The sequence below is a fragment of the Halonotius terrestris genome (genome assembly GCF_006861665.1).
In the GTDB taxonomy this organism is placed as follows: Archaea; Halobacteriota; Halobacteria; order Halobacteriales; family Haloferacaceae; genus Halonotius; species Halonotius terrestris.
On sequence record NZ_RKLU01000001.1, the window covers coordinates 541,072 to 583,506 of the forward strand.

Below are 42,435 nucleotides of genomic sequence, written 5' to 3' on the forward strand. Positions count from 1 at the left end.
ATGATGGACAAGATGGACGCCCAGCTCGAGCTGTCACGGAAGCTGCGCGCCGTCGACGAGACGGACGTGGCGGAACGCGTCATCGAGTACCACTTCCTGCCGGACCTCATCGGTAACCTCCGGGCCTTTTCGAGACAGGAGACCCGCTGTCTCGACTGCGGGGAGAAGTACCGCCGGATGCCGCTGACGGGCGACTGCCGCGACTGTGGAGGTCGGGTGAACCTCACCGTCCACGAGGGGTCGGTGAACAAGTACATGGANNNNGCCATNNNNGTCGCCGANNNNTTCGGCTGCCGAGAGTACACGAAACAGCGGCTCCGGATCCTGAATCGGTCGCTGGAGTCGATCTTCGAGAACGACAAGAACAAACAGAGCGGTATTGCGGACTTCATGTAGGTCCGCGACGCGGGGGTGCAGCGTCGCGCGGGCGGTCAGTTGATCCGATCCCAGTCGCCAGCGTGGCCGGCTCGGATTTCGACTTCGTGTTCCTCAAGCACCTCGTGGGGGTCGGTATCGAGTTTGTCGTCGAGCGTCTCGTCGATCGAGTCGATGATCCCCGAGAGCGCGGCCCAGATCCCGGCGTCCTCGATCGGCGACGTGAAGATCTCGTTTTGCCGTTCGATTCGCATTACGATGTCGCCGTCGACCTTGATCTCGATGACTTTCCCGTTTTCGAACCGCCGGGTTTCAGTCGGATCCGAGATATCCTTCGGCATACCCGCGTGTAGTCGGTGGGGGATTTTGATTGCATGGGTTTCGTTCACATATCTAACAAATCGAGTGCGCAGTACAGCAGCGCGGCTGTACCGCTGCTACGGGGTCAATAAAAAACAGTCGGCCGCGAGTCCGGACAGCGCGGACTCAACACCACTCGTTCAGGACCAGTGCGTCGCGTTCACGGACGGAGAGCCACGCTTCGTCACGGCTGATATCCGCAATGACGTATGCGGGGCGGCTCGACGCGTCGTCGACGGCAGCCATGACTTCGGCCTCCGAATCCCCAACAGGTGTGTGGTCCTGTGTCATGGGGATACGTCACACGCTCAGGTATTTAATCATGTCGAATCCCCTGCACCCGGGGTCCGAATGATACAAGCGGCTGGCCGACGGTAGCCCGGTGTATGAACGTAGCCGATGCGATGACGCCACGGGGGGAGCTGGTGACAGTCGAGCTGCCCGGCACCCGCGACGACGTGCTCACGTACCTACAAGACCACGGCTTCTCGTCGGTCCCAGTGACCAAGAACGTCGACGGGATCGACGTCTACCGCGGGATCGTCTCCCGGGATACGCTGATCGAGAACCCCGACGAAGACCAACTCGCCCTGCTGGCCGAGGAAGTCGACACGCTCACGCCCGAGACCGACATCCTCGATGCGGCCGCCCACATGGTCGAACACAACGCCCGCCGCGTGCCGGTCGTCGACCCCACGGACGACGACGAACTCGACGGCATCATCACCGTCACCGACATCGTGCGCGCCATCGCCCGCGAGCACATCGACGGCGACACGCCGGTCGGCGAGTTGGCGACGCCGGATGTCAACACCACCTACGTCGGGACCCCACTCACTGTCGCCGAACGCGAGATCTACTACGCCAACGTCCCCTACACGGTCGTCCTCGACGACGAGGGCGAGATGACGGGGATGCTCACCGAGGTCGATATCGTCGAAATCGCCCGCGTCGTCGAGGGCGAGGACGACACCGGCGAGTCCATCGCCGAGCAGGATTCCGAGTGGGCATGGGAAGGTATCAAGGCCGTCGGAAACAGCTACTTCCCGACCCGCAACGTCGAGATCCCGGCCGAACCGGTCGCCGAGATCATGACCGACGACGTGATCACCATCGGCAAGACGAAAACCGCGACCGACGCGGCCCAGACGATGATCACCAACGAGATCGAACAGATCCCGCTCGTTTCGGGTGGTGAACTGATCGGCATCGTCCGCGATATCGACCTGCTGGAGGGGCTCTGATGGCCAGCCAACAGGATCTCACCGAACTCGCCAAACGCCGTGGCTTCTTCTTCGGCTCCAACGAGGCCTACGGCGGGACGGCGGGCTTCTACACCTTCGGCCCTGAGGGCGCGGCCCTCAAACGCAACGTCGAGGCGGCGTGGCGCGAGCAGTTCACCCTCCGGCTCGGCAACGAGGAAATCGAAGCCCCGACCGTGATGCCCGAAGCGGTTTTCGAGGCATCGGGGCATCTCGACGGCTTCGACGATATGCTCATCGAGTGTGCGGAGTGCGGCGAGAGCCACCGCGCCGACCACCTGATCGAAGACGCCGTCGAGGATATCGAGGATGCCGAAGCCCTCGGCGTCGAAACGGTTGAGGAACTCATCAGCGACCACGACCTCGCGTGTCCGACCTGTGGTGCCGACCTCGCTGGCGAACCGGTCGAGGATTTCAACCTCATGTTCGAAACCTCGATCGGCCCCGGCGCGGGCCAGCCCGGGTATCTGCGACCCGAGACGGCACAGGGGATCTTCGTCGAGTTCCCCCGCCTGAAGGAATACGCTCGCGGGCAACTCCCCTTCGGCATCACCCAGATCGGCCCGGCCTACCGCAACGAGATCAGCCCGCGGCGCGGGATCATCCGCGTCCGGGAGTTCACACAGGCCGAACTGGAGCAGTTCATCGATCCCGAGGAGGACGAACCGCCGCTGGAAGATGTCGAAGACGTGGAAGTCACGCTCTACCCCGCCAGCGAACAGAACGCCGACGATGGCGACTACATCGAAACGACGATTGGCGACGCAGTCGAGGAAGAAATCATCACCTCGCCGTGGGTCGCCTACTTCCTCGGCGTCGCCCAAGGGTGGTACGAGCGCGTCGGCGTCGACATGGACCGGTTCCGGTNCCGCCANCATCTCACCGGNGAGCGCGCCCACTATGCCGCTGACTGTTGGGACGCCGAAAGCGAAGTGAACGGCAACTGGATCGAGATCGCCGGCTTCGCCTACCGCGGCGATTACGACCTCCGGAAACACGGCGAGTACTCCGAGGATCGGTTCACGATCTTCAAACGCTACGACGAGCCGAAAACGGTCGAAACGGCGACCGTCGATCCAAACATGGCCGCGCTCGGCCCCGAGTTCGGCGGCGCGGCCGGCGACGTCGCCGACGCCCTGCAGGACCTCGCCGACGACGACCCCGACGCCTTCGACGGCGACGAAGTTACCGTCGAAGCCGAGGGCGAGAGCTACACCGTTGACACCGAGGTCGCAAACTTTTCGATCGAAACGCAGACCGAAAACGGCGAGCACATCACGCCGCACGTCGTCGAACCCTCCTTCGGTGTCGGCCGGACGGTCTATACGCTGCTCGAACACGCCTACAGCGAGGACGCCCTCGACGACGAGACACGCACCTACCTCTCGTTGGCACCGGAAATCGCGCCGACCGACGTGGCCGTCTTCCCGCTGGTCAGCAACGACGATGCTCTCATCGACGTTGCCAACGACCTCGCCGACGAACTCCGGGCGGCCGGCATCTCGGTCAGCTACGACGACTCGGGCTCGATCGGCCGGCGATACCGCCGACAGGACGAGGTCGGTACGCCGTTCTGTGTGACCGTCGATCAGGACGGATTGGAGGGCGACGACGAGACGACAGTCACCCTGCGAGAGCGCGATTCGGCGGCCCAACTCCGGCTACCGGTCGCTGACCTCGCAGCCGAACTGGAAGCCGTCTTCGACGGCGACCGCGAGTTCGCCGACCTGCAGGATCGCTACGAGCGCGTCGAAACCGACGTGACGACCGAATGATGCTGCGACGGCCAGTACCGACGGGCCAGCCATGAGCGAGTACGGCCGGCGGGCGATCCATGCCAGCGGCGTCGGGATGCCAGTGATCTACCTGCTCGAGATCGTCACGTGGACCGAACTCCGGTACTTCATGCTCGTCGTGACGGGGATCGTCTTCACGCTGGAGTTCCTCCGGCTGGTCGTCGGTCTCAACCACTGGCTCTACGACGAAATCACCCGCCCGTACGAACAGCACTCGGTCGCCGGCTACGCGCTCTACATGCTGAGTATGACCGCCGTCGCCGTGCTGTTCAGCCCGGCGGTGACGATCCCGGCGATGTTGATGTTGATTCTCGGCGATCCAGTGAGCGGAATCCTCGGCGACAACGCAGCCGACGAGCACAAACGACCCGCCGTCGTCGCCGCGACGTTCGGCGTCTGTTTGCTGTTGGCCGTCCCGTTCACCGTCGCTGGTAGCAATCCCACAGTCGGCGTCGCCGCGGCCGTCGTCGGCGCAGGCTTCGGCGCGATCGCCGACGGGATCAAACCGGTGATCGGCGGCGTCGGCGTCGACGACAACCTCACGATTCCGCCCGCGGCGGCCGTTGGGATCGTCGGGACGTTCTGGCTGTTCGGCGTCGACGTTGGCTTCGATCCGATCTGGCTGTGAATCCGCCACTCGTTCTGCGCAGAACTAAATGAAAACTGACACAATCATTGGAGGGAACTGGTAGGAAAGATTACAATCCTCGGCTGCCTGCTAGCGGTATGCAGTCACGACGACGATACCTCCACGGAAGCCTCGGCACTGCCCTGCTGGTCGGCCTTGCCGGCTGTATCGGTGGCGACGACGATGAGACACGCCCCACGGGAACCGGTGGTCCGGGCGTCAGCATCGCGTCAGTTACCGACGACCTCGACATCCCGATTGACGTTGCTGTCGAACTGGTCCGCGATGCGGCCACGGCCGAGCAGCCGCCGCGGCTCCGCACGACGCTCACGAACACGAGCGACGAGCCGGTACAGGTCGGCGAGGGACGGGCCGTCCACTTCGAGTACGTGAACGACACCGACGGGCTGTTGACGCTGCTGCCGGCCGCGTCGCCGGATGAATACCCGGTCGAACCAGACTGCTGGCGGCTCACCGACGGGATTGCGATCACCGAGGAGTACCGCACGTTCGAGCTTGCGGCCGGCGAGTCCCAGAGCCGGGATGTCGATCTCTATGCAACGCAGGACGCCGACGGCTGTCTGCCAGTCGGGGAGTACAGCTTCGAAACGACGGTTTCGATCGTTGACGACGAGGCAGCCCAGGAGGCGTCGGCAACGTGGGGCTTCTCACTGACGCTGGAATAAGCCGGCTCGGGTTGGAACGCTGTGCGTTGCGATCGGAAGCTTGCGCGGTGCTGCAGGCGTGGGCTCCCTCATTTCATGTCGAACGAGACCAATGCACACAGTATCGGCGATCACGAAATCGTTTTGTAGCCGACCACCAAGGAAACGGTAATGGCAGCCGACCGTCGCTCGGATTCGCCTGTCGTCGGCCAGCGGCGGCTGCGGCGACTACCGCGAGCGGGGCCGGCCGGCGGCTCCGCCTCGTTTCGACGGTCGGGCCGGTAGGCCTCGGTTCTGGTTCGACCGTCGCTGTTTCGTTCCGTGAAACCCTCTTTTCGACCGTATAGAGCCGTCTCTGCGGCTATTTTCGGATTTGTAAATCACTGAATTTAAGGCCCACTCCCCGTTTGGTGGGAGTAATGACAAACCGCGTGGCACTGGCGTTCAGCGGCGGACTCGATACGACCGTCTGCGTGCCGGTTCTCGAAGAGGAGTACGGGTACGACGAAGTGATCGGCGTCACCGTCGACGTCGGCCAGCCGGACGACGAGTTCGAAGAGGCCCGGGAGACCGCCGAGGCACTCGACCTCGACCACCACGTCGTCGACGCCAAGGCCGAGTTCGCCGACCTCTGTTTCGACGCCGTCCGCGCCAACGCCGACTATCAGGGCTACCCACTCGGGACGGCCCTCGCACGTCCGGTGATCGCCAAAGCAATCCTCCGTGTCGCCGAGGAGGAAGGCTGCGACGGCATCGCTCACGGCTGTACCGGCAAGGGCAACGACCAACTCCGCTTCGAAGCCATCTGGCGTGCCTCCGATCTCGANGTCATCGCNCCNGTNCGCGAGNTNGGNNTNACCCGCGANTGGGAGANNGAGTACGCCGCCGAGCGTAACCTCCCCGTCGAGGCCGGCAACGAGGGNNNNTGGTCNATCGACACNAANCTCTGGNNNCGCTCCNTCGAGGGNGGCGATCTCGAAGAGCCCGACCACGTGCCGGGCGAGGAGATTTACGAGTGGACGACGCCGCCGAGCGGGTTCGGCGAGGAGATCGAACTCGGCTTCGAGAACGGCTATCCCGTCTCGCTGAACGGCGAGGAGATGGAGCCAATCGAACTCATCGAAGAACTCAACGAACTCGCNGGCTCNTACGGCGTCGGCCGNACNGACNNGATGGAGGACCGCATGCTCGGGCTGAAAGTGCGCGAGAACTACGAACACCCCGCCGCGACGACGCTTCTGAACGCCCACNAAGGNCTCGANGNNCTCGTNCTCACGAAGGAGGANCGCGATTTCAAACGCCAAGTCGACGCCGAGTGGAGCCAGAAAGGCTACGAGGGCCTCGTCGACGGCCCGCTCGTCGCCGCCCTGGAGGGCTTCATCGAGGAGACCCAGACGAAAGTCACCGGCACGGTGACGATCCGCTTCGAGGGCGGCCAAGCCCGCGTCGTCGGCCGCGACAGCGATTATGCGGTGTACTCCGCCGATGCTGCCTCCTTCAACACCGAGAAAGTCGGCGACATCACGCAGGCTGACGCGACCGGCGTCGCCAAGTACCACGGCTATCAGGACCGCATCGCCGCCGAAGCCAAACGCGCCGCCGAGGCGAAACGCGGGGCGACTGACGGCGACGATAGCGACGAGTAAGCAAACATGGGCGACGACCCGATGGACGGCGCGGCTGATCCGAACGACGCGGACGACGAGACGGTCGTCCGCCGTGACCGCTTCAGCGGCGGCCCCGCCCGCGAATTCTTGTCGAGTCTCGCCGGTGACAGCCGGATTTTCGACGCCGACCTCGCGGTTGATCGCGCGCACGTCGTNATGCTCGCCGAACAGGGAATCNTCGNNGACGACGNGGCNGGCGANATNCTNGNCGCNCTCGCNGACGTCGAAGCGGCCGGCCACGGCGAACTACCCGACGGCGAGGACGTCCACGCGGCCATCGAGACGGCAGTCATTGACCGGGTCGGCCCCGTCGGCGGGAAGATGCACACCGCGCGGTCGCGCAACGACGAGGTGGCGACCTGNNTNCGCNACCGCCTNCGCGAGGATTTGCTGGACGCCATCGAGACGACGCTCGCGCTGCGCGAATCGCTGCTGGAGGCCGCGGCCGACCACACCGAGACGGTGATGCCCGGCTACACGCATCTCCAGCCGGCCCAGCCGATCACGGTCGGCCACTATCTCTCGTCGTACGCGGCCGCCGTCGGCCGCGACACCGCGCGCTTGCTCGACGCCTACGACCGCACGAACGCCTCGCCGCTCGGCGGGGCGGCCTTCGCGGGCACGCCGTTCGATATCGACCGCGAGCGCACGGCCGAGTTGCTCGGCTTCGACCGCATCGTTGAGAACTCGATGGACGCTGCCTCAGCGCGGGACTTCCTCGGGGAGGCGACCGCCGCGCTGGCGATCCACGCGACCACGCTGTCGGGGCTCGCCGAGGACATCGTCGTCTTCGCCAACAAGGGTTATATCGATCTGTCGGACGACTACAGTTCGACCTCCTCGATCATGCCGCAAAAGAAGAACCCCGATACGCTGGAGTTGACGCGGGCGGTCGCCGGTGANGCGACCGGCGAGNTGACGGGGCTGTTGACGACGCTGAAGGGGCTGCCNCGNGCGTACAACCGCGACCTCCAGCGCGCCCATCCGCACACGTTCCGCGCAGTCGACGCCGTCGTCGAGGCGTCGTCGATTGCCGCGGGCGCGGTTGCGACCGCCGACTGGAACGCCGAGTTGTTGGCTGACGAAGCCGGAGCCGGCTTTGCGACGGCGACCGGCATCGCCGACCAGCTGGCAATGGCGGGCTTGCCGTTCCGGACGGCCCACGAGGTCGTCGCACTGGCAGCCGAGGAAACCGAACACAGCGATGACGGCGTGACCGCCGCCGTGCTCGACGCGGCCGCCGAAGACGTGCTGGGAGAGTCGCTGTTCGAGTACGTCGACGAGGAGAGCGTCGAGTCGGCACTCGATCCGGCCGAAAGCGTGGCAAGCCGCGATTCGGTCGGCGGGCCCGCGCCCGCCGTCGTCGAGGTGTCGATAAAAACGGCAAGCGAGGCCGTGACGACCGACAGCGACGCGCTTGCGACGCGCCGCGAGACGCTGTCAGCGGCCGCCGAGCGGCTGCAGCGGGAGGTCGATCGCTATGTGTGAACTGCGGCGTCGACAGCCGCTGGTCCGGCTCCGGCGACCCCCGTTTGGGGGCATCTATCTGATATGAAATTCAGCCGAGAATTTCGTTACGCCGTCAACACGCCCGCAGCCGCCGAGAGTGGCCACGCCGAATAATATAAAATTTCCAACAAGTTCGATGTGTTTAAGTATATACGTCGGGAACGCCTGCGTACACTCATGTCAGACGCAGATTGTCCGGAATGCGGGGCGGGCGTCTCCCTGCACGACGACCTCGAAGTCGGAGAGATCCTCGACTGCGGCACCTGTGGTGCCGAACTCGAAGTTATCGCCGTCGACCCGGCGGAACTCGACACGGCCCCGGAACTCGAAGAGGACTGGGGCGAGTAAGGTGGCTGCGACGCCCGCGGCAGCCGTGTCGATCGGCCGTTTCACCAGCATACAATGAACATCGGGATCCTCTACTCGCGGATTCGCCAAGACGAGAAGCTGTTGCTCAACGAGCTGCGCGACCGCGACCACGAGATCGAAAAGATCGACGTGCGGAAACACCAGTTCGGCCTCGACGGGACGACCGCCGATGTCGACGACCTCGATCTCGTCGTCGACCGCTGTCTGTCGACCAGCCGGTCGCTGTACGCGACGCGCTTCATCGACCACTACGGGATCCCAGTCATCAACAGCCCCGAAACGGCCGACGTATGTGCCGACAAGGTCAAAAACAGTCTCGCGCTCGATGCCGCGGGCGTGCCGACCCCCGAAACGAAAGTCGCCTTCACCGTCGATGCGGCGATGGATGCCATCGAGTCCTTCGGCTACCCCTGCGTCCTCAAGCCCGTCGTCGGCTCGTGGGGNCGNCTGATGGCNAAGATCGACTCCNNNANNGCNGCCGANGCCATCCTCGAACACAAGGAGACGCTGGGCCACTACGAACACAAGGTGTTCTACGTCCAGGAGTTCGTCGAGAAACCGGGCCGCGACATCCGCGTGCTCGCGACGGACGGCGAGCCNGTCGCNGCGATGNCCNGNNNNTCNGANCACTGGCTGACCAACGCCGCGAAAGGCGGTGACACAGCGGGATTCGAGCTTGACGATACCGCACTTGACCTCGTCGAGAAAGCCAGCGACGCGGTCGGCGGCGGCCTGCTTGGCGTCGACCTGATGGAGGTTGGCGGCGAAGAAAGCGGCGAATACACCGTCCACGAAATCAACCACACTGTCGAGTTCAAAGCCCTCAACGGCTGTGTCGATGTCGACGTGCCGGCCACCGTCGTCGACTGGCTGGAAACGAAAGCGAGCGAGGCAACGCCGGAGGCGACGCAATGAGCGAAACCTACACCGCCAGTGTCGTCGGCGGCACCGGGTTCACGGGCGGCGAACTGCTCCGCCTGCTCGCCGGCCACCCCAACTTCGAGATCAAGCAGGCGACCAGTCGCTCGAAGGCAAACAAGACCGTCGGCTACTCGCATCCGAACCTCCGCGAACTCGACCTCCGCTTCAGTTCGCCCGACGACCTCGAATCAGTGGATGTGCTGTTTGCGGCGACACCGCACGGCGTCTCGATGGAACAGATCGACGAGTTTGACGAGCACGCCGACACCGTCGTCGACCTCTCGGCGGATTTCCGGCTCAACACGGCCGAACAGTACGAGGAGTGGTACGACGGCCACAGCGCGCCCGAATACCTCGATAAGAGCGTCTACGCCCTCCCCGAGTTGACCCGCGAGGAGTTGCCTGGCGCAGGCCTCATCGCCAGCGGCGGCTGCAACGCCGCCTCGACGATCCTCGGCCTCAAGCCGCTTTTTGATGCTGGCATCCTCTCGGGCGACGAGCAGATCGTCGCTGACGTGAAGGTCGGCTCCTCGGAGGGCGGCGCGGGCGGCGGCGACGCCTCAAGCCATCCCGAACGCTCCGGCGTCGTTCGCCCGTACGCGCCGGCGGGCCACCGCCACGAGGCCGAAATCGAGCAGTTCCTCGGCGTCTCGCTGTCGTTCACCGTCCACGCGGTCGATATGACCCGCGGCTCGTCGGCGACCTGCCACGTCTTCCCTGGCGAGCCCGTCTCGAAGGGNGACCTNTGGAGNGCCTACCGCGANNNNTACGACGAGGAGCCGTTCGTCCGCATGGCCGGCGGCGGCGGTGGCGTCTACCGCTACCCCGAGCCGAAGGCGGTCGCGGGCTCGAACTACGCGGAGGTCGGGTTCGAACTCGACCCNNNNAACNGGCGNNTNGTCGNCTTCTCGGCNATTGACAACATGATGAAGGGCTCGGCCGGCCAGGCGATCCACGGTACCAACATCGCTCTCGGCCTCGACGAGACGGCCGGCCTCGACTTTCAGGGCCTCCACCCGGTCGGCGCGCCCTGACACGGAGTGGTTGCTTATGACAGAACACGATTCACAGACACGCGCTCGTCGTCGCCAGCACCACGCGGCTGATCATTCGCAGACCCACACAGACGCACGGCAGCGGCGACTCCGAGCCGACGGCGGCCAGCCGCCGGTCGTCGTCAAGATCGGCGGTGCGAACGCCGTCGATCCCGAAGGCGCGGTCGACGACATCGCCGCCCTCGTCGAATCGGGCCGCGAGGTCGTCGTCGTTCACGGCGGCTCGACCGCCGTCGATGATACGCTCGAACGCATGGACATCGAACCCACGTACGTCGAAACGCCTGGCGGCGTCACCGGCCGATTCACCGACGAAGAGACGATGGAAGTCTTCGCCATGGTGATGGCCGGCAAACTCAACACCGAGTTGACGACGCTGTTCCGCAACGCCGGCGTTGATGCCGTCGGCCTGTCGGGCGTCGATGGCGGGTTGCTGACCGGTCCCCGCAAGTCGGCGGTTCGGGTGCTCGAAGACGGCAAAAAGAAGATCAAGCGCGGCGATCACTCGGGGAAGATTACCGACGTGAACAGCGACCTCCTGGCCACACTGCTCGCCGACGGCTACACGCCGGTCGTGAGCGTGCCGATGCTCGGCGAGGACGACGACGAGGTGCTGCCGGTCAACGCCGACGCCGACCGCTCGGCGGCCGCGGTCGCTGGCGCGCTCGGAGCGGAACTCGTGGTGTTGACCGATGTGGCGGGTATCTACGCCGACCCCGACGACCCCGAAACGCTCATCGACTCGGCAGCAACACCTGAGGAGTTAGAGTCGGTCAAAGACGCCGCGGAGGGGTTCATGACGAAGAAAGTGATGGCCGCGACCGAGGCACTGGAGGGTGGCGCGCCGGCGGTTCACGTCGGCGACGCCAACCGCGACGCGCCGGTCAGTAGCGCGCTCGACGGCGCGGGCACGACGATCAAAGCGAGTGCGCTAGCTGACAACGGAGAGATCACCCAATGAGTGGCTTCGTCTTCTCGGAGAAACCCATCGACATCGAGCGCGGCGACGGCCCGTACCTCTACAGCGAGGACGACACCGAATACCTGGATTTCGGCGCGAGCTACGCGGTCGCGCCGCTCGGTCACAGCCACCCTGCCGTGACCGAGGCGATTCAGGACCAGGCCGAGACGCTGACCTACGTCCAGGCCTCGTACCCGGTCGATGTCCGCACCGAACTCTACGAGCGACTCGCCGATCTCGCGCCGGGCGACNTNNNCAANGTNTGGCTCTGTAACTCCGGCACNGAGGCNAACGAGGCGGCGNTGAAGTTCGCCCGCNNCGCGACNGGGANCCAGAAGNTCGTCGCCACCANGCGCGCCTTCCACGGGCGGACGATGGGCGCGCTGGCGATGACGTGGAAGCAAAAATACAAGAAACCGTTCGAGCCGTTGGCCGGCGGCATCGAATTCGTGACCTACGGCGACGAGGACGAACTCGCTGAAGTCGTTGACGACGAGACGGCGGCCGTCTTCCTCGAACCCGTCCAAGGCGAGGGCGGCATCCACCCCGCGACAGTCGAGTATCTGGAGGCTGCCCGCGAAGTCACGGAGGACGCGGGTGCCGCGCTCGTCTTCGACGAGATCCAGACCGGCGTCGGCCGCACCGGGACGCTGTGGGCCTGCGAACAGGCCGGCGTTGTCCCCGACATGCTGACGACGGCGAAAGGCATCGCCAACGGGATGCCGCTCGGCGCGACGCTCTGCAAAGAGTGGATCGCCGAGGAGAGCGGCGACCACGGCTCGACGTTCTCCGGCGGGCCGGTCGTTTCGGCAGCCGCGAACGCGACGCTGGAAACGCTGATGGATGAAGAGGTTCCCGCTCACGCCGGCGAAATCGGCGAGTACATGATGGACGAAATCGAGGCCGCTGCCGAGGAACACGACCTCGGCGTCCGCGACGTGCGCGGCAACGGGCTGATGATCGGCGTCGAGGTGAAACGCGGCGCGAACCGCGTGCTGCGCGATCTGGCGATCAATCACCAGATTCTCGCGCTGCCGGCGGGCCGAACGGTCGTCCGATTTTTGCCTCCGCTCACCATTGACGAAACACACGTCGACACCGTCGTCGACGCGCTCACGGAGGCACTGGACTGATGGCTGTCGAATCAACCCACCCCGCATTAGAGCATTCCGCTATCGACACTGAGGGCCGCCAACTCCTCACCGAGTTGGTGTCGATCCCCTCGGTGTCGGGCGAGGAGACAGCGGCAGCCGAACGGCTGGCAGGCTTTTTCGAGGCCCACGACCGCGAGGTCTGGATCGACGACATCGGCAACGTGCGCGCGCCCGGCGACGACACTGTCCTCCTCACGTCGCACATCGACACCGTTCCCGGCGAGATTCCCGTCGAGATCAAAGACGGCGAGGACGGCCCCGAACTCTGGGGGCGCGGCAGCGTCGACGCGACAGGGTCGCTGGCGTCGATGGCGATTGCGGCGGTCGAAACCGGCGCGTCCTTTGTCGGCGTCGTCGGCGAGGAATCCACCTCCCGTGGCGCGTGGTACCTGACTGACCACCGCGATTCACCCGACCTCATCATCAACGGCGAACCCTCCGGCTGGGGCGGGATCACGCTGGGCTACCGGGGCCTCCTTGAGGGCACCTACGTCGCCGCCAGCGAATCAGGGCATCACTCCCGGCCCGATCTGAACGCGATCCAGCACGCGATGAGCTGGTGGGATCGCGTCGAGACGATCTTCGAGCCCGACGAGTGGGTGCCCGTCTTCGAGCAGGTGACGACGAAACCCGTCGATATCGAAGGTGGCGTCTCCGTCGACGGCCTCTCGATGGAGGCGACCATGGAGTTCCAGTTGCGCGTCCCGCCGGAGCGCACGCCCGACGAGGTGCGCGAACTCTCGGATGCTGAACTCGACATCGGCACGGTCAACTGGACGGAGTCGATCCCGCCGGTGATGACCAACCCGCGCACGGAGTTGGCCCGCGTCTTCCGGGCGGCGATCCGCGATCAGGGCGGCGATCCGCGCCTCCTCCGGAAAACCGGCACCAGCGACATGAACGTTTTTGCAACTAAGTGGGACTGTGGCATGGTGAGCTATGGCCCCGGCGACTCCAGTCTCGACCACACACCGAACGAACACCTCCCGCTCGACGAGTTCGACAACGCCATCGACGTGTTGATCGACGTGTGTGAGCGACTCGGCGTTGGCGACGAAGTGGCGAGCGACGACAGCGAGGCAGCGACCGACACGGAGGCAGCACAATGAACGCGGACGACTTCCTCGACATCGACGATGTCTCGGCCGACGAACTCGACGCGCTGCTCGCGCTGGCAGCCGACCTGAAAGCCGGCGACAACGACGCTCGACTGACCGACCAGACGCTCGGGATGCTCTTCGAGAAGCCGNNNACGCGCACCCGCATCTCCTTCGAGACNGGGATGACNCANCTCGGCGGCCACGCGNTNTTCNTNGGNCCNNACGACATCCANCTCGGCCACGGCGAGCCGNTNAANGACACCGCCCGCGCGATGGGACGGTACGTCGATGGGATCATGGCGCGGCTCTTCGACCACGAGGACGCCGAAACCCTCGCGGAGTACGCAGACGTGCCCGTCATCAACGGGCTGACCGACGACGCCCACCCATGTCAGACCCTCGCTGACCTGCTGACGATCCGCGAGCAGTTCGGCGGCCTTGAGGACGTGCAGGTCGCGTGGGTCGGCGACGGCAACAACGTCGGCCAGTCGTTCGCTGTCGGCTGCGCACTCGCTGGCGTCGATCTCGCGGTCGCAACGCCGCCGAACTACGCGATGGACGACGCCGTCATCGACCGCGCTGCCGAACTCGGCGAGGCACCCGAAGTGTTCACCGATCCCGACGCCGCCATCGACGGCGCGGACGTGATCTACACCGATGTGTGGGTCAGCATGGGCGAGGAGGACGAACGCGAGGAGAAATTGGCTGCCTTCGACGGATTCCAACTCAACGACGAGCTGCTGGCCGACACCGATGCGACGGTGATGCACTGCCTGCCGGCCCATCGCGGCGAGGAGATCACCGACAGCGTCATCGAAAGCGACCGCTCGATTGTGTGGGAGCAGGCGGAAAACCGACTGCACGCTCAGAAGGCACTGCTGGTCGAGTTGCTCGGTTGAGATTTCAGCTTTTTTGTACCGTTCACGAAAAACCGAGTAGCGGATTCGAACCGAGCCGCCAGCAGATATAAACCAATCAGTCGCAAGTAACAATCATATGAGAACTCGGCGGGACGCGATTGCTGTCATTGGGGCGACAGTGCTTGCAGGCTGTTCGGCACAGAGCACGACGACACCAGACGAGACAGCAGCTGACGAGTCGGAGCCAGAGTTGACGATTCCTATAGCTGGTCTGGGAGAATATGAAGAAAAACTTCGAGAGTACGGTCCAATGGAAGGACCAGTAGACACACTGCCCGGAGGTATCGAAACCAGTCCCGAAGACATCCGCAGAATGCTTGAAGAAACCGATTCAGTGGAGGAGGAACGAAACTGGCTCGCAGAAAACACGCCAATCGGCGAAGAACAAACGTTCCACGTAATGAACGAATACCTAACACAAAAAGAACCAGGCGAACCATCAGTCCAACTCAACCGAATCTATGTATTCATCCCTGGTGCATCAGGACTAGTAAACACCTTCACCACCGTCAAGAACGGAGAACTCGAAGGACAGCCCAGCATCATGTACCAAGTAGGAGCCAACCCCGTAACGGATCATCCAAATCAAAAGGGACATGAAGCACTCTATAATCTTCGCGTCCCAGACAAAGCTGCATCAATAACACCGATAGACGTAGAAGGAATAAAGAAAAGCATAAGGATATATAAAGAAGATGACGATACATATGAAGAGGATATCGTTGGTTTTAGAAGATCAGTTTTTCTAAGGATTTCATATGTTTTTCCTGGTATATCAGAGCGACAAAGGCTAAGATTCGAACGTGAAACAGCAGCAAAATTGTATGAAGGAATGTTTGGAAACGACGATCCGAGTATAATCACGGAAGGAGCTAAGCAATACCAACAATCAGAACACTTTGATACAGACTACATGGTTGAAGCAGAAATAACAGAAAATGGATGGGAATTCAATCGCCGCCCAGACTTAGGGATGGGAGACCCTTGGTAAAACATTCTCCTCATTCATAAAGCGGTGTTCGAATAAGAGCAACCAAGTAGGTAGGTCAGACGGCCGATCAGCCGCCACCTTGGCGGACTGAAAGGGCGAGGCTCTCTCGGCGAACCCCGGCGACGCAAGCACCGCAACGAGCAACGCGAGTGAGGAGCACAGCGAGCCGCGGGAGCCGAGAGAGGCGAGGGCTTTCTACATTACGTCCCGCTCACCACCACTCATCTGAACACTACCGGCCACTCTATACTACGTTCCTGCCAGCGTTCTGTCGCTGATTACGACCCATCCGACCAGCGAGCCGCGAGCCGCTGCTGGATCGCCGCAAACACCGTCGCGTACACGTCAAGCGGGTGGCGTGAGTCCACGGAGAGGTCCCGAATCGCCTCGGCGTCGGGCGGCTGGTGAAAATGGAGCCGCGCGTTGTGCGGGTTCGGGTGTCGATCCCAGCGGCACTCCCACTGGTCTCCGTTAGTCGTCGTTTCGACGTAATGTAGCGAGAAGTCGCCGGTCGTGAACCACCGGATATCGAGCCGGGCGGCCGCAACCGTCTCGGGAAACGCGTCAGTGTCGAGCCTCGCCAGCAGGCGGCGCGGCTCGGTCGCGCTCGGCTGGAATTCGGTGTCGGCGACCAGCGGCGTCGTGGCACACTGACGTTCAAGTAGCCGCAACGCCTGGCGATCCGGTGGCCCCGTCGAACTCCCCGGCGGCTCCGCTGGCGGCGTCATGCCGGAATCAGGTGGCCGTCGTTTTGGGCCAGTTGGCGAGCCAGTTCGTAGAGCCGCAGATCACGGATCAGCCCTTGCCACTCGCTAACTGCACTCATACGTTCGTGGATCGTGTCGTGGTCGTCGTGATCGAAGACGGAAACCTCGGCAGGGTCAGTCGTCCCGAACCGCTCTTCGTAGTCGTCGCGCTCGGCTTCCAGCGATTCGACGCGGTCGATGATCTCGGCGACCGATAGCTCGCGGGCGATCCGGCTGGCCTCCTGCCATTCGAGGTAGCCGTCGTTTCGGGCAAATCTGGCAGGACGGCTCTCGCGGTCGGCGTTGACGACGCCCATCTCTGCCAGTCGGGAGAGGTGTTTGGTCGCGGCGTTGGGCGAGCAGTCGGCGATCTCGGCGATCTCGACCGCAGGCGTCGGCGTGGTGATACCGAGTACAACGTCGTAGACCCGGCCGAAGGTGTCGGTGTCGTCGAGCCACTGCTGGCGTGGCTCGCTCGTATCGTCAACCGTTGGGGCCGGATCGAAGTCATCCATATCTGCTGCTACGGGGCGTGTTGCAATATATTTTGTGAGTAAGCAAATATATGAATTAGTGCTGCGGAAGAAAGCAGCCGCTCAAGAGGGTGAAACGCCGATTCGCCCCCATGTTTTAATCGGTTGCCGCCAAAGAACAGGTGTGACAGCCGCGGACGACGACCTCCGGTTCTTCCCCTACGAGACGCCGTATCCGAACCAGCGTGAGGCTATCGACCGGATCGCCAACTCGCTGGGCCAGGCCCGCGACGTGCTCTTCGAGGGCGCGCCGGGCACCGGGAAGACCCTCTCCGCGCTCGTGCCCGCACTCGCCCACGCACGCGAACACGACAAAACAGTCGTCATCACCACCAACGTCCACCAGCAGATGCGGCAGTTCGTCGACGACGCCCGTTCGATCACGCGCACCGAGCCGATCCGCGCGGTCGTCTTCAAGGGCAAAGCCGAGATGTGCCATATCGACGTTGGCTACCAGGAGTGCCAGACGCTCCGGGATACCACCCGCGAACTCGTCGACACCGAAACCGACCACGAGGAACTGGCCGCCCGCCAAGAGGAACTGCTGGAGGCGAGCCAGGAGGGCGAGGCCGGCGCGGCCGAAGCCCGCAGCGCGGTGATGGACGAACTCGACGACTTAGAGGACGAACTCGACGACCTCCGCGGCGGCAACGTCTGTGACTACTACTACAACAATCTCACCGCCGACACCGACGACTTCTTTTCGTGGCTCTTCGACGACGTGCGAACGCCCGAGGAGATCTACGAGTACGCCGACAAACAGCACCTCTGTGGGTACGAACTCCTGAAAGAGGGGATGGAAGGCGTCGACCTCGTNNTCTGNAACTACCANCANCTGCTCGANCCGNNNATCCGCGAGCAGTTCTTCCGNTGGCTCGNCNGCGANCCCAGCGACGTGATCACGGTCTTCGACGAGGCCCACAACATCGAGGGCGCGGCCCGCGATCACGCGACCAAGACGCTCACCGAAACCACGCTCGATTCAGCACTCGAAGAACTCGCTGGCGTCGAGGACTCCCGCGCCGAGCCCGCGCGCAACGTGATTGAGGCGTTCCGGGATGCACTCATCGTCGCCTACGAGGACGAACTCAGCGACTACGAACGCGACAATGTCGGCGACCACTGGGAGGACATCTCGGTCGCCAACCCCGACGCCCGCGATGAGATCACCCTCGCGTTCCTCCGACTCTACGAGGGCCGCGGCATCGACACCGAAACCGAACTCGCGGTGCAGTTGGGCCGCACGCTCGACGAGGAGTACGAACGCGCCTACAAGGAGGGCGAGGCGACGACGCGAGCGGAGTGCCAGACCCTGCAGGTCGCCCAGTTCATCAGCACCTGGATGTCGGAGGGCAGTGAACTCGGCCAGCACCCGATGGCCGGCGTCCGCCGGAACGAACAGACCGGCGACGTCTACGGCCGCGCCGAACTGTATACCTGTATTCCACGCGAAGTAACGCGGGACCTCTTCGACGACGTGTACGCCAGCATCCTGATGAGCGCGACGCTGCGACCGTTCGACGTGACCGAGGACGTACTCGGACTGGACTCGCCAGCGACGATGGCCTACGGGCTGGCCTATCCCGAGGACAACCGCCGGACCTACGCGGCCAAGGTGCCCGCCCTCTTCTCCAGCGAACGCGACGACCCCGAGACACAGGAGACGATCACGAATCTCCTCCGGGACGTGATCCGGTTTACGCCAGGCAACACCCTGCTGTTCTTCCCCTCGTATTCGGAGGCCGAACGCTACCACGGCCGGCTCAGCGTCGAGAATCGTGCCGACGAGCCGCTCGGAACGCTCATCCTCGACGAATCGGGGAAATCAACCGAAGACCTCCGCCAGCGGTTCGTCGCCAGCGACGACGCCACGCTGTTCACGTCGCTGTGGGGCACCCTCGCGGAGGGTGTGAGTTTCGACGGCAACCAGGCCCGCACCGTCGCCGTCATCGGCGTCCCGTACCCGAAACTCTCTGAGCGGATGGAGGCCGTCCAGGACGCCTACAAGCGCGCCTACAAGGGGAAACACCAGAAGCGCGACGCCGGCTGGGCCTACGCCGTCGAGATTCCGACGATCCGCAAGACCCGGCAGGCATTGGGTCGAGTCATCCGCTCGCCGGAGGACTTCGGCGTGCGGATTCTCGCCGACAAGCGGTACACCAACGCTGACATGGGGAAATACAGTGTCCGTCGGAGCTTCCCGGTCGAGGAACGCGAGGAGTTGGTCGACATCAACCCCGAGAAACTGAAGTTTGCGATGCTGAACTTCTACACCGATCACGACGCCTACGACGGCCAGCCGCCGGAGCCATGAGCGACAGTGTGCCTCAACACTGATTCGCTGCCGTAACGCAGCCGTCGGCGAGTGCTTCCGACCGACAGTCCGTCGTCTCGGCCGAGCAGTCACGCGTCGGCTGCTCATGAATCTCGACAAGCGACTCCAACTCTCGAAGCTGTGTGGCGATCTCCGTGCCCGTTGGAGTGAGCGAGTAGGTCGTTGTCGGCGGTGTCGTCGCTTCGACCGTTCGCTCAACGAGGCCATGGCAGCGAAGCTCTTTGAGCCGTTGAGAGAGGATCGGCGCGGTCAGACCATCCAGACTGTCCCGGATGGCGTTGAAGCCGTGTGGGTCCTCGGAGAGAACGCGAAGGATGTGAAACGTCCACTTCGGCCCGAGGAGATCGTGCAAGCCATGCCACGTCGGTTGCCACTGTGATTCGCTCATACGTCACAAACAGCCGCTGTAGCAGCATATACGTTCGTAGTCGGCATGCCATCGACCGAGAGGTGGTTTCAGTACGGAAACCACATTTATGTTTGTTAACTGATCAGTATATGAGGCGAGCGGACGTAGTGACCACCACAATGCAGACCTTCCCAGACAGCACGGCTGTTTCGGTTGTCGAAACGTCGGCGACGGAGTATACCCGAGAGACAGTTACCGTCGATTTCCTCTACCTCGACAACGAATCCTGCGAGCGATGTATCGGGACTGAACAAGCGCTCGAAACCGCACTCACGCGGGTCGAACCGATCCTCGAACCGCTGGATGTCAGCGTTGTTGTGCGCGATATTCACGTCGATACGCTGGCGGCAGCGAAAGCGACGCAGTTGGCCGTGTCGCCGACGATCCGCATCAACGGGCGGGACATCCAATCGGACTACCGCGAAAACAACTGCGAATCGTGTGGCGATCTCTGTGCGTGTCCGGGCGAGATCGACTGTCGGCTCTGGCACTACCGCGGTACCGAGCATACGACGCCACCGGTCGAGTTCCTTGTTGCGGCACTGGTCCAGGCTGCGGTTCCTGAGCAGTCGTCGTCGGACATCACACGCGAGAAGGCTTCTGAAGGGATCTCAGCGAATGTCGCGTCGTTTTTCGGCGACGCGGACGCCAGCGGAGCGGGCGGGTGTGACTGTTGAGGCGGGCTGTTCTATCGAGCCGACCGCCTACTCGCTCGGCGGCCAGGCGATCCCGTAGTCGGCCAGCAGTTCGGCGAAATCGCGCTCGGAGAGGATCGGCACGCTGTTGGCGTCGGCGTCATCCTGTTTCCGCTGGCCGGCATTGTCGCCAGCGACGAGGTAGTCGGTGTTGCCGGAGACGCTGCCGGTCGCGTTCGCGCCGTGGGCATCGACCAGCGCCTGGGCGTCGTCCCGCGAGACCGCCAGCGAGCCAGTGAAGACGAAGGTGAGGCCGGCGAGTTCGTCGCCAGCGTCGGCCCCTTCGACCGGCTGCGGGTCGACACCTGCCTCCAGCAGCGCGTCGATGGCCGCACGGTTGTCGGGGTTCTCGAAAAAGTCCCGGATCGTCTCGGCGACGATTGGGCCTACGTCGTCGATGGCTTCGAGGGCGTCGCTGTCGGCGTCGATCAGGGCGTCGAGGGAGCTGAACTCCCGGGCCAGCGCGGTCGCGGTCGCGCCGCCGACCTCCGGGATAGAGAGAGCAGTAAGGAACGAATCAAGCGGCGGTTCGCTGGCAGCGTCGATCTCATCGAGCAGATTTTGCGCGCTCTTCTCACCCCATCCTTCCAGTGCGGCCAACTCCTCGCGGTCGAGTCGGTAGAGGTCGTCCAGCGAATCGAGCAGATCGGCCTCGCGGAGTTGTCCGATACGCTCGGGACCCAGGCCCTCGATATCGAGCCCGCCGCGGCTGACGTAGTGCTCGATGGCGCGCTCGCGCTGGGCCGAACAGCCAAGGCCGCCGGTACAGAACGCCAGCGGGCCGTCGCGGTCGACGGGGCTGTCACAGACCGGGCAGGTCTCGGGGAACGCGAAGGTGTCCTCGGTTTCGGCCTCGACGACCTCCTCGATGTAGGGGATCACGTCGCCAGCGCGGAGGACGCGCACGCGGTCGCCGACAGCAACGCCGAGCGATTCGATCTCACCGGGGTTGTGTAAGGTGGCTCGGGAGACGGTGACGCCGCCGACCTGCACGGGATCGAGCAGCGCGACCGGCGTGAGCCGGCCGGTGCGACCGACCTGGACGACGATATCAGTGATCGTCGTCACCTCGGTGCGAGCAGGGAACTTGTAGGCGAACGCCGACCGCGTCTCCCGGGCCGTGTTCCCGAGGGCGTCGGCCGCCTCAATGTCGTCGACTTTGATAACAACGCCGTCGATCTCGTAGTTCAGGTCCTCACGGTCGTCGAGCAAGGAATCGCGGTACTCGATTGCGGCCTCAATGTCGGCGACCTGTTCGGCGAGGTCGTCGACGTGGAATCCCCAGGCCTCGATGGCGTCGCGTTCGGCCCACTGTGTTGCTGGGCGGTCTCCTGCCTGATCGCCGGCCTCGTAGGCCATGATGTCGTAGACGAAGCAGTCCAGCGGGCGGTCGGCGACGACACCCGGATCGAGTTGGCGGATCGTCCCAGCGGTCGCGTTTCGGGGGTTGGCGAACGGCTCTTTTCCGTCCTCGACGCGCTCGCGGTTGTGCTCCCGAAACCCGTCTTTCGGCATGAACACCTCGCCGCGAACCGCCAGCAACGCGGGCGCGTCACCACGGAGCCGCTGCGGAATCGCGCGGATGCGGCGAGCCTGTGCGGTCACATCGTCGCCTTCCGCGCCGTCGCCGCGGGTGGCTGCACGAGCGAGCCGGCCGTCCTCGTAGACGAGTTCGATGGAGATGCCGTCGAATTTGGGCTCGCAGACGTAGCCGATATCCTCGGAGTCGAATCCTTCATCGTGGAGGAGTCGAGCGGTTCGCTCGTCGAACTCACGGACGTCCTCGGCGTCGCCGCTCTGCGCAATAGACAACATCGGCGCGGTGTGTTCGACCGTGTCGAGGTCGTCGACCGGCTCGCCGCCGACGCGGTTGGTCGGGCTGTCGGGATCGTCGAGATCGAACGCGGCTTCGAGCGTCTGGAGGCGGTCGAACAGTTGGTCGTAAACACGGTCGGCGATCAGTGGCTCGTTGTCGACGTAGTACCGGTAATCGTGTTCACGGATCGCGGCCCGAAGCTGTTGGACCTGTTGTTCGGCCGCCTCGCCTGAGAGCGCGTCGACGGGCTCGAACTCGGTGGGTGGGTCGCGGAGATAGGGGTTGTCGCTGTCGGCGTGACTCATCGTGTGGGTCAGTGGCTCAGACTTCGCGCTGGACGATCTCGAGGGTCTCCTCGCGGTCGTCCCACGCGACGAACAGCGCGACCGAGGTCGCACTCGTGATCACATCGTGGAGGTTGATCCCGGCGTCGGCAATCGGCGTGAGGACGGTCTGGATGACGCCCGGCCGGTTCGGGAGTTCGCCGCCCGTCACGCGGATCACGGCGATGTCGTCCTCGACGGTCACGCTGGAGAGCGTCGTTCCGCTGACGACCTGCTCGTGGAGGACGGGCTCGGCCTCGTCGGCGAGATCGCTGTTGACGTAGAAGGTGATCGAGTCCATCCCGCTGGCGACGGCGTCGATGTTGATGCCGGCGTTCCGGAGTGCGTCCGAGAGATCCGCGAGGATGCCGGGGCTGTTGCGGATCGACCGCCCCGCGACGGTGAGGCAGGCGAGTCGCTGTTCCTGCATGTCGATCAGGTTCTCGAACTCGCCTTCGATCTGGGTGCCGCCGCTCAGCAGATCGCCGTGCTGGTAGTGAACGACCCGGACGCCGAGGTGTTCGTGCTTGTAGGAGAGCGCGCTGGGCGCGACGACCTCCGCACCGCGGAAGGAGAGATTGCGGAGNTCGTCNACGGNGATNNNGCCGACGTTGCGNGCNCCNTCGACGACGCGNGGGTCGCCGGTCATCACACCCTCGACGTCGGTGACGATGACGACCTCGTCGGCGTCCATGTACTTGCCGAGCATGACGGCGGTCGTGTCGGNNCCNCCNCGNCCGAGCGTNGTNANNTNGCCNNCGTNGTNNTCGGCGAGGAAGCCGGTGATGACGGGGACGACGCCGTCGAGTTTGGCGGCGAGATCCGCGGCGCGCTGTTTGGTCGCGTCCACGTCGACCTCACCGAGGTCGTTGGTGATGATCGGCCATTCCTCGCTGCCGGGTTCCAAGAACAGAGCGTTGACGCCGCGGGCGGCGAGAGCCGCCTTCAGCATGCGGACGCTGGTGCGTTCACCCATCGAGACGATCTCCGCGCGATCCTCGTCGGAGACATCGAACTCGATGTCGTCGAGAAGGTCGTCAGTCGTCGATCCCATCGCGCTGGCGACGACCGCGATCTGGTGGCCCGCCTCGACGGCGTTGGCGATCGAGTCGGCCGCCCGGTTGATCCGTTCGCCGGTCCCGAGGCTCGTCCCCCCGAACTTGGCGACTACGCGCACGGGAGCTCACCCCGTAGTACCGGCGTTCCGGCGGGCGGCGCGGACGCCCGCGCTGTATTCCGCAGCTCGTAGTGACACATGCCCGCTCCTTACGAGGGGTCCCGCATAACGTTGTTCACTTCGTGGTCGCGGTGGTCGCCCCGCGGGCGGAATCGCCAACGGTCAGAAGCCGAAGACCGGGACGAACCGGAAAACGAGGTACGCGCCGATCGTCGAGATCAGCGGCACCACGTTCTGCAGCAGGATCACTCGCGCCGTCGTCGAGGGGTTGAACAGATCCGACGCGGCCGGGATGTCCTCGGGTTCCTCTTCGCCCATCGGCGGCAGCGGCTCGCCTTCGGTGTCGGCGGCGAGCGCGCCGACCGACACACGGGCGTCGTCGCCGTCGCCGGTGATCGACTCCCGGGAGACGCGCATCGTCCGGGTCGCCCGGCCCCACCCGAGGCCGATGATCGACATGGTTGCGATGACGACGAAGCTGGCAGGGATGCCGATCGCCGAGAGGCCGACGACCAGCGTCGCGCTCACGGTGGCGACGACGATGGCCGCGGTCAGCGGCAGTGAAGTGATGTCGCTACCGAGAGTGTCGAGCGTCCGCCGGGCGATCGTGAACGCGCCGAGGGCGACGGCGACACAGGCGATAATGATTCCAGGGTTCATCTCTAAGGCACCGCTACCGACCAGCGGGGCGATGGCGTTGGCGACGTTGCTCGTCCCGGAGCTAAACGCCATGATACAGCCGATCCCGATGACGACGCCGGTGCCGAACAGCTCACGGCGGGTCGTCCCCGGCCCGAGTTCGACCGTCGGCAGCGTCCCCTCGCGGTCGATGGTCACCAGATCACCCTCGCTTTGGACCAGTGCGATCCGGCGGTTGAGCGCGGGGTAGAAGTATCGGCCGATGACCGCCGACAGCCAGAAGCCGATGATCGGCGCGACGAGCCACCACGTCACGATCTCGCCCATGACGGCCCAGTCGAGCGCGCCGCTGGCAAGGCCAAGCCCCGCGATCGCGCCGACGGCGGTCATCGAGGTCGAAGCCGGCACGCCGAAGACGTTGCCGACGAACAGCGCGAGGCCGATGAAGAAGAGGACGGTTATGCTGGCCGGCAGGGTGAACACACCCGGATTCGTGACCAACTCGCGGCCGAGCGTGTCGACCACGCGGCGGCCGATCGTCCACGCCCCAATAAAGAAGAAAACGCTCATCAGCGCGGCGGCGACCGTCTTCGACAGCGCGCCGGAGCCGACAGCCGGCCCGAAGGCGGGGCCAGTCGTCGAGCCACCGATGTTGTAGCCGACGAAGATCGCCACAATCACGCCGATAATCAGGAGTACCTCAGTCACAGCCGTAAATTCAGCCGACGTGTGGTTAAGTCGTTGGATTCGAGACACCGGACACGGACGCCGAACTGCCAGCCGCCGGACCCGTCGCCTGTGACTGGCTTTTTGAGCGTCGCGGTCGGAGCCCCGGTATGCAAACGCTCACCGAAAAACGGGTCTTCGGCACGAAAACCGGGACGACAGAGGTGTTCGTCGGCACCGAGACCGGGCTGGTCGTCGTCACCGTCTCGGCCGACCAGATCGGGACGTTCGGCCTCACCGACCGCGAGCCGGTAACCGCGGTCGCCGCCGACAGCCAGCAGGTGCTCGTCGGTGGCGACGGCGGCCTCCGGGTGAGTCGGCTGGCCGACGCGGATCGGGCGTCGTCGCCGCCGGAACTTCCACTCAGTGCCGTTGGCGACGACAGCCTCGATCAGATCGTTGCCGTCGGGATCGGGCCGACCGGCCCGCTCGTCGGCGACGCTGATGGCGAGGTTTACGCGCTTGCGACCGACGGTAATGAAGATAGAAAATGGCAGCACGTCGGCACAACGGCGGGCGTCAACGCCATCGACGGTGCGTTGGTCGCAGCCGACGACGGGGTCTATCGCGTCACCGATGGCGAGCTTGACCACGTCGGCCTCGATTCGGCCGCGGATGTCGCCGGCCACGGCGTCCCGCAGGCGGCGACGAGCGAGGGGTTGTTCCGGCTCGGCAACGGCTGGCTGTCGGTCGCCGACGGCGCGTTCAGCCGGGTCGCCGGCGATGGCCACGGTCACGCCTCAGCAGTCGCCAGCGACGGCCTGCGAACGCGGGCCGATGAAGACGGCGACTGGACGGCCGACGCGCTCCCGGTCGATGAGCCGATCGTCGATCTCGCCTACGGCAGCGGGATTCGCGCCGCGATTACCGAGTCAGGGACGCTCTGTATCAACGCGGGCGACGGCTGGCGACACCAGCGACTCGGCCTCCCCTCGGTCACGGGTGTCGCCGTCGCGGGTGCTGACTGACACACTGCCAGCGCGCAGTGGACGACGGCGAACGGTTTTGTAACTGGCCGAACCTTGGTCTGTATGGATCGACGGCTTGCCGTGCTCGGCGGGGTGTTGGTGACGATCGCCGTGCTGGCGGCAGTGATCCTCGTCGATGTCCTCGGAACGGTCTTTTTCGCGCTCACCGTTGCCTTCCTGCTCGCGCCGCTGCGCCGCCGGATTCGGGATCGCGGCGTCTCGCGGCTCATGACGACCGTCATCGTGACCGCGACGGCGTTCGTCGGCGTCGTCGTCCTCATCGCCCCGGTCGGCTACCTGCTGTTCGCGCGGTTCGGCGACGTGCTGGCGTTTATCAACGCGTTGCCGGAGTCGATCATGCTCGAGGTCGCCGGCTTCCAGTACGAGCTCGTCGTCGCCGAGCTCATCGCCTTCGCCGAGCAACGACTCCGGGGCACTGTCACGTCGGTCGCCGCCGCCCTGCCCGTGTTGGTTACGAAGTTCGCGCTGTTCGTCCTGCTGGTGTTCTCCTTGCTTCACAACGAAAGCGACATCCGGAGCAGCGTGATCGCCGTCGTCCCGCCGGAGTACCGCGATATCGCCAACGCACTCCACGAGCGCGCTCGCAACACCCTCTACGCACTCTACGTGTTGCAGGCGGTGACAGCGCTGGCGACGTTTCTCATCGCGTTGCCCGTGTTCTATTTCCTCGGCTATAGCTCGCCGCTCGTCCTCGCTACGGTGGCCGGCGTCCTCCAGTTCATCCCGGTGCTCGGCCCGAGTATCCTGATCGCCGTGTTGGTCGTCGGCAACCTCCTCGCCGGGGACATCGTCGGGGCACTCGCTATCGCGTTCCTCGGCGGCGGGCTAATCGCGTGGCTGCCCGATCTGACGATCCGCCCGCGGCTGGCGAAGCGGACAGCCGACATCAACGGCAGCCTCTATTTCATCGGCTTCGTCGGTGGGCTGTTGAGCCTCGGGGCGATCGGCGTCATCGTCGGCCCGCTCGTGATCGATCTGCTGGCCGAAACGGCCGGCCTCGTCGCCGACGAGTTCGAAATCGAGCCCGAAACCGCCTAACAAGCTGCCGACGACGACAGTTAGCCGAGGACCGCAGCCGCGATCCACGGCGTCAGGAACGCCTCGATGAGCGCGGCGACGACGAGCACGACAGCCAACCCGAGCAGCACGCGGTAGGCCAACCGGAGGGCGTCGGCGATGTCAGCAGTCGTGGCGCGGCCGGTGAGGCGGCCGAGGACCGTGCCGGCGACGTGAAAGCCGAGCCCGCCGGCAACGAAGATGGCCGGAATCTCGATGATCCCGTGGGGGGCGACGAGCGCGACGAAGCCGAGTTGGTCGGTCACGCCGTAGAGCGCGCCGACGATCGCCCCGTTAAGCAGCATATCGACCGCCGTCGGGACGCCGAGGGCGATCCCGCCGTAGGCCGCCGTCGCCGACACCAGCCAGTTGTTGGCCGCGAGCATGACGAACGTATCGAGCGGGACGGTCCCGAAGACGTTGCGCACGTCCTCCGGCAGCGGGATTTCGGTGCCGAAACTCGCCGTCAACTGGAAACTGAGGACAGCAGCGAGAGTGAACAACCCCGTCGCCAGCAGTACCGGCAGCGGGTGGCCGCGGAGGAAGCCGGCCAACGCGGCCAGCCCGTCACGGAACGCGGCGACAGCGCGATGGCGATGCGGGGGCTGCGGGGCCTGCGATGGCGTAGTCGCAGCCGAATCGGCTGAATCGGCTGGGGAGTCGGTCTCATCGGCGACACCGAGCAACTTACGGTCGGCATAGAGGGCGAGTTTGAAAATATCCAAGAACGGCAGCAACAACAGCGGGCCGACGAGCCCCGAGAGTTGGGAAACGCCCAGCAGCGAGAACAGCGAGCCGAGCAACGATAGCGCGCCGAAGACGGCGATGGCGACGACAAGGTAGCCGACGAACGCGCCCGGCCGTCGGAACGGGAAGCCGGTGCTGTTCCGAATCGCGCCGCCGATCCCGGCGTCGTCGACGACGACCGACTGGCCGGCGAACGCGAGGGCGAGCAGCCCGACGAGGATGATCCCGCCGCCGATGAGGACACCAACCGCAGTGGCGACGCCGCCGGCGGCCGGCGAGACCGAAAACAGGCCGACACCGATGAGCGCGGGGATCGCACCGAGGACGACGAGAGCCGTCTTGAGAACCGAAAGCCCGACGAAGGGTCCCCAGTCGCGGCCGAGGCCAGCGAGGGCCGCGCTGAGTGCGTCGTCGTCGGTGAGCGCGCCGTAGACGCCGTGGAGCGCGGCTGCGTTTGCGAGGGCGTTGGCGACGACGCCGATGAGTATCGAGAGCGTCACGCCAACGGCGAGGACGCCGACGACAGGCAGCGAGAACGCGTCGGTCACTGCCGATTCAAGCCCCGGCGGAATCTCGGGCGGGCTCGCCGCTGCGTTGCCCTCGAAATCGGTCTCCCGGAGGTAGCCTTCCAGTTCAGTCACCAGCGTTTCGAGTCGGCCGTCGCTGGCCAGCAGGCCGACAACGGTCGCAATCGCCACGAGAACCGGCACCCGGACGGTCGCCGTCAACCCGGCCCCGAGCAGATACACCGGGAGGACGCTCGCGGGGCGGTCGACGAGGAGTCGAATGCCGGCACGGAGGGCAGATCCAACGGTCACGGCCGCGGCTACGTGTCGGAGGATGGTAACGTCTCCGAATCGTGAGCGGAGAGCAGCAGGCGACAGCACGACGGGAAATCGGTGAATGACGGGTCGATACCGGCAAAATTTCCAGTCGAAACGAAGGGGGTTCGTTGCCACGGACACCGTCGCCGCCGACCCGCTCACCGGGGTCGTCAAGTACGTTCGCCACCAACGGTCGCCAATGAGTGACGCGGAGTCCGGCCCTCTCCAGCCAGACCGCCCGGGCGAGGATCGGCCTTTCACCGTCGATGCCCCCTTCGAGCCGGCCGGCGACCAGCCCGACGCCATCGAGCAGTTGGTCGCTGGCTACGAGTCGGGAATGGACGANCAGACNCTGCTCGGNGTGACNGGCTCNGGGAAGACGAACACCGTCTCGTGGACCGTCGAGGAGCTCCAGCAGCCGACGCTGGTCATCGCGCACAACAAGACGCTCGCCGCACAGCTGTACGAGGAGTTCCGGGAGCTGTTCCCGGACAACGCCGTCGAGTACTTCGTCTCCTACTACGACTACTACCAGCCGGAGGCATACGTGGAGCAGACGGACACGTTCATCGACAAGGANATGTCNATCAACGAGGANATCGANCGGCTGCGNCACTCNGCCACCCGGTCGCTGTTGACGCGGGACGACGTGATCGTCGTCGCCAGCGTCTCGGCGATCTACGGGCTCGGCGATCCGAACAACTACCGCGAGATGGCCCTCGAACTGACGACCGGCCAGCGGATCGACCGCGACGANCTNCTCGNNNAGCTCGTCGACCTGAACTACGAGCGCAACGACGTGGACTTCCATCAGGGGACGTTCCGCGTGCGCGGCGACACGGTCGAGATATTCCCGATGTACGGCCGCTACGCGGTCCGCGTGGAGTTCTGGGGGGACGAGATCGACCGGCTNCNGAAGGTCGANACNNNCNNCGGCGAGGTNNAANNCNNNGAGCCGGCGGCCCTCATCCACCCCGCCGAGCACTACTCGATCCCCGAGGGAACTCTCGAACAGGCCATCGGGGAAATCGAGGACCTGATGGAGGATCGCATCCGCTACTTCGAGCGCGAGGGCGACCTCGTCGCCGCCCAGCGGATCGAGGAGCGGACGACCTTCGATATCGAAATGCTCCAGGAGACAGGCTACTGCTCTGGGATCGAGAACTACTCCGTTCACATGTCGGATCGGGAGTCCGGCGAGGCACCCTACACGCTGCTCGACTACTTCCCCGANGANTTCCTNNNNGTCGTCGACGAGTCACACNNNACCNTNCCGCAGATCAANGGNCAGTNCGNGGGCGACAANTCNCGNAANGACTCGCTNGTNGANAACGGNTTCCGGCTNCCGACCGCNTANGACAACCGTCCGCTGACCTTCGAGGAATTCGAGGACAAGACCGAACGAATGCTCTACGTGAGCGCGACGCCCGGCGACTACGAACTGGACCACTCCGCGCAGGTCGTCGAACAGATCGTCCGGCCGACGTACCTCGTCGATCCCGCCGTCGAAACCGCACCCGCGACCGGCCAGATCGACGACCTGACCGACCGGATCGACGAGCGGATCGCCCGCGACGAACGGACGCTCGTGACGACACTCACCAAGCGGATGGCCGAAGACCTGACCGAGTATCTCGAAGANNNCGGCGTCGNCGTCGNNTACATGCACGACGAGACCGACACNCTGGANCGNCACGANNTNATCCGNNNNCTCCGGCTCGGNNANATCGACGTGCTCGTCGGCATCAANCTNCTNCGNGANGGNCTCGANATCCCNGANGTNTCGCTCGTCTGCATCCTCGACGCCGACCAGGAGGGCTTTCTCCGCTCGGAGACGACGCTCGTCCAGACGATGGGCCGGGCGGCCAGAAACGTCCACGGAAAGGTCGTCCTCTACGCCGACGAGACGACCGACGCGATGGAACGTGCCATCGGGGAGACNCNNCGNCGCCGNNNGATNCANCGCGAGTTCAACGAGGAACACGGCCACGAGCCGACGACCATCGACAAGGCCGTCGGCGAAACGAACCTACCGGGGTCGAAAACCGACACCGGCGGCGTGGCGACCGACGCGCCAACGACCGACGACGAGGCCGCCCGGCAGATCGAGCAGTTGGAAGACCGCATGCAGGAGGCCGCTAACAACCTCGAATTCGAACTCGCGGCCGACATCCGCGACCGGATTCGGGAGTTGCGACAGGAGTTCGATCTCGACGGCGGTGACGAGGGTGTTGCACCCGAAACGGAACCCGAGTTCTGAGGCAGGATTGTCGTTGCCGATGCTGAGGCCGATTAACAGTAGTCGATCCCACGATCATCCGGTTCCCTGTTTTCCAGTTGCTCATCGATAGCTTTCACAACGTCGCCGATATCACGGCCAGCCTGTCGGACATAGATGATACCGGCATGATCGAGGTCCTCAGTTTCAACGAGGGAGAGGAAATCGTCGTCAAAGGTCACGAGAAGCCAGTCGTTTTCGAGGGCGTACGAGAGGTGTTCGTGGTCGGTATCGCCGAGTCGATCCTGTCCGCGAACGGTGTAGACGGTCCAGCCACGACGGCGTAAGCCATCGGCGACGGGAATCCAAATACTCTCATCACAGTACAGTGGCCTCATGCCTGTGCGGAATCCGGCGACCGAAAGCTGTCGATGTGGTCGTAGTAGTACGCGAGTGCGCGGTGTACGTCACTCAACGAGAGATCGGGGTACAACTGCGTGATTTCGTCTGGCTCGTAGCCGCTGTGTTCGTACGCACTCGCAACGTCTTTCACGCGGATGCCGGTGCCCTCGATCGTGGGCGCGCCGTCGCTGTGAGCCGCGTCCTGGACGATCCGCATACGTGTTCGTTCGGGCGGCATCGACAATAAGGGTATGGACAGACCGAGTGAGAGAGGCCGTTGCACCCGAAACGGTGCCCGAGTTCTGAGCGACAGCCGATCGTCAAACACTAGGAACCGCGGAAACGCCTTTGACTGTGCACCGCGACGGGGTAGATATGGACTCATCGTCGGCCGACGCCAGCCCGCAGTTCGACGAAATCGACCCGCCGCCGGCGGTCGACAACTGGCTCGATCTGATCGACTACCTCACCGGCGAACTCGCCGAAAACGAGGAGGCACTCGAATGCGAACTCGACGACGTGACCCTCGACGTGCCAATGCGGATGAGCCCCGACGCCGAAACCGCCCGCTGGAAGTTCGACGGCGACGTGACCGTCAGCCTCGGCGAGGTACGCGTGCCGCTACGGGAGTGGCGGGAATACTGGGAAAACGCCGAGTAGTTATTCCGTCTCGACCTCGGCTTCGAGTTCGGGTTCCTCGTCGTCAACCTCGACGCCGACATTCGAGTGATCGGCCTCCGTGAGATTCGTCAGCAGTTCGTCGATGTTGTCGAGGCCCAGAATTGAACGGGTTTCCTCGTCGAAATCTCTGCTTTCGAGTGCAGAGGCCGCCGACTGGATGTCACTCCCGCTGAGGTGGCCGCCGTAGCGACCGACCAGCGAGGTGAGTTCCTGCGGGATGATGAACGTCGAGGACGCGCCCTCGCCGATGCGTTCGAGGCTCTCCATCCCCCGTTCGATGATCGCGCGTTCGCCCATCGATTCGGCCGATTTGGCGCGAAGAACCGTCGAAATCGCATCACCCTGCGCTTCGAGAATCTGGCTCTGTTTGTCACCCTGCGACCGGATGATGTTGCTCTGTTTGGCACCCTCGGCCGTCTCGACCGCTGACCGGCGTTCACCTTGAGCTTCGAGGATCATCGCGCGGCGGCGACGCTCGGCTGAACTCTGTTGCTCCATCGCGCTTTTGACGCCGGCAGCGGGGCTGACCTCCCGGACTTCGACGGCCTCAACGCTGATTCCCCACTCGTCGGTCGGCTCGTCGAGATCCTGTCGGATGCGGCTGTTGATCATTTCCCGGCGGGAGAGCGTGTCGTCGAGTTCCATATCGCCCAACACGGCCCGCAGCGTCGTCTGAGCGAGGTTCGAGATCGCGGTTTCGTAGTCGTCGACCTCGAGAAACGCCTTTTTGGCGTCGACGATCCGGTAGTAGACGACGGCGTCGGCGGTCACTGGTGAGTTGTCACGGGTGATCGCCTCCTGTGGGGCCACGTCGATGACGCGCGTCCGCACGTCGAAGGCATAGGTGCGGGAGACGAACGGCGGGATCAAGTGGATGCCGGGCTCAAGCAGGCTGCGGTACTCGCCGAAGACCGTTAGCGCGCGCTTCTCGTAGGCGTCGACGATCTCGACCGCGCTGACGAGCGTGGCCGCGAGGACGAACAGGGCGAGCGCGCCGACAGCGACGATCGGATCGAGGCTAGCGAAGACGATCAGCCCGACGACGGCGGCTCCGACGGCGGCCAGCGTCCGCCAGACGCCGTCGGGAATACCGTCGCGGAGGGCTGTGAGCTCCTCAAGCTCCGAGCGGGAGGACATACTGAATCAAGGCGACGACGACACTTACGCCTATCCCCGGTGGCGACGCTGTTTCCGAGCGGCCAACGGGGCGGAGCGAACGGCACGAAAGGAGTGTTTTTGCGGCCGCGGCGACGAGCGAGGATGTGTTCAGCCTCAACGTCCCGGTGCCGGGAGCACTCCGCCGGCTCGCAAATGACCTCCAGCCACGGCTCCTCGATTTCGAGCAGGTTCGGGACGACCACACGCTCGTTGTCAAGCGGTTTCCAGAGGGTGAGTTGGCGAACGGCCATCCGGATCACCAGCTGGCGACGCTGCAGGAGCGGCTGCGACCAGTCATTAGCGGGCTGCCGGCCGTTGAGGCGAAAGTCACCGGCGTCGACGCCTTCGAACAGCCGCCGCGCGGCGACGGCCCGGTCGTCTATCTCGCCGTCGAGAGCCCCGGTTTGCATCGAATTCACCGAACGCTCGCCGACGCCTTCGGCGTGGTCGACGGGCTCGAAGGCGACGACTACACGCCGCACGTTACGCTGGCCCGCGGCGGATCGGCTGCGGCCGCGGCGGCGGTAGAACAGCTGCGAGAGCGGGAGATCGAACCGGTCACGTGGACGGTTTCGGAACTCGTGATCTGGGATTCGAGACACCGCAAACCAGCGGCGCGATTCGGGCTGCCGGCCTGATCGACGAGCCGCTTATTTACCGCGATTCGAGCCGCATCGCTACCGGCTCCTTCGGGTGCATGGTCAACGACCCCCGAAGGTCAAGCGCGTCGCCGAGGTAGTCGAGGCGGTACTCTTGGGCGACGGTAGCGAGGATCAGCTTGGCCTCAAGCATCGAGAACTGCTTGCCAATGCAGTGCCGCGGCCCGCCGCCGAACGGGAAGTAAGCGAAGCGGTGGCGGTCGGCAGCGCGTTCCGGCGTCCAGCGGTCGGGATCGAACGTCTCGGGGTCGTCGTACCACCGCGGCGAGCGATGGACAGCCCACTGCGGCAGCATGAGGCCGCTGCCGGCCGGAATCCGGTAGCCGCCGAGTTTGACATCCGTCGTCGCCTCGCGGAACAGCGAGTACACCGGCGGGTAGAGCCGCATCGCCTCCTTCAGCACCTGCTCGGTGTACTCCAGTTGCCGGACATCGCTGGCGGTCGGCGACGCGCCGTCGAGAACTGAATCGAGTTCGTCGTGGAGCCGACGCTCGACTTCGGGATGTTGGGACAGGAGATACCACGTATAGGTCAGCGTGAGCGCGGTCGTGTCGTGACCAGCCAGCAGCATGGTCATCATCTCGTCGCGGAGTTGGCGGTCGGTCTGCTCGCCGCGATCCTTGGCGCGGAGCAACAGCGAGAGCAGATCCATCGGTTCATCGGTGTCGGCATCGACCGGCGTTTCCGCGCCGGGACCGTAGCCGGTTCGCTGGCGGTCGGCGACGATATCGTCGATCACGGATTCGAGGTCGGCGATGGCGGCGCGGAACTCGCGGTTTTCGGGGGTTGGGGCCCAGTCAGGGATGAGTCGACGGAACGGGCTTGGCTCGAAGCGCGCACCCAGCGGTTCGAGGTTTTCCTGCACTGTGCGGATTCGCTCGTCACTGATGTCGGTGCCGAACATCGCGGTGACGATGATCCGAACGGTGAGCCGGGCCATCTCGATCTGAATGTCGAGGCGGTCGCCGGCCTGCCAGTCGGCCACCGTTGACTCGGTGTGCTCGACCATCATGTCGCCAAGCGTGCGGATGCGGCGACCGTGGAACGCGGGGTTGGCCAACTCGCGTTGCTGTTGCCATGTCTCGCCCTCGCTCATCAGCAGGCCGTCGCCCAGCAGGTCGTAGATCGCGTCGTCGCCGATATCGAGTTTCGGGAAGCGTTCGGGTTCGGTGACGAGGACGCGCTCGATGTCCGCTGGGTTGGTGAGCATGTACAGCGGGATCGGGCCGAGGTCGAAGGCGACGATGTCGCCGTAGGCCTCCTCGCAGGCCGTCATGAAGTCAAAGGGGTCGTCAGCGTACTGCTGGCCGTTGCCGAAGAGGGGAACGCCCTGCGGGCCCGGGGGCCGAATACTCATACGAACGGTTGGGTGTGCGCGTGATTAAGCGTTCGGCCGAACTAGGTAGACACCGCGAGCAGCATGGCATAGCATCGAAAGCAGGGAGTCGCCGACGCACACCGAAACCCCGTTTAGGGGTGACTGAAATAGAGCGCGTATGGCTACTATCGTTCCCGCATCGACGGCTCAGTCGCTGGCGGCGTCGCTGGCGACTGCGGGCGTCGGCTCGCTGACGACCCCGACCTACGACCGCTTCGCCGACGGCGAGACGCTGGCGGCTGTTCCCGACTTCGACGACGAGGAAGCGATCATCATCGCGTCGACCGTCGACAACGACGCCCACGTCGAACTGCTCCAGCTACAGGACGCTGTCCGCGAGGCGGGCGCGAGCGACGTAACGACTGTTATCCCGTATCTCGGCTACGGGCGACAGGACAAGGCGTTCAAACACGGCCAGCCCGTCTCGGCGCGCGCCGTCGCCCGGGCGATCAGCACCGGCACCGATCGCGTCGTGCTCGTCGATCCACACGAACCCGATGTAACGGAGTTCTTCGACGTGCCGACGAGGATCGTCAACGCCGCCGGACAGTTGGCCGCACCGCTGGCCGACCTCGACGATCCGCTGTTCGTCGCGCCCGACGAGGGTGCGACCGGCCTCGCTGAGGCGACGCGGGACGCCTACGGGAACGGCGACGTGGATTACTTCGAGAAGGAGCGCGATTACGACACCGGCGAGGTCGAAATCACGCCGAGCGACGCCGCCGTCGAGGGGCGCGATGTGGTACTCGTCGATGACATCATCGCCACCGGCGGGACGATGAGTGGGGCAATTGCAGCCCTCCACGACCGCGATGTGGCCCGCGTCTACGCCTGCTGTATCCACCCCGTCTTGGCCGGCGCGGCACGAACGAAACTCGCCGCCGCCGGCGTCGAACGCGTCGTCGGCACCGACACGCTCGAACGGACGGTCAGCGACGTGAGCGTCGCCCCCGCCATCGCCGACGCACTCGGCGAGTAGTGCGATGCGTCGCCAACGTTCATAGGCTCGCCGCCGCAATCACCGCGCATGCCAACGATCTTCGAGCAGATCGTCGACGGCGAGATTCCCGGTCGCATCGTCCACGAAACCGAAACCACGCTGGCGTTTCTCGACGCCAACCCGCTGGCCCGCGGCCACACGCTCGTCATCCCGAAAGATCCCTACGAGCGACTGGACGATATGCCGGCCGACATCGCCAGCGACGTGTTCAGCGTCGTCCACGAGCTGACGCCGGCCATCGAGGACGCGGTCGACGCCGACGCGACGACGATCGGAATGAACAACGGCGAGGCTGCCGGCCAAGAAGTGCCACACGCTCACGTCCACATCGTCCCGCGGTTCGACGGCGACGGCGGCGGCCCGATCCACGCCGTCTCGCCGAGCCGCCCGGACCTCTCCGACGAGGAACTCGACGAAATCCAGGACTCGATCGCAGATCGCTAACCCGGCCGTTGATTCGACTGCACTGGCCGCGGCCGAGCCGCACTGTTGGTCGCGTTATCCGGTAAAAAATGTCCACAAGGCCACAAAGTTGTTGTTTATCCAACTATTATATTACTCGGTGCTAGTACTGGGTGTTACAGCATGTCAGAAGATACCACGGACTGCCCCGAATGCGACGGCAAGCTACAGGCTGACGGCGACGAGACGGTTTGCAGCAACTGCGGCCTCGTCGTCGACAGCGACCCGATCGACCACGGCCCCGAGTGGCGATCGTTCAACGATAGCCAGACGAACCCTGAACGCACCGGCGCGCCGCTGACGGTCGCCCGCCACGACCGCGGGCTCTCGACGGAGATCGGCTACGACAGCGGACTCAGCGAGCAACGCCGCCGGCAGTTCGTCCGGCTGAGACGCCAGCACAACCGCGCCCGGGTGCGAAGCAAACGCGAGCGGAACCAGATCTACGCCTTTACCGAGATTCGGCGGCTGAGTAGCGAGGAGTCGCTGCCGACGCAGGTGCGGGATCACGCTTGCTCGCTGTTCAAGTCAGCGCAGGCCGAGAGCTTGCTTCGTGGGCGATCGCTGGAGGGATTCGCCGCGGCCTGTGTCTACGCCGCCTGCCGGATCGAAGAGCTATCGCGGACGGTCGAGGAAACCGTCACGACAGCCAAGGCCGACCGCGGGGAGTTTCAGGCCGCCTACGACGCGCTCAACCGCGAGTTGGGGCTGCCGGTCGCGCCGACGAGCCCCGCCGAATACCTCCCGCGATATGCGACCGAACTCGAATTGTCGTCAGAAATCGAACGCCGTGCTCGGGAGTTGGTCGAGCGCACCCAACGAGAGGGAATCGCCAACGGTCGGAATCCCAGCGGCGTCGCCGCGGCCTGTCTCTATACGGCAGCGAAGGAAGCGGACGCAGAGCTGACCCAACAGGAGGCCGCCGATATCGCGTCGGTCACGCCGGTTACGCTGCGAAACACGTTTCAGGCGTTGGCAGCTGAGCCGCCGCCACAGTAGGCGGCGAGCGGGGTGAGGCCTGCAGTGTCGAGAACTCAGACATCTCAGACCTCTTCGGGGACGATATAGAGGTCTTGGCCGTCCTTCAGCACCGGCAGCGTCTCGCTGTCGGGGTCAACGAAATCGGGCCGGGCGACGGTTTTCGCCTCATAGGTCTCGGGATCGAGCAGTTGGATCGAGTGTTCGTCTTCGACTGCCACGACCGTCGTGTCGACAGCGTCGCGTTTGTGGCCGATCGGTTCGACCGTCGGGAGGTCGCCGTTTTCGGGGCTCACCTCGTAGGGCTCGCCGGTCGTGAGCCGGCGACCCGAAAGGGTGTTGTGCGCGCTGGAGACGATCACCGGGCCGCCGCCGTCCTCGGGATCGACCACGTCGCCGGCGGTGTACTTCGGCAGGCGGGCGACGAAGGTGACCCGGTAGACCTCGTTGCCGTCGCTGTCCTCGGTGACCAGCGTCGGGTGATCCTTGACCGTGCCGCCGAAGCGGTCGGTGATCCGGTTGGCGACCGCCTGCCCGAGTTTGTTCGTCGAGAGCTTGATGTTCGGGCCGGCGTCGCTTTCGGTGTCGATCGAGCTGATAAACGCTTCTCTGTCCCCGTCGGCTTCCTTGCCGGCGACGTAGGATTCGGCGATTTCGATGGCTTCGGCCGCTTCTTCGGGCGTTGGCTCGCGGCCATCGGCGCGGACCTGCACGAGGCTGGCGTAGTAGCCACCGGCGATCCGGCCACAGCGGTCGCAGACCTCCTTGCCGATGCGAACCGGGACGATCAACTGTTCTTCGAGCAGGGTTTCGCGGACAACACCCGAAAAGGTGCAGTGCATCCGGATCGTCGTCTCGTCGACCTGTTCGGGCTCGACGCCCCACTCGACGTTCTCGGCGTCGATATGGACCGACAGCGACTCGCTGACGGCGTCGATAGCGATGTCGGTGTAATCCTCCGCGCCGACATCGACCCAGCGGTTGCCGCGGTGGACCGCGCCGCATCGCCCGCAGACAGTGACGTTGACGCGGTCGGGCGCGTCGATGAAATCGAAGGCGTCGAAGTAGCAGCTATCGCAGAGGGCGTCGCTGTCGGCCCGCGGCGCGCCGGGGCGTGGTTCGGCCCGCTCGGCGACTTCGTCGCCGCACTCCGGACAGAACCCGCGTGACTGCGTCATCTCATGAGGAATAGCGGCGTCGACTGTTTAAGCGGCGCGAATCGCCGCAGCCGATGCCGGTGCTCAAATAAGGAGCATAAATACGTAGGTCGGCCAGCCGATCAGCCGCCCCCTGGTGGACTGAAAGGGCGAGGCTCTCTCGGCGAACCCCGGTGACGTAAGCACTGCAGGAGCGAGCGGAGCGAGCGACGAAGCGCGCAACGAGCCGCGGGAGCCGAGAGAGTCGAGGGCTTTCTACACCTGATTCATTCACGTAGTTCCGTATCCGACTACCACGTATAGCGACCTAATCGCTTATGTGCGGAGGGCCGCAGGGTGTAGGTATGGGCGAAGGCTACACCGTCGGTATCGATCTGGGGACGACACGCAGCGCGGTTGCGTACGTCGCTGGCGGCGATCCGGAGGTGATCACCACGGGCAACAGCGGCGAGTCCGTCATCCCCTCGGTCGTGCAGTTCGACGAGGACGGCGCGGTCAACGTCGGCCAGACGGCCGCGAATCTGGCGATTCAACACCCCGATCGAACCGTCACCGAGATCAAACGCGAGATGGGCAGCGAGGAGCCGATCGCCGTCGCCGGTGAGGAGTACTTGCCCGAACAGATCTCCAGCCTGATCCTCGAACACGTCGTCGAGGAGGCCGAAGCGAGCATCGGCCGCGATGTCGAGGGCGCGGTGATCACGGTGCCGGCGTACTTCGACGACACGAAGCGCACCGCGACGGAATCGGCGGGCGAGATCGCCGGCCTCGACGTGAAACGCCTCCTACCGGAGCCGAGCGCGGCATGTCTGGCCTACGGCCTCCACGAATCGAAACTCGGCGAAAGCGAGGCCGAACTCGCCTTCGTCTACGATCTCGGCGGCGGCACCTTCGACGCGACACTCGTCGAGATCGACTACGAGATCAACAGCGTCGAAACCCTCCACACCGCCGGCGACAACGACCTCGGCGGCAGCGACTGGACCGACCGGATCGTCGAGTGGATCACCGAGGGGATCCACGCCGACACCGACGTTGCCGTCGAGGACGACCCCGAGCAGTTGGCCCGCATTCGACAGGAAGCCAAAAGCGCGAAACACCGGCTTTCGGACCTGAACTCAACCGAGGTCAGCGTCCCCTTCGTCGTTCCCGAGCAGTCCTATACGTTCTCCGAGGAGCTGACCCGCGAGAAATTCGAGGAACTAACTGCCGATCTCGCTGCGGCGACGACCGACCCCCTCGACGATCTCTTCGAGCGCGCCGACTACACGCCCGATCAAGTCGATAAGGTCCTGCTTGCTGGCGGCTCAGTGCGGATGCCCCACATTCAGGAGCTCGTCAGCGACTACTTCGAGCAGGAGGCCTCGATGGAGATCAACCCCGAGGAGGCGATCGCCCTCGGCGCGGCCATCCAAGCCGAAATCATCGACGAGGACGGCGCGGACGCCGCGGCGATGCTGCCCGGCGAGACCGACGACATCGTCCTGATCGACGTGGTGCCGCAGTCGCTTGGAGTTCGGCTCTCGGATGGCTCGATCGACCACATCATCGAGCAGGACGAGCAGATTCCGACCTCGACCCGGAAAGAGAGCTACGGCACTGTCGAGCCCGGCCAGACCTCGGTGCAGATCCGGGTCTATCAGGGTGAAGGCGACACAGCCGAAGAGAACACCAAGATCGGAACGGCCGTCCTGCGGGATATTCCGCCGCGGCCGCCGGGTGAGCCGTCGCTGGCCGTCGAGTTCCGGATCACGACCGACGGCCGCCTCGAAGTGACCGGCGAAGACCTCAAAACCGGCAAACAGGTCGAAACGGCAATCGAATCGGCACTCCACCACTCCCCCGAAGAGATCGACGACCTCGGCGAGCAGTTGCCCGCGCTGAACGAACCATAACGGGATGAGCGACAGCTACGAGGGGACGCCGTCGGCCGATTCCTACTACGAGCGACTCGGCGTCGAGCGGTCGGCCAGCGACGAGGAAGTCAACAGGGCCAGCAAGCGCGCCAAGCGGGCGGTCCACCCCGACAACAACAGCAGCGAGCAGGCGACCGCCGAACGCGAGTTCGATCGTGTGACCGACGCCAGCGACGCGCTGACCGACAGCGGCTCGCGGGCGGCCTACGACACGTTCATCGACGATCAGGGGCCCGACACCGGCACCGAGCTCTACGAGGAGTGGGACGCCGGCGGCCGGCCGCGACCGCCGAGCGAGTGGCTGTCGGAGCCGCGGTCGGCGTCGTCATCAACGACAACGTCAGCGTCGGCGACGACCACGACTGATTCGACGGCAACTGATACTTCACGCGCACGCACGCAAGAGGAGCGACGACCGAACCAACGACAGCGACGCAGCGAGCAGCGGACGACGGAGCAGGCTGGACGCGCGGCAGCCGACGCAACCGCTGACGCGACCGGTCAGCAAGCAGCCGCCGAGGGCGACACCGCAGGCGACAACACGACGCCGTCGGCGACACCCAACCGCGCCCCGGAGAGCGTGTTGGGCGAGGATCCCGAAGAGATGTACAGCAAGTACGTCCTCGATTCGGATGCGGAGTGGGGGTCGCCGGAGGCAGCACCTGCCGGAACAAGCCAGCAGGACAGCAATGAGGATACCGTCACCGCGCGGTACGTACCGACACCGATCGATCGATTCGTCCGCGTCGTCGTCAACACGCCGCTCGGCTCGTTGCTCGCCGTGTCGATCCCGAAATCACGGCTGCTTCGCGGCGCGATAGCGGTGGTTTGGCTCGCCGTCGCCGTCGTGTTCGGCCCGGTTGTGGAACTCCTCGCTGGGCTGCCGTTTGTCTTGTTTCCGCGGATCGGTCCGTGGCTGTACACGCCGCTGGCCGCTGTGGTGCTCCTCGCACCGACGGCAGTTCCACTGGAAACGTCGGCGGGCGTCGTTGCGGTGTTGGTCCTGTTCTCAATTGGGTACTACCTGTTGGTACGTGGCTCGCGGCTCGATCCGTACGCCCGGTAGGAGGGTGTCAGCCGCGGTAGCCGCAGTATCGACGGCGATAACTGCACGCTTCGGTAAGGTTTAGCCCGTCGAACGATTAGCCCCGTGTATGCAATGGAAAACAGACTGGGGACTCCGTGGTCGGATGGTCCTCACGATGTTCCTGCTGTTTGCCCTCTACATCGTTTTCATCGGTATTCTGTCGCAGTACACCAGCCTCCTCGGCATGGTCATCATGATGGGGCTGTTCTCGCTGGGACAGTACTTCTTCAGCGACAAACTGGCCCTCTACAGCATGGGTGCGAACGTCGTCGATGAAGACGAGGCCCCCGAACTCCATCGGACGATGGATCGGCTCTGCCAGCAGGCCGACCTCCCGAAACCACAGATCGCTATCGCCGACTCCCAAGTCCCGAACGCGTTTGCGACGGGGCGAAACCAGAAGAACGCGACGGTCGCCGTCACCAGCGGCCTCATGCGAACGCTGGATCAAGAGGAACTTGAAGGCGTCCTCGCNCACGANCTCGCNCACNTCAAGAACCGCGACGTNNNGGTGATGACCATCGCGTCGTTCCTCTCGACGATCGCNTTCNTCNTCGTCCGNTGGGGCTGGCTNTTCNNCGGCNNCNGCNG

39 protein-coding genes and 3 pseudogenes (2 of these 42 cut by a window edge) are annotated in these 42,435 nt (G+C 64.7%); 28 read left to right on the forward strand and 14 right to left on the reverse strand.

Annotated elements, in window-relative coordinates; genetic code table 11:
- Window positions 1-396: pseudogene (locus EGH24_RS02885) on the forward strand (DNA polymerase II large subunit); it begins 3,157 nt to the left of the window's first position.
- A 35-nt stretch (window positions 397-431) separates the two neighbouring features.
- Here the strand turns inward: EGH24_RS02885 and EGH24_RS02890 are convergent.
- Entirely contained in the window at window positions 432-716 is a 285-nt protein-coding gene (locus EGH24_RS02890) for a hypothetical protein (RefSeq protein ID WP_142978661.1), read from the reverse strand.
- Window positions 717-861: 145 nt separating this feature from the next.
- Window positions 862-1,026: a DUF7556 family protein gene (locus EGH24_RS15225; RefSeq protein ID WP_185903214.1), complete on the reverse strand. Its 165-nt coding sequence runs from the start codon at window positions 1,024-1,026 to the stop codon at window positions 862-864.
- A 95-nt stretch (window positions 1,027-1,121) separates the two neighbouring features.
- Here EGH24_RS15225 and EGH24_RS02895 point away from each other — a divergent pair, with 95 nt between their 5' ends.
- The 14 genes from EGH24_RS02895 (at window position 1,122) to EGH24_RS02960 (ending at window position 15,733) form a co-directional block, all read left to right on the forward strand.
- Window positions 1,122-1,979 carry a CBS domain-containing protein gene (locus EGH24_RS02895; protein WP_142978662.1) on the forward strand — a complete coding sequence of 286 codons (858 nt, stop codon included), beginning with the start codon at window positions 1,122-1,124 and terminating at the stop codon, window positions 1,977-1,979.
- Window positions 1,979-3,772, forward strand: coding sequence for a glycine--tRNA ligase (gene glyS / locus EGH24_RS02900; RefSeq protein WP_142978663.1), 1,794 nt, complete (start codon window positions 1,979-1,981; stop codon window positions 3,770-3,772). The genes EGH24_RS02895 and glyS overlap by 1 nt, the downstream gene beginning before the upstream one ends.
- Before the next feature lie 31 nt (window positions 3,773-3,803).
- Window positions 3,804-4,421, forward strand: coding sequence for a dolichol kinase (locus EGH24_RS02905; protein WP_142978664.1), 618 nt, complete (start codon window positions 3,804-3,806; stop codon window positions 4,419-4,421).
- 98 nt (window positions 4,422-4,519) lie between these two features.
- Complete coding sequence (locus EGH24_RS02910; protein ID WP_142978665.1) at window positions 4,520-5,107, forward strand: hypothetical protein; 588 nt, start codon at window positions 4,520-4,522, stop codon at window positions 5,105-5,107.
- Between the two features lie 398 nt (window positions 5,108-5,505).
- Complete coding sequence (locus tag EGH24_RS02915; RefSeq protein ID WP_142978666.1) at window positions 5,506-6,732, forward strand: argininosuccinate synthase; 1,227 nt, start codon at window positions 5,506-5,508, stop codon at window positions 6,730-6,732.
- A 21-nt stretch (window positions 6,733-6,753) separates the two neighbouring features.
- On the forward strand, window positions 6,754-8,241 hold the full coding sequence (argH, locus tag EGH24_RS02920) for an argininosuccinate lyase (protein ID WP_142978793.1): 1,488 nt from the start codon (window positions 6,754-6,756) through the stop codon (window positions 8,239-8,241).
- Window positions 8,242-8,439: 198 nt separating this feature from the next.
- Window positions 8,440-8,610, forward strand: a complete 171-nt coding sequence (gene lysW / locus EGH24_RS02925; protein WP_142978667.1) for a lysine biosynthesis protein LysW — start codon at window positions 8,440-8,442, stop codon at window positions 8,608-8,610.
- Between the two features lie 54 nt (window positions 8,611-8,664).
- On the forward strand, window positions 8,665-9,546 hold the full coding sequence (locus tag EGH24_RS02930) for a RimK family alpha-L-glutamate ligase (protein ID WP_142978668.1): 882 nt from the start codon (window positions 8,665-8,667) through the stop codon (window positions 9,544-9,546).
- On the forward strand, window positions 9,543-10,586 hold the full coding sequence (argC, locus tag EGH24_RS02935; protein WP_142978669.1) for an N-acetyl-gamma-glutamyl-phosphate reductase: 1,044 nt from the start codon (window positions 9,543-9,545) through the stop codon (window positions 10,584-10,586). Before EGH24_RS02930 ends, argC begins: the two co-directional genes overlap by 4 nt.
- Window positions 10,587-10,602: 16 nt before the next feature.
- Window positions 10,603-11,568: an acetylglutamate/acetylaminoadipate kinase gene (locus EGH24_RS02940; protein ID WP_142978670.1), complete on the forward strand. Its 966-nt coding sequence runs from the start codon at window positions 10,603-10,605 to the stop codon at window positions 11,566-11,568.
- Window positions 11,565-12,701 carry an aspartate aminotransferase family protein gene (locus EGH24_RS02945; protein ID WP_142978671.1) on the forward strand — a complete coding sequence of 379 codons (1,137 nt, stop codon included), beginning with the start codon at window positions 11,565-11,567 and terminating at the stop codon, window positions 12,699-12,701. The genes EGH24_RS02940 and EGH24_RS02945 overlap by 4 nt, the downstream gene beginning before the upstream one ends.
- Window positions 12,701-13,831: a [LysW]-lysine hydrolase gene (locus tag EGH24_RS02950; protein ID WP_142978672.1), complete on the forward strand. Its 1,131-nt coding sequence runs from the start codon at window positions 12,701-12,703 to the stop codon at window positions 13,829-13,831. Before EGH24_RS02945 ends, EGH24_RS02950 begins: the two co-directional genes overlap by 1 nt.
- Window positions 13,828-14,721 carry an ornithine carbamoyltransferase gene (gene argF, locus EGH24_RS02955; RefSeq protein ID WP_142978673.1) on the forward strand — a complete coding sequence of 298 codons (894 nt, stop codon included), beginning with the start codon at window positions 13,828-13,830 and terminating at the stop codon, window positions 14,719-14,721. The genes EGH24_RS02950 and argF overlap by 4 nt, the downstream gene beginning before the upstream one ends.
- A gap of 97 nt (window positions 14,722-14,818) precedes the next feature.
- Window positions 14,819-15,733, forward strand: coding sequence for a hypothetical protein (locus EGH24_RS02960; protein ID WP_142978674.1), 915 nt, complete (start codon window positions 14,819-14,821; stop codon window positions 15,731-15,733).
- A 278-nt stretch (window positions 15,734-16,011) separates the two neighbouring features.
- Here the strand turns inward: EGH24_RS02960 and EGH24_RS02965 are convergent, their stop codons facing one another.
- Together EGH24_RS02965 and EGH24_RS02970 are read right to left on the reverse strand one after the other, a co-directional pair.
- Complete coding sequence (locus tag EGH24_RS02965) at window positions 16,012-16,461, reverse strand: hypothetical protein (protein ID WP_142978675.1); 450 nt, start codon at window positions 16,459-16,461, stop codon at window positions 16,012-16,014.
- Window positions 16,458-16,994, reverse strand: a complete 537-nt coding sequence (locus tag EGH24_RS02970) for a winged helix-turn-helix domain-containing protein (protein ID WP_142978676.1) — start codon at window positions 16,992-16,994, stop codon at window positions 16,458-16,460. The genes EGH24_RS02965 and EGH24_RS02970 overlap by 4 nt, the downstream gene beginning before the upstream one ends.
- 142 nt (window positions 16,995-17,136) lie before the next feature.
- Here EGH24_RS02970 and EGH24_RS02975 point away from each other — a divergent pair, with 142 nt between their 5' ends.
- Window positions 17,137-19,326 carry an ATP-dependent DNA helicase gene (locus EGH24_RS02975; protein WP_142978677.1) on the forward strand — a complete coding sequence of 730 codons (2,190 nt, stop codon included), beginning with the start codon at window positions 17,137-17,139 and terminating at the stop codon, window positions 19,324-19,326.
- A 13-nt stretch (window positions 19,327-19,339) separates the two neighbouring features.
- Here the strand turns inward: EGH24_RS02975 and EGH24_RS02980 are convergent, their stop codons facing one another.
- The gene (locus EGH24_RS02980; protein ID WP_142978678.1) at window positions 19,340-19,735 is read right to left on the reverse strand and encodes a winged helix-turn-helix transcriptional regulator; all 396 of its coding nucleotides are present in this window, start codon (window positions 19,733-19,735) and stop codon (window positions 19,340-19,342) included.
- A gap of 140 nt (window positions 19,736-19,875) precedes the next feature.
- Between EGH24_RS02980 and EGH24_RS02985 the strand changes: the two genes are divergently transcribed.
- Window positions 19,876-20,433 (forward strand): DUF2703 domain-containing protein, encoded by a 558-nt coding sequence (locus EGH24_RS02985; protein ID WP_185903215.1) that lies wholly within the window; start codon window positions 19,876-19,878, stop codon window positions 20,431-20,433.
- Between the two features lie 27 nt (window positions 20,434-20,460).
- Here the strand turns inward: EGH24_RS02985 and ligA are convergent, their stop codons facing one another.
- From ligA to EGH24_RS03000, 3 genes and pseudogenes are all read right to left on the reverse strand, one after another.
- A complete protein-coding gene (ligA, locus tag EGH24_RS02990; RefSeq protein WP_142978680.1) occupies window positions 20,461-22,572 on the reverse strand; it encodes an NAD-dependent DNA ligase LigA in 2,112 nt (703 codons plus the stop codon).
- A gap of 16 nt (window positions 22,573-22,588) precedes the next feature.
- A pseudogene (locus EGH24_RS02995) lies at window positions 22,589-23,767 on the reverse strand (aspartate kinase).
- A 162-nt stretch (window positions 23,768-23,929) separates the two neighbouring features.
- On the reverse strand, window positions 23,930-25,114 hold the full coding sequence (locus tag EGH24_RS03000) for an inorganic phosphate transporter (RefSeq protein ID WP_142978681.1): 1,185 nt from the start codon (window positions 25,112-25,114) through the stop codon (window positions 23,930-23,932).
- A 128-nt stretch (window positions 25,115-25,242) separates the two neighbouring features.
- Between EGH24_RS03000 and EGH24_RS03005 the strand changes: the two genes are divergently transcribed.
- Window positions 25,243-26,100 carry an HVO_0234 family beta-propeller protein gene (locus EGH24_RS03005; protein ID WP_142978682.1) on the forward strand — a complete coding sequence of 286 codons (858 nt, stop codon included), beginning with the start codon at window positions 25,243-25,245 and terminating at the stop codon, window positions 26,098-26,100.
- A gap of 63 nt (window positions 26,101-26,163) precedes the next feature.
- Window positions 26,164-27,159 (forward strand): AI-2E family transporter, encoded by a 996-nt coding sequence (locus EGH24_RS03010; RefSeq protein ID WP_142978683.1) that lies wholly within the window; start codon window positions 26,164-26,166, stop codon window positions 27,157-27,159.
- Window positions 27,160-27,179: 20 nt separating this feature from the next.
- On the opposite strand, the gene EGH24_RS03015 is transcribed toward EGH24_RS03010, so the two are convergent.
- Window positions 27,180-28,742, reverse strand: coding sequence for a stage II sporulation protein M (locus EGH24_RS03015; protein WP_142978684.1), 1,563 nt, complete (start codon window positions 28,740-28,742; stop codon window positions 27,180-27,182).
- A gap of 205 nt (window positions 28,743-28,947) precedes the next feature.
- Here EGH24_RS03015 and uvrB point away from each other — a divergent pair, with 205 nt between their 5' ends.
- Window positions 28,948-31,008, forward strand: coding sequence for an excinuclease ABC subunit UvrB (gene uvrB, locus EGH24_RS03020; protein WP_142978685.1), 2,061 nt, complete (start codon window positions 28,948-28,950; stop codon window positions 31,006-31,008).
- A gap of 32 nt (window positions 31,009-31,040) precedes the next feature.
- Here uvrB and EGH24_RS03025 read toward each other — a convergent pair whose 3' ends face one another.
- A complete protein-coding gene (locus EGH24_RS03025) occupies window positions 31,041-31,364 on the reverse strand; it encodes a DUF5615 family PIN-like protein (protein ID WP_142978686.1) in 324 nt (107 codons plus the stop codon).
- Window positions 31,361-31,585, reverse strand: coding sequence for a DUF433 domain-containing protein (locus tag EGH24_RS03030; protein ID WP_142978687.1), 225 nt, complete (start codon window positions 31,583-31,585; stop codon window positions 31,361-31,363). The genes EGH24_RS03025 and EGH24_RS03030 overlap by 4 nt, the downstream gene beginning before the upstream one ends.
- Window positions 31,586-31,743: 158 nt before the next feature.
- Here EGH24_RS03030 and EGH24_RS03035 point away from each other — a divergent pair, with 158 nt between their 5' ends.
- Window positions 31,744-32,028, forward strand: coding sequence for a hypothetical protein (locus tag EGH24_RS03035; RefSeq protein ID WP_142978688.1), 285 nt, complete (start codon window positions 31,744-31,746; stop codon window positions 32,026-32,028).
- Here EGH24_RS03035 and EGH24_RS03040 read toward each other — a convergent pair whose 3' ends face one another.
- The gene (locus EGH24_RS03040) at window positions 32,029-33,186 is read right to left on the reverse strand and encodes an SPFH domain-containing protein (RefSeq protein WP_142978689.1); all 1,158 of its coding nucleotides are present in this window, start codon (window positions 33,184-33,186) and stop codon (window positions 32,029-32,031) included.
- A 125-nt stretch (window positions 33,187-33,311) separates the two neighbouring features.
- Between EGH24_RS03040 and EGH24_RS03045 the strand changes: the two genes are divergently transcribed.
- Window positions 33,312-33,845, forward strand: a complete 534-nt coding sequence (locus EGH24_RS03045) for a 2'-5' RNA ligase family protein (protein WP_142978690.1) — start codon at window positions 33,312-33,314, stop codon at window positions 33,843-33,845.
- A 16-nt stretch (window positions 33,846-33,861) separates the two neighbouring features.
- Here the strand turns inward: EGH24_RS03045 and EGH24_RS03050 are convergent, their stop codons facing one another.
- Window positions 33,862-35,223 (reverse strand): cytochrome P450, encoded by a 1,362-nt coding sequence (locus EGH24_RS03050; protein ID WP_142978691.1) that lies wholly within the window; start codon window positions 35,221-35,223, stop codon window positions 33,862-33,864.
- A gap of 139 nt (window positions 35,224-35,362) precedes the next feature.
- On the opposite strand from EGH24_RS03050, the gene prs reads away from it, so the two are divergent.
- From prs to EGH24_RS03065, 3 genes are all read left to right on the forward strand, one after another.
- The gene (gene prs, locus EGH24_RS03055) at window positions 35,363-36,223 is read left to right on the forward strand and encodes a ribose-phosphate diphosphokinase (RefSeq protein ID WP_142978692.1); all 861 of its coding nucleotides are present in this window, start codon (window positions 35,363-35,365) and stop codon (window positions 36,221-36,223) included.
- 48 nt (window positions 36,224-36,271) lie between these two features.
- Window positions 36,272-36,688 (forward strand): HIT family protein, encoded by a 417-nt coding sequence (locus tag EGH24_RS03060; protein WP_142978693.1) that lies wholly within the window; start codon window positions 36,272-36,274, stop codon window positions 36,686-36,688.
- A gap of 141 nt (window positions 36,689-36,829) precedes the next feature.
- On the forward strand, window positions 36,830-37,705 hold the full coding sequence (locus EGH24_RS03065) for a transcription initiation factor IIB (RefSeq protein WP_142978694.1): 876 nt from the start codon (window positions 36,830-36,832) through the stop codon (window positions 37,703-37,705).
- A gap of 44 nt (window positions 37,706-37,749) precedes the next feature.
- Here EGH24_RS03065 and EGH24_RS03070 read toward each other — a convergent pair whose 3' ends face one another.
- The gene (locus EGH24_RS03070; RefSeq protein WP_142978695.1) at window positions 37,750-38,862 is read right to left on the reverse strand and encodes a 60S ribosomal export protein NMD3; all 1,113 of its coding nucleotides are present in this window, start codon (window positions 38,860-38,862) and stop codon (window positions 37,750-37,752) included.
- Window positions 38,863-39,185: 323 nt separating this feature from the next.
- On the opposite strand from EGH24_RS03070, the gene EGH24_RS03075 reads away from it, so the two are divergent.
- The 3 genes and pseudogenes from EGH24_RS03075 to htpX form a co-directional block, all read left to right on the forward strand.
- A complete protein-coding gene (locus tag EGH24_RS03075; protein WP_185903216.1) occupies window positions 39,186-40,736 on the forward strand; it encodes an Hsp70 family protein in 1,551 nt (516 codons plus the stop codon).
- Between the two features lie 4 nt (window positions 40,737-40,740).
- Window positions 40,741-41,823: a J domain-containing protein gene (locus EGH24_RS03080; RefSeq protein WP_142978697.1), complete on the forward strand. Its 1,083-nt coding sequence runs from the start codon at window positions 40,741-40,743 to the stop codon at window positions 41,821-41,823.
- Between the two features lie 88 nt (window positions 41,824-41,911).
- Window positions 41,912-42,435 (forward strand): annotated as a pseudogene (gene htpX / locus EGH24_RS03085) (zinc metalloprotease HtpX); it runs 349 nt beyond the window's last position.

What these genes read in the sequence shown, in the direction of transcription:
- EGH24_RS02905 (WP_142978664.1), top strand. Translation starts at nt 3,804, where the DNA reads ATGAGCGAGTACGGCCGGCGGGCGATCCATGCCAGCGGCGTCGGGATG.
- EGH24_RS03080 (WP_142978697.1), top strand. Translation starts at nt 40,741, where the DNA reads ATGAGCGACAGCTACGAGGGGACGCCGTCGGCCGATTCCTACTACGAG.
- EGH24_RS03025 (WP_142978686.1), bottom strand. Translation starts at nt 31,364, where the DNA reads ATGAGGCCACTGTACTGTGATGAGAGTATTTGGATTCCCGTCGCCGAT.
- EGH24_RS03065 (WP_142978694.1), top strand. Translation starts at nt 36,830, where the DNA reads ATGTCAGAAGATACCACGGACTGCCCCGAATGCGACGGCAAGCTACAG.
- EGH24_RS02890 (WP_142978661.1), bottom strand. Translation starts at nt 716, where the DNA reads ATGCCGAAGGATATCTCGGATCCGACTGAAACCCGGCGGTTCGAAAAC.
- EGH24_RS02970 (WP_142978676.1), bottom strand. Translation starts at nt 16,994, where the DNA reads ATGGATGACTTCGATCCGGCCCCAACGGTTGACGATACGAGCGAGCCA.
- EGH24_RS02960 (WP_142978674.1), top strand. Translation starts at nt 14,819, where the DNA reads ATGAGAACTCGGCGGGACGCGATTGCTGTCATTGGGGCGACAGTGCTT.
- EGH24_RS03040 (WP_142978689.1), bottom strand. Translation starts at nt 33,186, where the DNA reads ATGTCCTCCCGCTCGGAGCTTGAGGAGCTCACAGCCCTCCGCGACGGT.
- EGH24_RS03035 (WP_142978688.1), top strand. Translation starts at nt 31,744, where the DNA reads ATGGACTCATCGTCGGCCGACGCCAGCCCGCAGTTCGACGAAATCGAC.
- EGH24_RS02910 (WP_142978665.1), top strand. Translation starts at nt 4,520, where the DNA reads ATGCAGTCACGACGACGATACCTCCACGGAAGCCTCGGCACTGCCCTG.
- EGH24_RS02895 (WP_142978662.1), top strand. Translation starts at nt 1,122, where the DNA reads ATGAACGTAGCCGATGCGATGACGCCACGGGGGGAGCTGGTGACAGTC.
- EGH24_RS03050 (WP_142978691.1), bottom strand. Translation starts at nt 35,223, where the DNA reads ATGAGTATTCGGCCCCCGGGCCCGCAGGGCGTTCCCCTCTTCGGCAAC.
- EGH24_RS02965 (WP_142978675.1), bottom strand. Translation starts at nt 16,461, where the DNA reads ATGACGCCGCCAGCGGAGCCGCCGGGGAGTTCGACGGGGCCACCGGAT.
- EGH24_RS03070 (WP_142978695.1), bottom strand. Translation starts at nt 38,862, where the DNA reads ATGACGCAGTCACGCGGGTTCTGTCCGGAGTGCGGCGACGAAGTCGCC.
- EGH24_RS02985 (WP_185903215.1), top strand. Translation starts at nt 19,876, where the DNA reads ATGCAGACCTTCCCAGACAGCACGGCTGTTTCGGTTGTCGAAACGTCG.
- lysW (WP_142978667.1), top strand. Translation starts at nt 8,440, where the DNA reads ATGTCAGACGCAGATTGTCCGGAATGCGGGGCGGGCGTCTCCCTGCAC.
- EGH24_RS03005 (WP_142978682.1), top strand. Translation starts at nt 25,243, where the DNA reads ATGCAAACGCTCACCGAAAAACGGGTCTTCGGCACGAAAACCGGGACG.
- EGH24_RS02940 (WP_142978670.1), top strand. Translation starts at nt 10,603, where the DNA reads ATGACAGAACACGATTCACAGACACGCGCTCGTCGTCGCCAGCACCAC.
- ligA (WP_142978680.1), bottom strand. Translation starts at nt 22,572, where the DNA reads ATGAGTCACGCCGACAGCGACAACCCCTATCTCCGCGACCCACCCACC.
- EGH24_RS02950 (WP_142978672.1), top strand. Translation starts at nt 12,701, where the DNA reads ATGGCTGTCGAATCAACCCACCCCGCATTAGAGCATTCCGCTATCGAC.
- EGH24_RS03060 (WP_142978693.1), top strand. Translation starts at nt 36,272, where the DNA reads ATGCCAACGATCTTCGAGCAGATCGTCGACGGCGAGATTCCCGGTCGC.
- EGH24_RS03010 (WP_142978683.1), top strand. Translation starts at nt 26,164, where the DNA reads ATGGATCGACGGCTTGCCGTGCTCGGCGGGGTGTTGGTGACGATCGCC.
- EGH24_RS15225 (WP_185903214.1), bottom strand. Translation starts at nt 1,026, where the DNA reads ATGACACAGGACCACACACCTGTTGGGGATTCGGAGGCCGAAGTCATG.
- prs (WP_142978692.1), top strand. Translation starts at nt 35,363, where the DNA reads ATGGCTACTATCGTTCCCGCATCGACGGCTCAGTCGCTGGCGGCGTCG.
- EGH24_RS03030 (WP_142978687.1), bottom strand. Translation starts at nt 31,585, where the DNA reads ATGCGGATCGTCCAGGACGCGGCTCACAGCGACGGCGCGCCCACGATC.
- EGH24_RS03075 (WP_185903216.1), top strand. Translation starts at nt 39,186, where the DNA reads ATGGGCGAAGGCTACACCGTCGGTATCGATCTGGGGACGACACGCAGC.
- EGH24_RS02980 (WP_142978678.1), bottom strand. Translation starts at nt 19,735, where the DNA reads ATGAGCGAATCACAGTGGCAACCGACGTGGCATGGCTTGCACGATCTC.